Source organism: Desulfopila sp. IMCC35008 (assembly GCF_010646885.2).
Taxonomy (GTDB): Bacteria; Desulfobacterota; Desulfobulbia; order Desulfobulbales; family Desulfocapsaceae; genus Desulfopila.
In genome coordinates this window covers 5,147,672-5,205,342 of sequence record NZ_CP050700.1, presented here as the reverse complement: position 1 = coordinate 5,205,342, position 57,671 = coordinate 5,147,672, and the positions used below count along the sequence as shown (strand labels likewise).

The 57,671-nt window shown below is 47.2% G+C and carries 50 protein-coding genes (2 of these 50 running past the window's edge); 12 read left to right on the top strand and 38 right to left on the bottom strand.

Annotated elements, in window-relative coordinates; genetic code table 11:
* Both GA520_RS22220 and GA520_RS22215 read left to right on the top strand, forming a co-directional pair.
* Nucleotides 1-1,528: the 3' portion of an AMP-binding protein gene (locus tag GA520_RS22220; RefSeq protein WP_163335618.1), read on the top strand. It extends 644 nt beyond the left edge of the window; the window shows 1,528 of its 2,172 coding nt (coding positions 645-2,172); its start codon lies beyond the left edge, outside the window; the stop codon is at nt 1,526-1,528.
* Between the two features lie 70 nt (nt 1,529-1,598).
* Nucleotides 1,599-14,123 (top strand): non-ribosomal peptide synthetase, encoded by a 12,525-nt coding sequence (locus GA520_RS22215; protein ID WP_163335617.1) that lies wholly within the window; start codon nt 1,599-1,601, stop codon nt 14,121-14,123.
* Between the two features lie 263 nt (nt 14,124-14,386).
* Here the strand turns inward: GA520_RS22215 and GA520_RS22210 are convergent, their stop codons facing one another.
* Entirely contained in the window at nt 14,387-14,620 is a 234-nt protein-coding gene (locus GA520_RS22210; protein WP_163335616.1) for a hypothetical protein, read from the bottom strand.
* A 780-nt stretch (nt 14,621-15,400) separates the two neighbouring features.
* Between GA520_RS22210 and GA520_RS22205 the strand changes: the two genes are divergently transcribed.
* On the top strand, nt 15,401-15,940 hold the full coding sequence (locus GA520_RS22205) for a 3D domain-containing protein (RefSeq protein WP_163335615.1): 540 nt from the start codon (nt 15,401-15,403) through the stop codon (nt 15,938-15,940).
* Nucleotides 15,941-16,064: 124 nt separating this feature from the next.
* Here the strand turns inward: GA520_RS22205 and GA520_RS22200 are convergent, their stop codons facing one another.
* The 5 genes from GA520_RS22200 to GA520_RS22180 all read right to left on the bottom strand — a co-directional run bounded on the left by GA520_RS22200 (nt 16,065) and on the right by GA520_RS22180 (nt 22,238).
* Nucleotides 16,065-17,546 carry an IS5 family transposase gene (locus GA520_RS22200; protein ID WP_370362722.1) on the bottom strand — a complete coding sequence of 494 codons (1,482 nt, stop codon included), beginning with the start codon at nt 17,544-17,546 and terminating at the stop codon, nt 16,065-16,067.
* 183 nt (nt 17,547-17,729) lie between these two features.
* Nucleotides 17,730-18,407: a hydrogenase nickel incorporation protein HypB gene (hypB, locus tag GA520_RS22195; RefSeq protein ID WP_163340715.1), complete on the bottom strand. Its 678-nt coding sequence runs from the start codon at nt 18,405-18,407 to the stop codon at nt 17,730-17,732.
* Complete coding sequence (locus GA520_RS22190; protein ID WP_163340713.1) at nt 18,404-18,757, bottom strand: hydrogenase maturation nickel metallochaperone HypA; 354 nt, start codon at nt 18,755-18,757, stop codon at nt 18,404-18,406. Before GA520_RS22190 ends, hypB begins: the two co-directional genes overlap by 4 nt.
* A 35-nt stretch (nt 18,758-18,792) precedes the next feature.
* Nucleotides 18,793-19,851 carry an ATP-binding protein gene (locus GA520_RS22185; protein WP_163340711.1) on the bottom strand — a complete coding sequence of 353 codons (1,059 nt, stop codon included), beginning with the start codon at nt 19,849-19,851 and terminating at the stop codon, nt 18,793-18,795.
* A gap of 47 nt (nt 19,852-19,898) precedes the next feature.
* Nucleotides 19,899-22,238, bottom strand: a complete 2,340-nt coding sequence (locus GA520_RS22180; protein ID WP_163340709.1) for a molybdopterin-dependent oxidoreductase — start codon at nt 22,236-22,238, stop codon at nt 19,899-19,901.
* A 702-nt stretch (nt 22,239-22,940) separates the two neighbouring features.
* Here GA520_RS22180 and GA520_RS22175 point away from each other — a divergent pair.
* On the top strand, nt 22,941-23,900 hold the full coding sequence (locus tag GA520_RS22175) for a sulfite exporter TauE/SafE family protein (RefSeq protein ID WP_163340707.1): 960 nt from the start codon (nt 22,941-22,943) through the stop codon (nt 23,898-23,900).
* 152 nt (nt 23,901-24,052) lie between these two features.
* Here GA520_RS22175 and GA520_RS27330 read toward each other — a convergent pair whose 3' ends face one another.
* Nucleotides 24,053-24,349 (bottom strand): helix-turn-helix domain-containing protein, encoded by a 297-nt coding sequence (locus tag GA520_RS27330; protein ID WP_163340705.1) that lies wholly within the window; start codon nt 24,347-24,349, stop codon nt 24,053-24,055.
* A gap of 361 nt (nt 24,350-24,710) precedes the next feature.
* Between GA520_RS27330 and GA520_RS22170 the strand changes: the two genes are divergently transcribed.
* On the top strand, nt 24,711-25,316 hold the full coding sequence (locus tag GA520_RS22170) for a transporter (protein WP_163340703.1): 606 nt from the start codon (nt 24,711-24,713) through the stop codon (nt 25,314-25,316).
* An 86-nt stretch (nt 25,317-25,402) separates the two neighbouring features.
* Here the strand turns inward: GA520_RS22170 and GA520_RS22165 are convergent, their stop codons facing one another.
* The 10 genes from GA520_RS22165 to GA520_RS22120 form a co-directional block, all read right to left on the bottom strand.
* Nucleotides 25,403-26,050 carry a methyltransferase domain-containing protein gene (locus GA520_RS22165; RefSeq protein WP_163340725.1) on the bottom strand — a complete coding sequence of 216 codons (648 nt, stop codon included), beginning with the start codon at nt 26,048-26,050 and terminating at the stop codon, nt 25,403-25,405.
* A 47-nt stretch (nt 26,051-26,097) separates the two neighbouring features.
* A complete protein-coding gene (locus tag GA520_RS22160) occupies nt 26,098-27,123 on the bottom strand; it encodes a GTP pyrophosphokinase family protein (protein ID WP_163340701.1) in 1,026 nt (341 codons plus the stop codon).
* Between the two features lie 182 nt (nt 27,124-27,305).
* Nucleotides 27,306-28,151, bottom strand: coding sequence for a metallophosphoesterase (locus tag GA520_RS22155; protein WP_163340699.1), 846 nt, complete (start codon nt 28,149-28,151; stop codon nt 27,306-27,308).
* A 98-nt stretch (nt 28,152-28,249) separates the two neighbouring features.
* Nucleotides 28,250-28,378 (bottom strand): hypothetical protein, encoded by a 129-nt coding sequence (locus GA520_RS22150; RefSeq protein WP_255494461.1) that lies wholly within the window; start codon nt 28,376-28,378, stop codon nt 28,250-28,252.
* A gap of 326 nt (nt 28,379-28,704) precedes the next feature.
* Complete coding sequence (locus tag GA520_RS22145; RefSeq protein WP_163340697.1) at nt 28,705-29,337, bottom strand: phosphatidylcholine/phosphatidylserine synthase; 633 nt, start codon at nt 29,335-29,337, stop codon at nt 28,705-28,707.
* A 6-nt stretch (nt 29,338-29,343) separates the two neighbouring features.
* On the bottom strand, nt 29,344-30,444 hold the full coding sequence (locus GA520_RS22140) for a histidinol-phosphate transaminase (RefSeq protein ID WP_240910263.1): 1,101 nt from the start codon (nt 30,442-30,444) through the stop codon (nt 29,344-29,346).
* A 2-nt stretch (nt 30,445-30,446) separates the two neighbouring features.
* Nucleotides 30,447-31,316, bottom strand: coding sequence for a sugar phosphate nucleotidyltransferase (locus tag GA520_RS22135; RefSeq protein WP_163340696.1), 870 nt, complete (start codon nt 31,314-31,316; stop codon nt 30,447-30,449).
* 468 nt (nt 31,317-31,784) lie between these two features.
* On the bottom strand, nt 31,785-32,339 hold the full coding sequence (locus tag GA520_RS22130; protein ID WP_163340694.1) for a DUF6498-containing protein: 555 nt from the start codon (nt 32,337-32,339) through the stop codon (nt 31,785-31,787).
* 43 nt (nt 32,340-32,382) lie between these two features.
* Nucleotides 32,383-32,547, bottom strand: coding sequence for a DUF6498-containing protein (locus tag GA520_RS22125; protein ID WP_304511264.1), 165 nt, complete (start codon nt 32,545-32,547; stop codon nt 32,383-32,385).
* Complete coding sequence (locus tag GA520_RS22120; protein WP_163340692.1) at nt 32,531-33,442, bottom strand: DMT family transporter; 912 nt, start codon at nt 33,440-33,442, stop codon at nt 32,531-32,533. Before GA520_RS22120 ends, GA520_RS22125 begins: the two co-directional genes overlap by 17 nt.
* A 369-nt stretch (nt 33,443-33,811) precedes the next feature.
* On the opposite strand from GA520_RS22120, the gene GA520_RS22115 reads away from it, so the two are divergent.
* Nucleotides 33,812-34,297 (top strand): DUF2062 domain-containing protein, encoded by a 486-nt coding sequence (locus GA520_RS22115; protein ID WP_163340691.1) that lies wholly within the window; start codon nt 33,812-33,814, stop codon nt 34,295-34,297.
* Between the two features lie 20 nt (nt 34,298-34,317).
* Here GA520_RS22115 and GA520_RS22110 read toward each other — a convergent pair whose 3' ends face one another.
* From GA520_RS22110 to GA520_RS22020, 19 genes are all read right to left on the bottom strand, one after another.
* On the bottom strand, nt 34,318-34,719 hold the full coding sequence (locus GA520_RS22110) for a hypothetical protein (RefSeq protein ID WP_163340689.1): 402 nt from the start codon (nt 34,717-34,719) through the stop codon (nt 34,318-34,320).
* A gap of 86 nt (nt 34,720-34,805) precedes the next feature.
* Nucleotides 34,806-35,621: a peptidyl-prolyl cis-trans isomerase gene (locus GA520_RS22105; RefSeq protein ID WP_163340687.1), complete on the bottom strand. Its 816-nt coding sequence runs from the start codon at nt 35,619-35,621 to the stop codon at nt 34,806-34,808.
* A 165-nt stretch (nt 35,622-35,786) separates the two neighbouring features.
* Nucleotides 35,787-36,179, bottom strand: coding sequence for a hypothetical protein (locus GA520_RS22100; RefSeq protein ID WP_163340685.1), 393 nt, complete (start codon nt 36,177-36,179; stop codon nt 35,787-35,789).
* A 28-nt stretch (nt 36,180-36,207) separates the two neighbouring features.
* A complete protein-coding gene (locus GA520_RS22095; RefSeq protein WP_163340683.1) occupies nt 36,208-36,618 on the bottom strand; it encodes a cytochrome c in 411 nt (136 codons plus the stop codon).
* Nucleotides 36,608-37,210 carry an SCO family protein gene (locus tag GA520_RS22090; protein ID WP_205749413.1) on the bottom strand — a complete coding sequence of 201 codons (603 nt, stop codon included), beginning with the start codon at nt 37,208-37,210 and terminating at the stop codon, nt 36,608-36,610. The genes GA520_RS22095 and GA520_RS22090 overlap by 11 nt, the downstream gene beginning before the upstream one ends.
* A 5-nt stretch (nt 37,211-37,215) precedes the next feature.
* Nucleotides 37,216-38,082 (bottom strand): protoheme IX farnesyltransferase, encoded by an 867-nt coding sequence (locus tag GA520_RS22085; protein WP_163340679.1) that lies wholly within the window; start codon nt 38,080-38,082, stop codon nt 37,216-37,218.
* Between the two features lie 4 nt (nt 38,083-38,086).
* Complete coding sequence (gene coxB / locus GA520_RS22080) at nt 38,087-38,680, bottom strand: cytochrome c oxidase subunit II (protein WP_163340677.1); 594 nt, start codon at nt 38,678-38,680, stop codon at nt 38,087-38,089.
* 102 nt (nt 38,681-38,782) lie between these two features.
* On the bottom strand, nt 38,783-39,067 hold the full coding sequence (locus GA520_RS22075; RefSeq protein WP_163340675.1) for a cytochrome C oxidase subunit IV family protein: 285 nt from the start codon (nt 39,065-39,067) through the stop codon (nt 38,783-38,785).
* Between the two features lie 9 nt (nt 39,068-39,076).
* Nucleotides 39,077-39,673 carry a cytochrome c oxidase subunit 3 family protein gene (locus GA520_RS22070; RefSeq protein ID WP_163340673.1) on the bottom strand — a complete coding sequence of 199 codons (597 nt, stop codon included), beginning with the start codon at nt 39,671-39,673 and terminating at the stop codon, nt 39,077-39,079.
* Between the two features lie 28 nt (nt 39,674-39,701).
* Complete coding sequence (locus GA520_RS22065; protein ID WP_163340671.1) at nt 39,702-41,333, bottom strand: cbb3-type cytochrome c oxidase subunit I; 1,632 nt, start codon at nt 41,331-41,333, stop codon at nt 39,702-39,704.
* A gap of 27 nt (nt 41,334-41,360) precedes the next feature.
* Entirely contained in the window at nt 41,361-42,131 is a 771-nt protein-coding gene (locus GA520_RS22060) for an SCO family protein (RefSeq protein WP_163340669.1), read from the bottom strand.
* 17 nt (nt 42,132-42,148) lie between these two features.
* Nucleotides 42,149-42,691: a DOMON domain-containing protein gene (locus GA520_RS22055; RefSeq protein ID WP_163340668.1), complete on the bottom strand. Its 543-nt coding sequence runs from the start codon at nt 42,689-42,691 to the stop codon at nt 42,149-42,151.
* Between the two features lie 43 nt (nt 42,692-42,734).
* Nucleotides 42,735-43,160, bottom strand: a complete 426-nt coding sequence (locus GA520_RS22050) for a DUF2231 domain-containing protein (RefSeq protein ID WP_163340666.1) — start codon at nt 43,158-43,160, stop codon at nt 42,735-42,737.
* A gap of 291 nt (nt 43,161-43,451) precedes the next feature.
* Complete coding sequence (locus GA520_RS22045; protein WP_163340721.1) at nt 43,452-44,111, bottom strand: 7-cyano-7-deazaguanine/7-aminomethyl-7-deazaguanine transporter; 660 nt, start codon at nt 44,109-44,111, stop codon at nt 43,452-43,454.
* A 252-nt stretch (nt 44,112-44,363) separates the two neighbouring features.
* Nucleotides 44,364-44,804 (bottom strand): response regulator, encoded by a 441-nt coding sequence (locus GA520_RS22040; RefSeq protein ID WP_163340664.1) that lies wholly within the window; start codon nt 44,802-44,804, stop codon nt 44,364-44,366.
* 25 nt (nt 44,805-44,829) lie between these two features.
* Entirely contained in the window at nt 44,830-45,102 is a 273-nt protein-coding gene (locus tag GA520_RS22035; RefSeq protein WP_163340662.1) for a hypothetical protein, read from the bottom strand.
* Nucleotides 45,103-45,152: 50 nt separating this feature from the next.
* Nucleotides 45,153-45,473, bottom strand: a complete 321-nt coding sequence (locus GA520_RS22030) for a PAS domain-containing protein (protein ID WP_163340660.1) — start codon at nt 45,471-45,473, stop codon at nt 45,153-45,155.
* Between the two features lie 70 nt (nt 45,474-45,543).
* On the bottom strand, nt 45,544-45,876 hold the full coding sequence (locus GA520_RS22025) for a hypothetical protein (RefSeq protein WP_163340658.1): 333 nt from the start codon (nt 45,874-45,876) through the stop codon (nt 45,544-45,546).
* 81 nt (nt 45,877-45,957) lie between these two features.
* Nucleotides 45,958-46,380: a PDC sensor domain-containing protein gene (locus GA520_RS22020; RefSeq protein WP_163340656.1), complete on the bottom strand. Its 423-nt coding sequence runs from the start codon at nt 46,378-46,380 to the stop codon at nt 45,958-45,960.
* Nucleotides 46,381-46,719: 339 nt separating this feature from the next.
* Here GA520_RS22020 and GA520_RS22015 point away from each other — a divergent pair, with 339 nt between their 5' ends.
* Nucleotides 46,720-47,517 (top strand): EFR1 family ferrodoxin, encoded by a 798-nt coding sequence (locus tag GA520_RS22015; RefSeq protein ID WP_163340654.1) that lies wholly within the window; start codon nt 46,720-46,722, stop codon nt 47,515-47,517.
* A gap of 20 nt (nt 47,518-47,537) precedes the next feature.
* Here GA520_RS22015 and GA520_RS22010 read toward each other — a convergent pair whose 3' ends face one another.
* The gene (locus GA520_RS22010; RefSeq protein WP_163340652.1) at nt 47,538-47,921 is read right to left on the bottom strand and encodes a hypothetical protein; all 384 of its coding nucleotides are present in this window, start codon (nt 47,919-47,921) and stop codon (nt 47,538-47,540) included.
* A 315-nt stretch (nt 47,922-48,236) separates the two neighbouring features.
* Between GA520_RS22010 and GA520_RS22005 the strand changes: the two genes are divergently transcribed.
* Nucleotides 48,237-49,934 (top strand): L-lactate permease, encoded by a 1,698-nt coding sequence (locus GA520_RS22005; protein WP_163340650.1) that lies wholly within the window; start codon nt 48,237-48,239, stop codon nt 49,932-49,934.
* Between the two features lie 82 nt (nt 49,935-50,016).
* Here the strand turns inward: GA520_RS22005 and GA520_RS22000 are convergent, their stop codons facing one another.
* Nucleotides 50,017-51,171 carry an NAD-dependent epimerase/dehydratase family protein gene (locus tag GA520_RS22000; RefSeq protein ID WP_163340648.1) on the bottom strand — a complete coding sequence of 385 codons (1,155 nt, stop codon included), beginning with the start codon at nt 51,169-51,171 and terminating at the stop codon, nt 50,017-50,019.
* 279 nt (nt 51,172-51,450) lie between these two features.
* Between GA520_RS22000 and GA520_RS21995 the strand changes: the two genes are divergently transcribed.
* From GA520_RS21995 to GA520_RS21980, 4 genes are all read left to right on the top strand, one after another.
* Nucleotides 51,451-52,710 (top strand): OmpP1/FadL family transporter, encoded by a 1,260-nt coding sequence (locus GA520_RS21995; RefSeq protein ID WP_163340646.1) that lies wholly within the window; start codon nt 51,451-51,453, stop codon nt 52,708-52,710.
* 147 nt (nt 52,711-52,857) lie between these two features.
* Nucleotides 52,858-54,363: a cyclic nucleotide-binding domain-containing protein gene (locus GA520_RS21990; RefSeq protein WP_163340645.1), complete on the top strand. Its 1,506-nt coding sequence runs from the start codon at nt 52,858-52,860 to the stop codon at nt 54,361-54,363.
* A gap of 4 nt (nt 54,364-54,367) precedes the next feature.
* The gene (locus tag GA520_RS21985) at nt 54,368-56,086 is read left to right on the top strand and encodes an HD domain-containing phosphohydrolase (RefSeq protein WP_163340643.1); all 1,719 of its coding nucleotides are present in this window, start codon (nt 54,368-54,370) and stop codon (nt 56,084-56,086) included.
* On the top strand, nt 56,038-57,671 hold the 5' portion of the coding sequence (locus tag GA520_RS21980; protein WP_163340641.1) for an HD-GYP domain-containing protein. The gene runs 178 nt beyond the window's last position; 1,634 of the gene's 1,812 nt are visible here — the first part of the coding sequence; it begins with the start codon at nt 56,038-56,040; the stop codon falls past the right edge of the window. Before GA520_RS21985 ends, GA520_RS21980 begins: the two co-directional genes overlap by 49 nt.

Genomic DNA, 57,671 nt, shown 5'->3' with positions numbered 1-57,671 from the left:
CCTTGCGGCCAAAAAAACCGGTCCTGATGATTCCTACCTTTCCTGGCTTCCGCTGACCCATGACATGGGCCTGATCGGCTGGCACCTCAATCCTGTGATTGCAGGAGTCTCCCATTGCATTATGCCACCCAGCGCTTTTGTCCGAAATCCTTCCCTGTGGTTTGACAAGGTCGACGAACATAAGATTACCATTACCTGTTCTCCTAATTTCGGACTCAGTCACTTTCTCAAAGCAGCCAGAATCTCATCCGGAAAAAGCTGGGATCTTTCCCCTGTCCGTCTGATTGTCGTCGGGGCCGAACACATATCCAACACCCTCTGCACTACTTTTCTCGAAACTTTGGAGATGTTTGGTTTGAGAAAAAATGTCCTCATGCCTGGTTACGGGCTTGCAGAAGCCACACTCGCCGTAGCGGTATCTCCCTGCGGTGAAGAATTTACAACTCATTATCTCGATATCACATCCCTTGGAGTGGGAAGCCGGGCAGCAGCAATAGCTCCTGATGATAAAAAATGCGCTGCCTATGTTGATGAAGGAAAGCTCCTGCCAGGTTTTCTCGCAAAAATCTGCGATGACAGTGGCAATACACTTGCAGACGGGGTTGTCGGTCATCTTGTTATTAAGGGGAGCAGCATTGCTTCCGGTTACATCAACAACTCTGCTGCAACACGGGAAACCTTTATCACGGACGGATGGCTCAAAACAGGAGACCTGGGTTTTATTTCTCACCAGCGTATTGTCATCACTGGCAGATCAAAGGAGATAATTATTATCGGAGGGATGAATTTCTATCCCCATGATCTTGAGAGGGCTGTTGGGGAAATCCGTGAAATTGCAGGCAGGGCAGTTGCTGTCTGTGGCGTCTATGAAGAGAATAAGTCCGTGGAAGAACTGGTCGTGTTCGTATCCTATAAAAAGGATCTGGAAACATTCGTTCCGGTTATCAAAAAGATAAAAGAAAAGATCGCCAATAATTTTAACATTTCTGTATCACGGGTGATACCAATCCTTTCAATTCCCAGGACAACCAGCGGGAAAATTCAACGGGTCAAACTGGCAATGACCTACCGCAACGGTGATTATAACCTGATTTTGCAGGAGCTGAATCAGCTGATTCACGCAGATCTGCAAACAATTGATCTTGCCGTAATTGCACCTGACAAAAGGCTCAATGAACTGACCAGGTTCATTTGTAACCAGGCGGTCACCCTCACCGGTGCCGACAGTATTGACCCGGATCTCTCTCTTTTCAATCAGGGCTTTGATTCGCTTATGGCCGTAGAATTACACACTGCTATCGAGCACGCACTGGGTGCGACCGTTCCGGTTTCATGGTTCAGGAAAAATGAGAGTATCCACCAATTTTCTGCGAAGCTGCTGGCAACATACCCACTGTCCTCCCCCGCTCCTGAAAGGCTTGACACAAAGCCGCCCTTGTCATTGCTTGAACAACTCAAGGACATGGACCAGATGTCTGAAGAGAGCATTCGGAACATGATAGAGGTCCTTAAGCAATCACAGAAATGATGACTGGGCAGATTTTCCGACATCAAATGTAAAAATAATACTCACGTTCCGATATGGAGTGTTTCTGACAGTGAATAAATCTTATTTGAAAGACAGCTCTCTTGAGCAAGAAAAAAAACTACTGGAGGCCCTGTTACGGCAGAAGGCTGCCTTGGATAAGAGAACATTTCCAATGTCCATGGGCCAGACATCCCTGTTCGTTGACTATCTTGCCCGGCCGGAAAGCTCCTATTACAATCTCTCGTTTTCTTTTAGGATTGAATCTGAAATCGATATCTCAACCCTTGAGAAAGCCTGTCAACTGCTGATAGACCGTCATGAAATATTACGTACAACCTATGGCTTTGAAAATGATTCGCCTGTTCAGACCGTTCATGGCCACAGGGATGCGTTATTACATCGTGTGAATCTCAATGTTTCAGATGAGGCGACTATCCGAAAGAGGCTCATTTCAGATTCAAGACATCCGTTTGATCTCATTAACGGACCTGTCATCAGAACAAATATTTATTCTGCCGGTACCGACACTCAGTACTTCCTGTTGGTCCTGCATCATATTGCAGGTGACGGCCGGTCTCTGCTCAACCTGATCAAGGAATTGCTGGATACCTATAAACGATTATCCCATGGAGAGGGGACGGCATCGTTTATCATGCCCCGCTCCCAATACTCTGATTTTGTCAGGTGGGAGCAGAATCTGCTGGACAGCCCACAAGGAAAAGTCCTTGAATCTTTCTGGAAGCTGGAGCTTGACGGCTGGCTTCCGGATCTGGTTTTGCCCAGGTCTTTCGGCACAGTCCATGGCATATTACCTTGCCCTGATACACGTTCAATTGCCATAAACAATGACCTCATGCAAGAGGTTAGCGCTCTTTCTAAACAAACCGGAATCAGCTTCAACACAATTGTATTCTCTGCATTTGCCATCCTTTTACACAGGTACAGTGAACAGGATGAATTGATCATTGGAATGCCGGTCAGCACCCTCATCTCTCTCTCCGGAAAGACCATCGACCCACTTGTCTCGGGGTATCTTGTTAATCCACTGGTAATACGAAGTAAAATGGCCTGCCGGTACAATGATTACCTCAGCAGTCTTGAAACCAGGATATCCAATGCCCTGGATAACCAGGCTTACCCCTTTTACAAGATACAGCAAGCGCAGGCCAGAAAAAAAGGTGTCAAGCCTTCGATGCTGATACAAACGATGTTCAACTACCTTAATTTTCAGAAGGAAGTCGATCTGGCTCCTCTGATAGCGCCTGTAGAGGGAGAGGGAGAACTTCGTATTGACGGGCTGAAACTGTCGCCGTTTCCCTTCCCTTTTCAGGAGAGTGATAGAGAGCTGAATATGACTCTTATCCGCACAGCGGATTCTTTCTATCTTTCGGTAGATTATGATCAACGGCTGTTCAGTCAGGAGGCTATTGATCAGAAGATTGATGATTATCTGCTGCTGCTGGGGGCCATAACCCGGACACCCGATAGCGATATCAGTACCCTGCTTGAACAATGTGCAATTTTCGGCTCGCCAGCTCTTGTTGAAAAAAGTGCCAGGCCACCTGCCCCAATCACCAAAGCTGAACGATTCTGGGCGCAAACAGTACATTCCAAATTCGAGCCATTATCTATCTACGGTAAAACGCCGCTTAGCCTGCCATCAGTTGTCAAGCGGCGCTCATTGGTAATCGGGCAGGAAAGGACAATTGCACTTCTGAGTCAGGCGGGGCGCGGAGCGACGGATGTTAAGGACCTGGACCTTTCTGTTTTCAACATACTGGCTGGGATTATTGTAGTATTGGTGAATAAAATCACTGGTCTCAGGGGCCTGCCGCTGGATGTATTCTTTCACCCCGATCAGCAACACAGGTCCGGAGACAGAAACAAATCGGTCCTCAATGGCTTGCCCCTGGTCATTGGCTTGTCAGACGCGGAAACCTTCCATTCCCTTGTCCGGAAAATTGAAGGCAATATCGACCTCATGATGAAATTCAGTGAGGCCGCACCGTTTGATAGTGATCGCAACAGTCAATGCGCTTCTGGTGTTCCTGTGTTCGATACGGCGCGGATAGCTATCCGATTTAGCCCCTTTCCAACATCCGATCACCTGGAAGAACATGTTCATGCGGTGCAGTGCGGTACCAGCTCAGAAGGGACCTGCCTCGGTTTCAATCTCTATTGGGACAGGGATAAACAAGAAATACCAATGGAAATTGTTTTTGATGAAACCCTGTTCGATTCTGGACGGCAGCAGTCCTTGATCGACCTCTTTTCTGCAATTTTAGATGCATTTCTCAGCGATGTGAACCAGCCGATTGAGACAATCAGCCGAATTTCAAAAAGAGAAATGGCAGGACTTGTCAAACTGCGCCGGTCTGCTGAAACCAACCGGGCGGATTCCACTCTGATCCCTGAATTGTTCAGCAGGCAGGCTCAACTAACCCCTGAGGCAATAGCCGTAATTGCCGGAGACCAGACGCTCACTTACAGGGAACTTGATACCTATTCAAATAATGTGGCAGCAAGACTCATACGCCAGGGAGCAGGGCCGGACACACTGACGGGATTGTGCATGACTCGCTCCATTGAAACAATGGTTGCATTGCTCGCAATTTTCAAATCAGGATCGATTTATGTTCCCATTGATCCGGAACTGCCTCAAAAGCGCATTTCTTATATGATTGACGATTCCTGTATCAGTATCATGGTGACTCAGGAACGGTTCATTTCTACAGGGCTCTTCAAAGACCTTGAGGTCGTCTGCATTTGCCCGGAAACGCTCACGCAACAGAGCTTCCCGGAGACAGATCATACCCTGGTCCGGAATCCGGACTCTCCCGCCTACGTTATTTATACATCAGGCTCAACGGGTAACCCTAAAGGGATACTGGTATCCAAACGAAGTATCGCCAGGCATTGTAGAAATGCGGCTCAGGTCTATGCGATGAGCAGGTATGACCGGATTCTGCAGTTTGCATCTCTCAGCTTCGACGCCTCATTGGAACAGATTTTTGCCGGACTGATTTCGGGGGCAGCCCTGGTTTTACGTGATGATTCGATATGGACTCCTCTTGAGTGCCTTGACAATGTTGAGCGCTATGGCATCACCGTACTCAACTTTCCTCCAGCTTACATGAAGGAATTTTTCAAAGCATACAATGCCGAAATTTCAAGAACACTGGAAACCTTGAGGTTGTTTATCACAGGTGGCGATGTTCTGCACAGCCGGGTCCTTGACTTGTGGAGGGTGCGTTTTGCAAGGCAGGCCCGACTCATTAATGCCTATGGGCCAACAGAAACAACCATCACAGCCATGCACTACGAGATCCCTGAAGAAGCTGAGTCAGCGGTTCTTCACTCTGTACCTATTGGTCGTCCACTGGCTGGGCGTCAGGCCTATGTCGTTGATGACGACCGTCATCTCGTGCCTGCAGGGGTACCTGGTGAGCTCATCCTGGGGGGAGATGGTATCGCAATTGGCTACCTTGGAAGACCAGAATTGACCCGGGAAAAATTTTTCATTTCCACCTTCCCTGGGCAACGAAATGGCCGCTGCTATGCTACCGGAGATCGTGTCCGGTGGCGTGAAGATGGTAATCTGGAATATCTAGGCAGATTTGATGACCAGGTCAAAATCAGGGGATTCAGAATAGAACTCGGCGAAATCGAATCCTGTCTTATGGCACATCCGGATGTCCTGGAAGCATCGGTGGTAGTCTTTGAAGGACCTGAACGAAACATTGCATTGAAGGCCTATTTTGTTTGTGAGGACCGACGGCCTGATCTGGTAATATATTTACGAGACAGGCTGCCGGCCTACATGATTCCAGGAGAGTTGATCGAACTTGACCGGCTTCCTCGCCTGCCATCTGGAAAAATCGATAGGAAAACACTTGAATCATATGAACATTCCGCAGCCCGGTCCCCCCTCTCTCTCCCCAAGGACGAGGTGGACGCTGTTGTGGCGGCAATCTGGAGCCATGTGCTGGGCCAAGCCGATATCAGCATGAATGCAGATTTTTTTGAATCTGGCGGTCATTCGCTTCTGGCAGTCCAGATTCTGTCCAAAATCCATACAACATTCCAACTGGGTCTGACCTTGGCAGACTTGTTCCAAACTCCGCGTCTTATCGATTTTACCAGTAAAATAAAAGCAAGGTTGAGCGGACAACAGCTGGCCATTGAACCTCTTGGGAAATCAGACTATAGCGGTAATGTTCCTCTTTCGTTCGGCCAGACCCGGCTCTGGTTCCTGGACAACTTTGAAGGTGCCAGTACTGTCTATTCTATGCCATGCGCCCTGCGCATAACCGGCAGTCTGGATGCTGCCATTGTCAAAAAGGTTTTTGACGAAATCTGTCGCCGTCATGAAGCTCTGCGAACGACGTTTAAAAACGAAATCGGCATCCCGGTGCAGATTATCCATGAAAGAATGGAACCGGAAGTGACCGTTTTTGTCTGCGACGGAAGAGCAGAGACCAGGCAGATCCTGTCAACGGAGGCAAAACGCCCCTTTGATCTTGAGAAGGGATCGCTATTGCGAGTAGCTATACTGAAGATGGAACAGGAGCCCGGGCACCAAATTCTTTTTTTCAATATTCACCATATCATCTCTGACGGATGGTCGATCCATGTTCTGCTCAATGAATTTACCAAACTCTATACTGCGTTTTTAAATGATGCGCCGTCTCCTCTTCCGGAACTACCCATCCAGTACGCTGATTATGGTGCCTGGCAGAAGAATGTGCTCGAAAAGAGCCTCTATAAGCCTCAAATTGCGTACTGGAAACAAAAACTCAATGGGTTGCCCCCCCTTCTTGAACTGCCGGCAGATAAGCCAAGGCCCTCTGTTCAAACCTCGAACGGCGCAATTGAATCATTCACATTCAATGAGACCCTTGCACGACAGATCCGTGATTTTTCAACCCGGAAAGGTGCTACACTTTTCATGACTCTCGCTGCTGTTTTCTCATTGCTTCTTTCTCGGTATACAGGCAGGGAGGACATCGTCACAGGCTTTCCGGTTTCAGGACGCCACCATGATCGGACTGAGAAATTGATTGGTTTTTTTGTCAATACCCTCGCTCTAAGGGTAACAATCCCAGGTAAAGAAAGTTTCGATGAACTTCTCGAAACGACCAAGCAAACAGTTCTTGATGCCCTCAACAACCAGGATATTCCATTTGAAAAACTCATTGATGAACTGGGAGTTGAGAGAAACATCCAATACTCTCCGCTGCTCCAGGTTATCTTTTCAATGATCACCATGGATTTTGAAGACCTGTTTAAGGTGTTCGACCCTGTAGAGATCCTGGAAATTGAAAATCATACCACCAAAAATGATTTTACTTTTTTTGTGCTGAACAAGGGCCATTCTCTCACTGGCAGCATCGAATACAATACTGATCTTTTTGCGGCTGCAACAGTGCGTCAGATAGTTGCGGATTTCAAACATCTTCTCCAGGCAGTTCTTGCCACGCCAGGATGGACCTGCGATCGACTATTGGATTCCTGTGATATTTTCGGATCTCCGGCAGGGTCTCAGCGTAAGGAAGGCGCAGATGCTTTGTTGGCTCAGTCAAACCTGACCAAGAACCAGCTCCTGACGTACCTGGGTCAAACAACAAAGCAGGATTCACGTCACTACAATAATCCCCACCTGTACGAGATCAGGGGGCATATTGAGACCCATCACCTCATCAACGCTTTTGACGCGATAGTGACAACCAGCGATGCACTCCAGAGTCGGTTTTTTGAAACCACAGAAGGGATTCCACAGAGGACTCTTCGGAAAGAGTCGCGACCGTGTGAGTACCTCGATCTTTCTGGAATTGATGATTCTCAATTCCGGGAATGGGTAAGGTTGAGGAGTTGCCGAGTTTTTGATCTGGGTGCTTCAGTCTTTGATGCTGTTCTCATTAAACGGAATGCTGATTTCCACGTCTGGTTTTTGAACATTCACCATATTGTCATAGACGGCTGGTCCTGGAACCATATCATTATACCACGTGTTTCAACATTGTATCGTGCAGCTTGCGAAGGAAAGCGCCCTTGTTGCAACAGCAAACACACCTTTGAATCTTTTTGCTCCTGGGAAAAGAATTATATAAGCTCTCCGCAATACGCTGCTGATAAAAGATTCTGGGACTACGCGTTCAAGATCCCCTATGAACCCCTGACGTTTTATGGTGATTACCCACGCAAGGTATCTACCCGGGTAGACCGGATCCTTTTCAGGCTCGGCGAACACCGCACCCTCAAATTACGAGAGATTGCAGAGAGAGATCCATTTTTTACCAAAAATCTCAATGTGACACTTCTTCATATTGCCACAACCCTGGTCCTGGTATTTCTCAACAAGATTAGCGGAAACCGCAATCTGAGTATAGGTATTCCATTCCATAACCGTAAAGCCGGTGCAAATGATGAGATAATCGGCCTGTTGATGCAGACTCTCCCATTGAGGCTATCCATTTCCGACAACGATACGTTTAGCTCGCTATGCAACACAATTTCTTACACGATAAACCTGATGCGTCAGCACAGCAATTATACCCTTAGCAATCCCCATGAAGCCCCGAACTACGATGTCCTGATAAATGTTATCAAATATGCACACCCTGTCCTCGGAGATGCTGCCGTGAGCGGAGGATGGACGGGTCCGGGGCATGGCCATGAAAGCCTTGGCTTTATCATTACCAATGATTTATCTGAACCTGATCTGGAAATGGGAGTCGATTTTCACGCGGACGTCTTTGATCGTCCTCGGCAAAATCAAGTTATTGAACATTTTCTTTCTATCCTTGACTGTTTCCTTGCTGATCAAAAATGTAAAATTCGCAATGCACAGGTACTATCAACTCACGAGGCCCATTCAATTATTCATGACCTCAACCGCTCAGAGAAGTCATTTGATACCGGCCTGACGATAATAGATCTGATAGAGAGAGCCGCTTGCAACTATCCTGAAAGAGTTGCCGTGGTTGCCGATGACCAGAGCATTACCTACGCTGAGCTTGACAGGCAGGCTGAGATCATTGCTGATTATCTGGCCGGCAAAGGGTTGGGGCCGGAAGATGGCGTGGGCCTTCTTATGGAGCGTTCAATTGAACTCTTTATCGGTATTACAGGAATTCTAAAAGCCGGCTGTTGTTATGTTCCCATCGATCCTGAATATCCTGAGAAGAGAAAACGTTTTATTGCAGCTGATGCAAAGCTCAAGGTTATTCTGACACACAGTGATCCAATCGGGTGTTATCTGATTGATGGCCTCGGGACCGTGGAGATAAGGCAGATCCTGTCTGCGGACTCCTCTATATCCTGCCCGAGAAAACAAGCAGGACCTGAAAACAGTATATATATCACATATACTTCAGGTTCTACAGGCAAGCCGAAGGGGGTCGTTGTTACTAACGGAAACCTCGTCAACCAGTATTTGGCATGGGAAGATGCCTATGATCTCCTGAGCACGAGTGCCCATCTGCAGATGGCTAATTTCACCTTCGATGTCTTTTCCGGTGACATGGTAAGGGGCTTGTGTTCCGGAGGCACGTTGGTTATCTGCCGTAAAGAGACGATGGCTGACCCAGAAAAGCTGTATCATCTGATGACCAGCGAACAGATTGATTTTGCTGAATTTGTTCCTGTTGTTTTGCGTCTGCTGGCCAACTCTTTGAAAAAAACAGGCCGTAAACTCGATTTCATGAAAGTTCTCTGCTGCGGTTCAGATACCTGGTATTTCAGTGAATACATGGAAATTAAGGCGCTGTGCGGAGAGACCACCCGACTGATAAACTCGTACGGAGTTACAGAAGCAACCATTGACAGCTCGTTTTTTGAAGTGGGCAATTTTCATCCGGATGGAAACAGTCTGGTTCCCATAGGAAGACCGTTTGCAAACAATCGACTCTATGTGCTTGACTCCCACAGCCTGTCTCCTTTACCTCTAGGAATGACGGGAGAGCTCTTTATTGGCGGTGCTGGCGTCTCCAGGGGATATCTGAACCAACCGGATCTTACCGCTAAAGGCTTTGTCGCTGATCCGTTTACTGACAACCAGGGTGCGACACTGTTCAGAACCGGTGATTTGGCCAGACATCTGCCAGATGGCACGATAGCGCTTCTCGGTCGAATCGACAATCAGTTGAAAATACGTGGCTTTAGGGTTGAAGCGGGTGAAATCGAATCCGCACTTTCTAACCACCCCGAGGTCAAGGAAAGCCTTGTCATGTTGAGGGAGGATCGTCCCGGACAGAAGCAACTTGTGGCGTATCTTATCCTTCAATCAAGCGGAAATGAAGACGATCTGTATGCTGGATTCAGGGACTATCTGAAAGACCGGGTTCCCGACTACATGATCCCTAATCATTTTATCCCGATCAAAACCTTTCCACTGCTCCTGAACGGGAAGATTGACAGGAAATCGCTGCCGAAGCCCGTATCTTTCGATACAACTCATCGATATACGCCGCCGTCCACTCCCGAGGAAACTCTTCTGGCACTGATATGGGAGCAGGTACTCGGCATAGAAAAACCCGGCATCCACGATAACTTTTTCCAGCTCGGTGGAGACTCGATAATCAGTATCCAGATCGCGGCACGGGCGAAACAGCAGGGGTTGTCTTTTTCAGTTAAACAGTTATTTGAGTTCCAGACCATCCACGAACTTGCCCGTGTTGCTGACAAGGTAACCATGGTCCAACCAGACCAGGAAGCCGTTACAGGCAGTGTGCCACTCACTCCGATCCAGCAGGCCTTCTTCTCTCATGCCGGACATGATCTACACCATTATAACCAGTCTGCACTGGTCAGAATTCCGGAAACCGTTATACCTGAAATGATGGAAACCGCTCTGAACCATCTCCTGCAGCACCATGACGCACTACACCTGACATTCAGAAAGAAAGAGGGCGACACATGGTTGCAAGAGTTCAAGACCGATCGCTCTGATGTCGTGCTCGAGCACCACCTGATGCGGGATATGGCATCTGTGACAGAAAGACTTCATGGAACTATAGATATTGACCAAGGGCATCTGGTAAAGGCTGCCTTGTTCAAAGACGATGACCAAAAACCATGCCGGCTTCTCATCATTATCCATCACCTTGCAGTGGATGGAGTTTCCTGGCGAATTCTGCTGTCAGATCTCAGCACAGCTTACAGGCAACTTGAAACCGGCAAGGAGTTAGAACTTCCGCAGAAAACTGCTTCGTTCAAGCAATGGGCAGAATCGTGGGCAGAACATACACGACATACCCCTGTTGATCTCGATTATTGGGCAGCGCTGCATGAGCAGGCCCGGTTTATTACACCACTTGACCCTGATAAGCAACGCAACCAGGCTCCCAATACAATAGGGGGTACGACACAGCTTCGCGTTGAATTGGGGGAACAAACAACGCGAGCTCTTTTGCAGGATATTCACCACGCTTATAATACGAGAATTCAGGAGGTATTGGTTGCAGCCGTCGTGTTGGCTATGGGAAGGATAACCGGGAATTACAAACTATTCATGGATATGGAGGGCCATGGTAGAGAGACCATAGACGATTATATGGATCTATCCAGAACCGTAGGTTGGTTCACCAGTATATATCCGGTTGTTTTGTCTCCTGCAGATACCAGTATTGGCACAATTATACAATACGTGAAGGAGCAGCTGCGGAGTATTCCTTCTAATGGAATTACCTTTGGTTATCTGACTATTGATTCAGGTTATGGCAACAAGACTGATCCGGCACACTCCACACCTAAACCGGAAATTCTTTTCAACTATCTTGGTCAATTCAATCACCATCGTGAATCCGATGGTATTTTTCAATCTGCCTGGGAAGACACTGGCCCTAACCAGAGTCCGCTTCAAAGCCGTGGTCATCAGCTGGAAATAAATGGGCATGTCATTGATGGGAAACTCTCTTTTTCTATTGCTTATAATTGTTATCGATACAGGGATAAAACAATGGAATCTCTTGCCCAAGAGCTTGTGCAGGGACTTGAATCTATTATCGAGCATTGTTTCGATCCGGCAAACAAGGGCTTCACTCCCAGTGATTTTTCCCTGCTAAACGGTATCAGCCAGAAAGACCTTGATTGCACTTTGAGGAAAATTCCCCTGCTGCCAGGTTCAACAGATATTAAGGATCAGATTGAAGACATTTACCCCCTGGCTCCTATTCAGGAAGGAATGCTTTTTTATGAACAATTCGACACGGAAGCCAATCTTTACCTCGTACAAATGAGTGGAATTATGGAAGGAGAGGTGGATCCGGACCGAATGAAACAGGCCTATCAGTCTGTATTGGCACGTCACTCAATCTTGAGATCAGGGTTTATTCAGGGCCCGTCAGGCCAGTTTCTGCATGTGGTTAATAAGCGGGTTGAGGTTCCATTCGTCATCAATGACCTGACAGCGCTCCCGCCAGAAAAGCAGAAGGTCGAGACACAGAAACAGGTGAAAGATGATACTGCTATTGGCTTTGATTTTTCGCGGGCACCAGTCATGCGTTGCACCTTGAACAAGCTTGACGAAGACAAATATCATTTCATTCTGTCCAATCATCATGTCCTTATGGATGGTTGGTCCACTCCTCTTTTTTTCAAGGAACTGTTCCTCTTCTATGAATCGGCGGATTGTGAGCAAACCCCGGAACTCCCAAGCCCAGGCACGTATAGGCAATATATTTCCTGGCTGCAACAGCAGGATAAACAGAAGGCAACGGATTACTGGAAGACCTATCTTGAAGGGTTTTCCATGCCGACGCCGTTGCCGGGTGATCGTAACCGGACCCCGGCCAAATCTTTTCAAGTCATCCAGAACCATGCCGATTATAAGCTGATTTTTCCTCCAGACCTCTCTAGAGATCTGGTGCTGTTCTCACAACAGAAAAGTCTGACACTCAACACAATCCTGCAGGGTGCGTATGCCATATTGTTGAGCCGGTGCAGTAATATGGCAGATATTGTCTATGGTGCCACTGCAACGGTAAGACCGTCCGATGTTGTGGAGATTGAATCAATGGTAGGTCTGTTTATCAATACTCTGCCAGTCCGTGTCAAGGTATTACCGGATCAGGATCTCATGGTGTTTTTAAAGGATCTGATGAAAAACCAGGCGCGGCGAGAACCTTATTCCTTTGCTTCACTTGCAGATATTCAACGCAGCAGCAATATCCCTCCGGGAGCCCCGCTGTTTGAATCTATTTTCGTATTTGAAAACTATCCGGTTGAAAACTTTGGTCACTACGTCAACAGGAAACTCAGGTTTTCAGATGTCCACGGGAATGACAAAACGAATTTTGCCCTTACGGTTACCGGTTCACCGGGTACGACGATTACCCTCAATTTCACATACGATTCAGATCGTTTTGAAACGGAAACCATCAGGCAAATGGTGGAACAGTACAGATCGATAGTTCTGAGCATTCCTGCCAATTCAGGAAAGAAGGTATCCGATATCAAGTGGCTGAGCGCCAATGGGGCCAATTCCCTCTTAACAGTAGCCAAAAAAAGTAACCACCACCAACCCCGATATGCAGTGAAGCCGACAAAGTATCTGGCTCCGAGAACCAGTACGGAAATCCGTATCAAAAAGATCTGGGAGCAGGTGCTGGAAGTGAAAACCGCTGGAGTAAGGGATAATTTCTTTGAATCGGGAGGACAATCGCTGCTCGCCGTCAGGCTTATGACGAGTATCGAATATGAGTTCAACAAAAAAATCCCCCTGGTGAGCCTGTTTGATCACCCAACTATTGAGGGGCTGGCAAGTCTTGTTGATGCAGGGAAGGCTCCAGAATGGACACCGATTGTGTCCTTCAGGAAAACTGGCAATCGACCACCTCTCTTCTGTGTCCACCCTCTAGGTGGAACAGTTTTTCAATACCAGGATCTGGCTGACCATATAAACAGCAACTATCCGTTTTACGGGATTCAGGCCAAAGGAACTGAAACCGACTCAACGCCCTTTGCAGACATAGGGGAAATGGCTCAAGTGTATAAACAGCACATCCGAGGGCTCTATCCAGATTCTTCATGTATTTTGATGGGCTGGTCCTTTGGTGGTAGTGTCGCCTTTGAAATAGCCAGGCGAATGGAAAAAGACCAAAAACGTTCAGTACTCATTCTGCTGGATTCCAATGCCCCTGGAATGAACGGTGTTAGCCACCATGCTCTTTCAAGCGGAAGCATTAATCAGTTTGAACAGATCAGATCAATCGTCGCTCCCGGAATCAACTTGGATCCTGACCGGCTTAATAATATGAAAAGTTTTGAGATGAAGCTGGCCTATTTAACTGAAACGGCAAGGGCAGAAGGAAAAGTTCCTGCGGGGTTCAACACAGAACAGTGCAATCGATTCATTAAGGTCTGCAACGCACATGCACGTGCTTTGTGCTATGAGCCCGAGCCGTTCAATGGCAGAATTATACTTTTGAAAGCGGAGGCAAATGACAGTGAGGATCCATGCCTGGGATGGGAACGTCTGGCAGTAGATGGTGTCGAAGTGATTCAGATACCAGGAGATCATTACACAATGTTGTCAACACCCAACGTTGAAATCCTCGGGAAAACCCTTTCCAAAATAATAGAAGAGGAGATTTGATTGAAAAGCCGGGTTGATAACGCAATTGGTTTCAGCAATGATCGAGAAATTGTTCGCCGAAGAGCTGCTGTAAAATGTCAGGCTGGCTGGGCAGATCAGACAATGGCCATCTTTCAAACAAACTCAATTGCAATATTCTCAGGATCTCTGAAATCTATCCTCTGAACTTTGATAAAAATACAAAAGAGGCAAGCAGTAAATATACACACAGTGCTATCCACCACTGAGTGAGTACAGTCTTGGGTGAAGTACCAAGAAGAGTTTTAACCTTGAGGTTTTGTTTGATTCCATTTTAAAAAGAGTTCGATCTGCCAGCCCTCTTTGTAAATTGCTGTAACTTCAGAAGCCATTATCTTTTTTGAGTTGGTAAGGACCTGATATTCCTTACTTGTCTCTGGGGCAACATAATTTACTTGACGAAAGGTAAATTGGTGACCTGGAAGTTTGAGTGTTCTGGCCAATTCAATTTCATGCCGTTTACCCTCTGTGATATCCATGAACACTGGCAAGTAGCGGTGCATGAGCCTCACACTTCCGTAAAAGTTTAAGAAGATCTCCTGATAGAGTTCGTGGGATTGTTGTTCATTAACCTACGCAATTGTATTCATTCATAGTTGTTTGTTTCATTCCGAGGTGATAGATGAGCTGGCCCTTGGACAGCAGTGATAAAGAATTATTTATACTGTTTCTCCTCGGCTGAGCGGCTCATGATATCGGCCCTTAAGGTTGTCTGGCAGTTGTAAAGGTTAGCATGGTATAACCTGCCAAAGAGCGATAACGCTACCAGGGTATTTGCGGCAAGACAGGTCTGGCTGACTCTACTTTCGTTACGGTGACATAACTCACCAGCAAAGTATCCGTTGTGTGCTATATGAGGTCATGCGCATTGTGAACCGCATATTATAATCTGCCAGTCCTCAATAAGAACACTTTACCAAATACTTACTGGCTCAAACCTCCTTCCTGATGCTATATTCCCTTTCGAATTTATTATTTTTCCACCTGCCCCAGAGCGGCGTGTTAGACCCGACTATGAGATAGACCAACCTTGCCAGAGCCAGTTTTCATATAATCCGTTCACAATAAAATATTCTGTTAAAGCTGTTGGGTGGCGATTTCGATGGGTGTAGGTCCCCTTGATGGTCGATAGCCAATAAATTTTTGAATAGCTGTGAATTTTAGGGAAATCCCTCAACGAGATAAGAGAGTCTGGCAATGTGAGGTCAGTATGGTGGAAAGGAGAGCGTTATCATAATTGACAATACAAAACGAAGGAAATGCAGAAGAAGATCAGAAATCAGATAAATAGTATTATATCACTACAGGTTACAATACTATTGTGTGGAGTGTCTCTTTGGTATGGCAACTCAGGAATATTCATTGAACCACAAACTGAGTATCGGAAATGGGGTGTTCAGGACCACATGGTTATTGAAAACAGCGAGGGGAGCAGCAAGGCAATTACTCCTTCACCTGTGCCCTTTTTCAGCGAGGAGAATTCATCATCTCTCTCGACTGTGGAAGAGATAATAGTTGAAATGTCCGCTTATACGTCACGGGTTGAAGAAACAGACAGTTCTCCGTGTATAAGTGCGGATGGAACGAATATCTGTGAATATGATGGCTGTGTGGTTGCGAGTAATGATTTCGAATTCGGAACAAAAGTCGTAGTGGATGGATTTGGAGAATGTGAGGTAAAGGATCGTATGAACAGCAGGTACAATGGTACAGGCAATATGGATATCTACTTTAAGATGGATCTACAAGGAGCCTTGGAATTTGGCCGTAGACAAGTCAAGATTGAAATCACATCATGACAAAGAGAGACAGGTTCACTTCGGATGGGTCTTTGTTGTCAATCTCTCCTCATAAGTTGTAAACCCACCCGTAAAGCTGCCTTGAAAAAGTACTTAGAGCCTCCTCAGAAAAACACCGTCCATATTACGCGGCAACGAGCCCGGCAGTGATCCGCATGGAGAAATTGCCGAAAGCAACAGCTAAAACCTTGGTACAGAGTCTGAAAAGTAGAGCCAACAACGATAGCGCAAGATTTTTACTCAACTTCTTGAGCAGAACCATGAGGTTCATCACCAAGAAGATACAGTTGATCCATGCTTCTGAGGTCTTTTGCAGCTTGGCTCGGATATAGTTGAGTCGGTAGCCGTTTTTACCTTGCCCGAACTTACCTTCAATCGGGATTCGTTCCCGACTGTCCTGGATTCGCTGTTGCTTCATTTTTCGAATCTTTTCTGTATTCTCTGCCGATTGCTTTGGGGGACGGCCAAGTGCTTTACCGCCAAAGCGAATTCCTTTTTCCTTGAGGTACTTTCGGTTATCTCGCGAGCCATATAACTGATCAGCCAGAACAACCTCTGGGTAATGACCAAACCGCTGTCGATAATCCTCCACCTGCTTTTTCAAATCCTTACTCTCATTGAACGCATCCCAACCGATATGGTCAACAAACGCCAGGCCGTCTTTCATACTGACACTGATCTTGGCGCCGAATTCAGTTTTCTTGCTTGCCTTGCCGCGCACTATCGGACGAACATGGGGTTGAGATATGGATACGATTCTGTCATCACACCTGTTTTGCCGGTTTCTGTACATTCCGTCCTGCTGCGAATACAAATGCTGAATGATCCAGTATTGCCGTTGCAGGCCATGCGGTAAGGGAAAAGGAGCGCTTCCCAAAGAGTCAAGCAGGGACGATATGTGCTTTAAGTTTCGCCTCAGGTACTGCAATTGCTCACGCAGCGCGCGACGGCGAACCTTCACGCTTGGCTTTTTGTTTTTGGCAATCTTCAGATACTGTTTTCTCGCTTTACGGCGATAGGTCCTCGGCTTCTTAGTGTAGTCACTCAGAGCATACAGTTCATCGATCAGCTTCTCGGAAATCTCGCGAGCCTCATTGAGTAAGCTCAGATCGGTCGGGTAACGAATCGCCTGCTCCGCAACTGTGGCATCGAGAAGCAGTTTCCCTCGATTTTCCTCTTTCGCTTTTCCTGTACGACGGGGCTTACCTATCTTTTCGAGGATAACTTGTTCAAATCCGGCAAACACTTCAGACCCCATCCGTTTTCGGATATCTACAAACAAGCTGGCCGCAAACGGTGGCTTATCCACATAACTGCTGAAGCCTACAAAGTACTGGAGGTACGGGTTTTCCTGGATCTGCATAACCGTCTCCTCGTCACTCAGAGTCAGCTTATGTTTGATGATCATTGCCCCTATCACCAGTCGCGCATCTTTACCAGGTCGCCCCTTTCCCGGATTCATAGTCTTGTAATAGCATGTAGCCAGGTCATCCCATGGGATAACTTCGCTCCATTTCACCCACCGGTTTTGCGGATTCAGCGAACCACCAAAGGGGAGGCTGAATCCATCCAAACTGAGTTGCTTACTGCTCGTATATCGAATCATGTGCAAGCCTTTTGAGGTATATGTCGTTGAACTTCTACATATTATACCAGATACAAGGAAGGTATGCTTGCAATTACAGTCGGTTATCTATTTCTAAGGAGAATCTACTTATTTGTCCCTCTTTATCTTCCGGTATGCGAGGAACCAGACTCCGAAATGCTAAATATTCTACTGGAAAAGGGCTCAGGAATTATGTTCGGAGACTTTCCTGGATAACCAGTTGTTCCAGGCTTTGATTCCTGCTCCGGTCCTGGCAGAGAGCGGGAATATCTCAATATCTTTATTGAGCTTTCTCACCCTTTTCTCAAGCAGTTCCAGGTCAAAATCTGTTAATGGTGTTTCAAGATAATCGGTCTTGTTGATGATCAGGGCGTGACATTTGGAAAACATCAGTGGGTATTTCAGTGGCTTATCGTCACCTTCCGGCACACTGAGAATCATGACATCGAGAGCGGCGCCGGTATCAAACTCTGCAGGACAGACAAGGTTGCCGACATTTTCTATGAAAATCAGATCGAGACTGTCTACATCCAGGTTACGTAATCCCTGCTGCACCATTGGCACGTCAAGATGACAAAAACCGTCGGTTTGCAGTTGGATTGCCGTGATGCCGGAGTCCGCAATACGCTCTGCATCGACAGAGGAGTCAATATCCGCTTCGATGACCGCCATCTGAAAGGTATCTCTCAAATGCGTGGTGGTTTGCAGCAACAAACTCGTTTTACCTGCACCGGGCGAGGACATCAGGTTAATAAGAAATGTTTTTCGCTCCCGTAATGATTCTCGCAGACGCCGGGCTAACAGATCATTATCCGCCTGGATGTCTTCTTTTACCTTAATGAGCTTTACTGCATCCTTCATTGAGCTGTCATCTCCTCTATATAGTATTCTCGACCGGAAAGAATTGAGAAACCCTCTGTAGCACCGCAGTGGGGACAATTCTGATCCTGCAGATCCCGTTTTGCCGTCTCGATGAGGGTCTTGCATTCGCCGCACCGAAGCCGGATTCCCTCGGGTATGATAATGAGTTTTGCCTCACTGGCGATAGTACCTTTACTGAGATAATCAAAATAATGCTGCAGCCACTTGTCCTGCAGGTCGGTCAGGCCGCCGACCCGCAAGGTGATGGAATGAATTTTTTTGGCTTCATTCTTCTCTGCATGTTTGAGGGCGATAGCGAGGATTTTTTCTGTAACCGGTAGTTCATGCATGGTTTTTTATCTAACGGTGGGTGTGTATGAGCCAATCAAAGTTTGCCCCGCTCTTTGGCCATCTTCAGGTAGGCATGGTAGGTAAGTTTGGGTGGTATATATCGATCTGAAGAGTCTTTGGCCGCCAGCTGAATGGCGTCTGTGTCACAGACTGGAATACACACCCCACATCCTATACAGCGGTCAAGGTTGACAACTGCCGCATCATTCATCGTAATGGCATCCATATGGCATCGCTCCTCACACAAACCGCAGGCTACGCACTCTTCTTCGTTTATCACCGCATAATAGTTGCTGTGTACTTCTTCAGCGGGCTTTGCCAGCTTTTTCATGTTCTTGAGTATCTGGCAGCAGCAGCCGCAGCACATGCAGATGTTGGAGGATTTCTGGGCATTACCGGGCTGGATGACAAGCCCGGCCTCCCTGCCGGTTTCCAGTATTGCCAGTGCCTCATCTATTTCGATAGCCCGGCCGAGTTTGTTCTCTTCGTAATAATAGGCAGCCGCACCAAAGGCAAAACAGACGTCCGTCGGATATTTGCACGGTTCGCCGACAACCTCGTGCTCTTTTCTGCAGATGCAGGGCTGGACCGTTATTTTCGACTGAGCCCGGATAAGTTCTTCTGCATCTTCATAGGAGGCGATTTCAATGTCCTGGACGATCGATTTGGAGACCGGCACAACCCGCATGTGTTTGGTCTCTGTTTTGGTCCATACCTCATCCATTATATGCGGCAGATATTCGTTCACGTCCCTGACCAGTTCCGGGTCGAGGTCGTTGAGGTGATATTCCCATATACCTACCACAAACATGGCGGCGGAGTACATCACCGTATCGTTTTTGTAGCTTCGGAAGATGAGCCCCTTTTGGGCCATCTCTTCCAGGCTTCCTGCAAGTTTTTCGGCCGGGAAATTGGTCCGCTCGGCAACGGCGGCGACCGTTTCCGGTTTCATGGTCAAGTTCAGCGCGATATCGGCTTCCTGTTCTGTAAACATACGGCGGAGGATTCTCAGTTCAACACCACTCTCCGTCGAAGGGTAGCCGCCCGGCAGGTTGTCGAGGTGACCTGCAAGTTTTTTATAGACATTACTCATCTCGTACTCCTGTGCATTATTGGTAACGTGTGGCAGATACTACCACCTTACTCCGCTTTTTCCACCCGGCAAGGTACATATCTATGAATCGGGGTCGCCGCCAACCGATCCCTGTGTGTATTTTTGGTCAGCCTGTTGACTGCAATGCCATAAGTTCTACCATCGTATTTCAGACCAAAACCATGGGGAATAAGCACCTGCCCCTTACGAACATCTTCAGATAACTCCAGCTCGATTCTCTCAGATGTCGCTTCTGTGATTATCATCACAAACTCGCCGTCGGAGAGATCAAGTTGCTCGGCGTCGGCAGGGTTCATGGCCAGGGTGCAAGTACGTCGGCCCTTGTTCCAATCCGGCTTTCGCATCAGGCTGTTGGCGTTTTGCGGAGAATGTCTTCCCGCGTTAAGGATGAGTGGATAGCTGGTATCCGATCCCAGGGCCTTTTCTTCAGTCTCAGGCGTTATCTCGGCCAGCCACTCTTCCATTTCTTCAATATACAGCTGAATTTTTCCATCCTTGGTTCGCAGCTCTTTCATATTGTTTTCATCAGTCATACCGATCCAGAGCCCCGATTTGCTCTTCAGTATTGTGGTAAACAGTTTTTCTGACTGAGCTATCTGGGGAGTAAGAGCCGCAAGAGGAACCAGGGACCTATAGGCCAGGGTTGCCTTCACTATCTTCGGCCACTTTGCAATGTCAGTGGCTGCTTTCAGGCTCTTCGGGGGTGGGAAGCCAGCCCGGGCTGCATTTTTTCTAAACGTACCCGGTGAGGCAAGAAGGAGGCCCCAGAGTGTGTCGAGGTTGTTTGACTCTGTGTGACCAGCGCGCGCTTTGGCAATGATGTGGGGTATGCTTCTGCGATATTTTGGATTCTTTTGAATATAGGTGAGAAGCGCCATGGTAAAGGTCATGCGGTCTTTTTTCGCAGCGCTGTAAAGGAAATCGGGAAGCTCTGGGACAAGGCCAACCGCATCTGCAATTTCGGCGATGATCAACCCTGTCTCTTTGGTTTTTGCGGCTGGCTGAATAATCGGTTGGCGGAACTGAAAATATATTTCGGGATAGTTCCAGGAGAAAAAGGATCCGTCATACGATTCGTAAGGAGATCTGGCCGGGAGTACATAATCCGACAACTCCGCTGTCTCTGTCATGGAGATATCTATAGTGACAGTTAAATCAAGTTTATTAAACGCCTCTTCCCATGCAGTGGTGTCCGCAAATGACCGGAGAGGGTTGGATGAACTGACTATCGCGGCCCGCAATCGTTCGGGATGGTTGGAGAGTACCTCTTCCGGGAAGACGTTTGGCGGGAAGTAGCCCATGATTTCCGGAAAATCGGTCTCTTTTGTCCGCCAGGTTCTTTTCCGCCGTTCATCGCTGTGGCTCCCCAGTGGCACTACATTGCCGGGGACAACATTGCCGCCGGGCATGCACAGTCTTCCGCATACGGCCGCAAGTAACAGGTAGAGATAACTCGTCAGGGTGCTATGCCGGTTCATGAGAACACCCAGATCCGTATGCATGCACCACTTACGTGTGCTTAATTCTCGGCAAAGATCCTTCACCTGGACGTAATCCACCTGACAGACGGCCAGAGCCTTGTGGATATCAAAAGTTTCAAACCAGCCTCGAATGTTTGCAAGGCCTGTTGTGTTCTGGCCCAGATATTCATGGTCTTCCCAGCCTTCTGTAAAGATGATTGCGATCATTGCCCGGGCCAGAAGGGCATCGGAGCCTGGAGTAATGGCCAGGTGGATGTTGGCAACACGTGCTGTTTCTGATTTTCTCGGATCAATGACGACCAGGAGCTTGCCGGGATTTTCGGCAAACTCTTTAAGGGTGAGTGGAGCTCGTGGCATCTGGTGGGAGACCATACCGTTCCAGCCAATTGCCAGGAGCATATCCGCCTGGTGTTCATCGGGAATGACAAACCTGTTTTGTCTGCCGATCATTCTGCCGCAACACCAGAAGTACCCGGTCAGCTCCTGTGCCAATGCTGAGTAATGATATCTGGAACCAAGCCCTTGGAGCATGGATGCGGCAAATGCAGCTTCAAAGTGTGATCCCTGGCCGCCTGCCCCTATAAACGCGAGGCTCTGCGACCCATACGTATCTCTTATGGTACGCAGCTTGTCACCAATCTCGCTGTAGGCCTGCTCCCAGCTGATTTCTATAAAACCCTGATCGGTTTTTTTCAGAGGTGTGGTGATGCGATCCGCATGGTGCTGAAAATTGGCTATATTGGCACCCTTGCGGCAGAGGTATCCCTTACTTCTCGGATTTTCCGGGTCGCCCTTTACCTTGATAATCCTGTTATCCGAAACCTGAACAAGCAAGCCGCAATTTTGGGCACACAACACACAACCTGTCTTTTGCCAGTTATCCATTTGTTTCCTCCAGTATGATGGTTAACAAAAGCCATGAATTTGACGTTAACGCAAGATGAATGTTGGGTCCATCATGTAAAAAAATTTGCATATGGTATTTATAACGTCATGACAAACCACCTTTGATGATTTGTTTTTCCAGGGAAATGAATAACAATAGATGAGTGGAGAGTTGCCCCGTTTCTTGAAGTTGGCTTGACAGAAACTGTTTTCCCTTCCTTCCTTATGCGCTGAATGAACATGCCAGGCAATGTTTTTAGTACTCGTATAGAACTTTCCAACCGCAATCGTATGTAGACCTGAACGATCTTGGAGTAGTTCCATGCAGTCATATCTCTAATATTGGGACGGGCAGGACGAAGTTGTTTGCAGCATCGTAAGATTAATATGTGAAAATTGGTTTTACCCTGTCTGGTAAATGAAGTTCGCCAAGGATGCGGCGATTGTGGTGGGATGCAGGAATAAGCTAATCTTCTGAAAATCATTTTTAACTCAACCTTGCCAGTGACCATCTCTTACCCTTAGAAAGTTCAGGTGCCGTCAAAAGTGTTCCGGAAAAATCCTGGGCGCCTTAGCCCAAAATTTTACAGCTTATCTTAACATAAAATAGGTATTGACAGTGATGCTGAGTTTGGCTATTTCAAGAATAGATATGATCTTTTTTGTGGCCAAAATGCATACTTTTTATCGAAGGAAGAAAGCATGTTGTTCCTAACTGCTGGAATAGAAGTAGCTCTCTGGGTTCCCCCACTTGTTGCCTTCGTTATCTCCTTTTTCACTTCCATGGGGGGAGTATCGGGAGCTTTCCTGCTACTCCCTTTTCAAATGTCATTTCTTGGCTATACCACGCCTTCTGTTAGTGCCACGAATCAATTATTCAACATTGTAGCTATTCCCAGCGGGGTCTATCAATATTGGAAAGAATGCAGGATGATTTGGCCCCTCACCTGGATAGTGATTGCCGGAACCTTGCCCGGTGTTCTTTTGGGGGCCATCGTACGTGTTAAATATTTACCAGATCCTGAACAGTTTAAGGTATTTGCTGCTACCGTATTGCTCTACATCGGCATTAAGATGATCAATGATCTGCTTGGAAAAAACAGTGGAACACAAGCCAAAGCCCAGAGCGAAAAAAGATTTCAGGAAATAGTAAAGCGGTGTCGGGTAGAAAAAAAGATAGCAACGTATTCAGATCCTCAAGGTTCATCTGCTGTTCGTTTAACTCACTTCAATTGCCGCCGGTTCGGGTATACTTTCTATGATGAACAGTTTGATGTATCGACCTGGGGAGTTTTCTCGCTCAGCTTGATCGTTGGTGCTGTCGGAGGGATTTACGGTATAGGTGGTGGCGCAATAATAGCCCCATTTTTTGTGACATTTTTCAGATTGCCGATATATACAATTGCAGGAGCTTCCCTGATGGGAACCTTTGTGACTTCAGTCGCTGGCGTTGTCTTCTATCAAATAATAGCACCATTTTATCCGAGTATGTCAGTTGCCCCCGACTGGTTGCTTGGAATACTTTTTGGGTTAGGTGGTATGGTTGGCATGTACCTCGGTGCCAAATGTCAAAAACATGTCCCGGCAAAAGTCATTAAAGGGATGTTGGCGTGTATCATCGTCTTTACAGCCCTGAAATATGGTATCGATGCCATCTTATAGTAAGTAAATTGTGGAGTTAATTGCAAACCAAATAATCTCAAAATTTAACCGCCAATCCTACTAACATCATTGAAGATAATGTTAGAATATCAAGGGCCTTTAGTGCTGCCAGTACGAATCTTTGATGCTCTATTATAGATACAGCTGATCAGTCAGATTTTTCGTAAAGTATCTGAAGGAAGTTCCCCGAACAGTTGGTGGTAGTCTTTGGCAAACTGTCCCATATGCCAAAAACCTCTTCGGTTGGCAATATCAGCGATTTTTAGTTTGCCCGGAATTTCACGATATAATACCTTACGGACATCATTGAGCCTCACCCTTTTAAGATAAGCCATTGGAGTAATACCATATTTCCACTGAAACAGATATTGCAGTGTAGGCTCACTGACCCCTGCTACTGCACAGAGATCTCGAACACTAATCGGTTGTAATTCCGACAGATTTAGCAATTAATTGTATGAGCCGGTGAAGAATTTCAAAATCAATAATGTTCAGGATTGAGTCCGTTTCAAATGCATCACGAGTTTGAGCGGCAGCGAGATTCATTTGTGCTATTATCCCAAGGATTGCCTTTTTTCCCAAAAGACTGATAGAAAAAGTTTTCTGATGATTAATTGTTTTAAGCAGCTTATGCAACCCTATAGTCTGGCAGTATTCTTCGAATAATTGTTCGAAACCGAATAGGTTATCACATTGAATCCCGGTTCCTAACTGCAGTCGATTTCATCCCCCGGCCTGTAGACCATTACCACATTTTGGTCGACCTTTTCTCCCATCAGCTCGCCCTTCGAGAACAATTTCTATTTCGGTTTGGGGCCATCGGACTCAACCGCTTATGCCCTGACCTGGAAACCAGTCTATCCCGTTGATCTGGGAAACTGGAACCTGATCAACAGATTCATCATCCCTGCAGTTTATTCTGAAGGGCAGGATAAGGATCTGCTGCTTGATTCGTCGTTGGACGTGGGCAACGGGTCATTCACTGAGCTCCCTACCGGCAGCGCCTTTGGCCTTGCCGATATCACCTATACCGCCTACTTCAGCCCGAAAAGCTCCGGGTCGTGGATCTGGGGCATCGGTGGCGCATTGAACCTCCCTACAGCCACGGAAGACCGGTACGCCAGTGACAAATGGTCGGCAGGCCCAGCTCTGGTGGCCCTCATAGTGCCGGGTAACTGGGTGACAGGTTTTCTCATTCAAAACACCTGGTCCTTTGCAGGGGAAAGTGACGCAAATGATGTCAAAAAATTCCTCTTTCAATATTTTGTAAACTACAACCTGGAAGGAGGCTGGTACCTCAATACCTCCCCTATTATCACCGCCAACTGGGAGGCAGAGTTTGAAGACCAGTGGACAATACCCATCGGTGGGGGCATCGGGAAACTCGTCAGGCATGGCAGGCACAATAAAGAATGAATCTTCCAGCGATTGAGCTGGAAGAAAAAGAACTGTTTAGTGTCATGAAAGGAAGTGGACCAAAATGGCAATTCTCCGACACACTCCTAGCGGTGATAATGTAGAATTTTCCCACTTACCCCTTTCCTTAAAATGTCACTACAGACTTGCGTTTTGCTAATGGTATAACCGAACTTATTCATATTTTTACTAAAACTTGCAGATTGTCCTCTTCCTGGATCAACGATTATCACTTCGCAGTTTGTTTTGGAGTGCTGGCCAATAAAATGCGACAAATCAGCGGCATGGTCTCTTTCATACAAGAGATCGCTTCCTCTAATGAGATCAAATGTCCCAAGACTGGTATTGGTATCAGCCCAAGCAGTACGTATGAACGGAATATCCGGTCCGTTGTTGAGTTGGGTGTTTTCTTGAAGAAATGATTGTACTTCAGGGTGGTAATCAGTAGATGTAATATCCGCCAAACGATGATTAAGAACAAGGCTGGCAAGACCAATACCACAACCTACTTCCAATATCCGAATCCCCTCAATCTTATGATTTACCATGAGATGTGCAAGTACTTCTGAAGACCCCCAGACAACCCCAAACAATGGCCAGGTTGCAGAAGATATTCCGAGCCTTGATGCGATTCCGTCCGGGTCTGAATATTGCTGGCTATCCCACAACGTTCTGACATGGATATCAATATCCTCAATCTCAATAGTTTGATAACGAATTCGGACCGGGGGCATACAATCCCTTTTTGTTGATGATAAGGCGTGAAAAGAATGATCGCTGTTCAACTGGCCGAATCCTGGTTCTTGAGCCAATTATCAAAAGTAATCCGTTGGTTGTCATACAAGATATGCGCAAATGAAGACTTGTCGCAGAAATACAAAATATGTCGGATAACGGTATAGAGGGTCAGGGTATGTTTTCCATCAAGGATCTCTTGGTACCCCTTTATTGTTTCAATATTATCTCGGACCATTTTTTCAAAAGAGCCATTGGTAATCTGGTTCATTTTCACTATTTCGTCGACCAGGGCATCAACCTTGTGTGAGGCCAAACGGGCTCCAGGGAAATAAGTCTCAGATAATTTAGCGAAATGGAATGCGTTCAACACTTCATTTTCGGCATCCGTACTCTTTGATTCTTCCTTTATTATCTTCTCGAGTTTCTCTGTTTCTTCCTGAATACTGTAAAATTCACGATCCGCTGTTTCAAAAAGCGCAGCCAGGCTGTTAATTCGTCTTTTCAGCCCGTGAGGAATCGATTTCTTATATTTAATTTTATGATCAAGAACGGACCATGCATCCTGTATAATGGTTCGTATCTGAACCTCGAAGACGATGTCTTTATATCTACTGTATTCAGGCATTGCTTCTCGTGCCTCATCAAGCTTCATGTCAAGATGCAGCCCTTTGTACCCAAAGGTGTTTTCTGTCTGCTCAATGAGCTGGGATTTATCGGTGGAATCAATTAAGCAGAGGTTGTCCCGAAGAATATCTCCAACTTCCTGAATGTTTTTTTCATACAGGCAGATGATCCGAACACCTATCAGGTCGGTGATATAATCTTTTATCTCATATGCTTTTTTTCCTTTCTCAAGTTTTGACTGGTACTTCCCTGAAAACTTTTTAATGCTTTCTTTGCGGCCTTTTAGACGTGATGTGACCGTGGAAACCGACAATTCTGAAGAGGTTGCCAGGAGTGATTGTATAAGTGTAGAAAAGGATGATTCGGCGTTGCGTAGTAACTCGATATTGTCATTGACGTAATCAAGGAAGGTCTGTTTTTCTTTTTCGAAATTTGATGATGCCATTATAGTGTCGTTTGACTTTTGTTCTGCTTAAGAAAGGTCCGCAGTACGTGCGGAGGTCATTTCAAAAGAATATTTTCCTCTCTGAACCAGTGTGTTTTCTCAGCTGTCTCAGAGTATACTTTGTGATTTGTTTGTTAAGGTTTTGAGGGAGTATGCTTTTTTTCTGTCAGTTGGTGATGGAATTAAAAAACTGTTTCCTCTGTAAAATGCATTTGACCATTCTTGAGATGAATCCTGATGAGAATGAGGTTCATATTGTCCATTCCAAGATTTTTATAGTAGAGGAACATGTTGTCATTGTTTTCGATATTGCTTGATGAAAGAGTACCGCACATGAAATGGTTAAAAGAGTGGCCCTGATACAGGTCCGTAGTTTGCATTAATTCAAGATCATGCGTATGACCGCAGAAGGCGAACTCGATTTTATGCTTATGGACAAAATCGATCAAAACGGCCGAGTTTTTCAAAGGACATTCATCCGTCCCCAATATCGAGTAGTGCGTCAACAAAAGTGCCAGGTCATGGCTGGTTCGGTTAATCGCTTCTGATACCGCGTTCAGCACCTCTTTTTCCACAAATCCGTCATCACAGTATAGTTCGTTGGAATCTATACTGATCAACAGGACCCTCATCCCATTTATCTGGACTAGCTGAACGAAATTGACATCGGTAAAATGGTCATCAACTCTGGTGATGTTTTGTTTGAGAAAGAGGTGCTTTTTACGGGTGGAACCAGATTCAGCTATTCGGATAATTTCTCTATCAGAGATATATTTACGGAAAAGCTCATGTGAACGCATATTTCTTTTATCATGATTGCCAAGGGTAGAAATGACGTGTTCACATTTGATAGCTTTAAGAAACTGGCCCGCTTTTGCAAATTCATCTTCAAGCCCGTCTGTTGTATTGTCACCAGTGTTGATTACGATATCTGCGTCATAGGAGTTGATCCTTTTTAACAGGACATCATCGTCACCGAGCCAATGTCGAGGGCCGAAATGAAGATCCGAAATATGGAGAATATTCATGTTTATTACGTTGCCTTTTGCATTGGATTGTCAACCGGCACCGAGTGAATTGCTACAGGTAGCGAGCCATTTGGGAGTGTTATCGGTTGGCTAGATTTTCAAGTGTTCGCGTTTTTAAGGACACTCACATTTGTTTCTTTTTTAGCCTTCTTGGCGGCCTTTTTCTCTTTTGGGGTCAAGGCGGCTTTTTTCTTTCCTTCTTTGTTGCTTTTACGTTCTTTTGTCATTGTTTTGCTCCGGATAAGTGTGAATGCTTCTGGTGCTGTGTTTACGACGCTATGCTTTGATTCCTCATCAGGCTCTAGTCCTAAAAGTCGAAGCCAGTTGAAATATTGGCTGTTCTGCTCGCCACGGAGAACAACCAGATCTGAGCTGGAGGCCGCAGGAAGTGATCGATCACAGTTTGATCGAATGGAACCGTCACGACGCGGAATTGCGAGAAATTGTCCCTACCAAATATGACCAGTTCATTATCACTGTTTGATATGCACTCTCTCAACCGAGGTGTGGGTACTCTCATCTCTCTATTCATAAAATTACTCGAGTCATACGATTAAAGGGTACACCACTGCCAGGAAAAGAGTATCGACATCAGCACTGTATAGGTGGTGAGGGTCCAATACCATTTGCCTGTAAACTTGGGTGTTTTGATCGGTGCAACATTCAACACCGCCAAAAGTATGAGTACGATATAAAGTACAATCGAGAATGCTCCCTGACTCATCGTCGAATTAAACAGAAAGACGACAGCCAGCAGGAGAACATTATTATCCAGGGCAAGGCCTATGTAGGTCGACTTGTCAACCAACCCAAAGACATTAAAATAACTCAGGCGAATGACCCCGGTTGCAAGTATGAAAAAGGCACCAGGCAGGTACCAGGCACTGAAATGACCATAACTGAGCAGGAAAATCGCGGGGCAGACGCCAAAACTGACAATATCAATAAGTGAGTCAAGTTGTGCCCCGAATAACCCTTGTTCTTCAGTACGTCCTTTCATTTTTCTGGCGATAATGCCATCACTCCAGTCAAAAAACACTGCCCAGATCATACCGATCATTGCTGCATGGAATAGACCAAGTATAGAAAAATAGATGGCAAGCAGAGAACAGCTGAGGCCAACCAGTGAACAGATATTGGGAAGATCTCCAGCGTAGGACAGGATAGTTTTTTGCGATGTTTTCATACTCACCTAAGCCAGTTCAAGAACAGTACGTAATGCCTTTGTAAGTGCAAGGTTTTCCTTCTTGGTCCGACTTGCTATTCGGACATAACGATCTGATTCAGGCAATGTTTTACCCTGACAGTGTTTTATGTAAATATTGTGTTCGACGAACAGTCTTTCGGTTACTTCGGGAGCGGAAGGACCATCATCCGGCAAACGGCAAAAAATATAGTTCGCAGCTGGTTTATAAACCACCATTCCTGGAATGAGTGAAAGGAGTGTGTAAAATTCGTCCCGATCTTCCTGCACCTTCTCGCAACTCGTTTTGAATTGCTGTTTGTACTGCGGCGCTCGTCGCAGAAACTCTTCAGCAAATCCATTTATATTCCAAATATGGAGACCCTGTTGGATCTGTGCCCGAAAGTCGGTGTTGGCGGTGAGGAGATAGCCTATCCGTATTCCGCAGATACCATAGGCCTTGCTCATACTTTTTATAATCGCCAGGTTCTGAAAATCTCCAATGTCCTTTTCAAGGCTTTCACTCTCACCATTTTCAGCAAAATCGATAAAAGACTCATCGACTATGAGTATGCAGTTATGATCAAGCAGGATTTCCAGTAGCCGAATAAGCTCTGACTTAGGAACGAGTAGCGATGTCGGATTATTCGGTGAAACAACCACCGCTATACGTGCTTTGGTACGAATAGCTTCGTCTGCAAACGAATTGACATCAAGCTGGAAAGATGGTGCCTGTAGTGGAAATTCAACAACCTTTCCTGCTGGGGCGGCATTGACATATTCATTAAACGACGGGACCGGCACAATCATTTGTCGATTCATCCCGGCAAGAATCTTAATAAATTCTGCAGCTCCATTGCCTACCACAATTTGCTCAGGGGGCTGTTGAATCAACTTACCTGCCAGGTGGGCAATCTCACTTTGGCCGACAGGGTAATTGAGGATAAGTTGATGGAGGTTTTCTGTACAATGACTGAAAAAATCCTCAGGCGGGAAATAGAGATTATAGAGATAGTTGTGATCAATAAAATTATCACGCCAATATCCACCATGTTGACTGGAAATATATTCGTAGCGTTCTTCTGCGGTAGTTGTTTTGTCGGGCATCATTCTTAATGAACAACCTTTAACGAAGAGGTTGATGACACAGCACTTTCAAGGCCAGCGGAATGGATCGCCAGATTGGAACTACTGATAAATTGTAGAGTAGATAGTTGGTGATCGAAAAGTTCACAAACGGTTTCAGCCGCTCTCAGATCGTCCAGGGTATCAATTTCATACCAGAGGCTGGAGTCAAAGAATACCGGTGAGAAGGAGAGGCATCCTTCGCTCACCATATCGGCAAAGACTGTTTCATAGTATCCATTCACTAAGTTGTTAGAGATGTAGCCGTCCAGTTTTTTACAAACTGCTCTCCAGGTAGCTCTGGAGAGACTGTATATGTTGACGGTCTTGAAATGGCTTGTGTTCAGTTTATTGATACCGCAATGGAAGGCGTCAACCTTATTGGATCTGTTTACGGTCACTGTTGTTCCATTCATCCAAGGGCGTATTTTTGCAACTGCCATGCGATCAGGTATCAGCATCCCTTTCAGCATTTGGCTGTCAAATACCAGATCACTTTCAATAAGCATAAATGGCTCATCTATGATTTTCCTGGCCAACCATAACGAATAGATATTATTTGTAGTTTTGTAAAATGGGCTGGTTATATACGATATTTCTATTCCACCAGCCTTTGTGCCAAGATAATCACGAACCGAATCTTCCTGATGACCGACAACAACGACCAACCGCTTGAAATCATAGTCCTGTAAGGAGCGTACGAGTCTCTCAAGAATCGTAAATTCATTAACATGGACGAGGCATTTAGGGGTCATATCTGTTAGCGGAGAGAGACGGCTACCGGTTCCTGCTGCAAGCAGCAAAGCTGTACGCACCCGTTCCCTTCCAAAATCAGCATGGAGAGTTCTGTTTTGCATAGTATTCCTCCAGAATTATTACCGAACCGTACCTTGCGAGAATTCAACACGGAGTTGTGCGAATAAGGTTGGTAAACTATGATATCTGTATCTTTTCTTTTGTGCCGATTGGCTCAGACGAAACAGCTGAAGGGCATAAATCTGATAGTAGAACTACCACAAGATGTGATTTGGAAAAAAGACGTTGGATTATCAGAAAATCGAACGTCCATTTCACTAAACTGGTCTTTTAGTATACTCTAACAAATTGCGCATGTCAATGTTTTCCCGTTATATTCTTGATCTGAGAAGGTAGAGTGGAGGGTAACTGGCCGAAGACAAACAACCTATATGCAAGTATTCAATTCACATTCTTTTTGCATTTTCCGTACTGTTATCTGGCAACCATGCTGCCGATTTCCTGCATGAGGAACCCACCGGCCAAAACCAGAGCCAGAAAACCGACCCAGCCAACCAGGAGCCATATTTTCAGCCTTTGTTTGAGGGTTCTTCTTCTGTTCTGCACATCATTTTTTTCCCGGTGTTCTTTTTTGATTTCTCCCCAGCTCGTTTAAGATGTTCTGCCCAGCCGGGATCCATATCTGTCTTCCAGTTCACTTGGGTAATGAGATGCATGGCAAGGTCAACAAGGGTTTTGAGGAAGAGGAACAAGAAAAGTTCTGTACTGGATCCTTTCTTTCCCATCATGAGGCCGATAAATACAATCAGATGCATTGGGACGACCCTGGCATAGGGTAGAAACATCATGTTGAGGATGACTGGACAGCCCTCCAGGTCCTTCCTGAGCTGATATCGGTAGGAAAAAAAGTGATTGAAAAGAAAAATAGTGATGCTGAGGGCGAGCGAGAGCGTGGCAATCTTGGAGAATGACCGGGTAACGGTGACGATAAAAATGAGATAGATCACGTGGAAAAAACCATAATGGCCCGCAAAAAAACCAGGACATTTTTGTCTTGAGCTGACCTGTCGGTTCAATTTTCTGCGCTGTTTTCCCTCCAACACCTTCAGCTGAGAACCGGACAAGTTTCCTCATTCTCTTCCAGTTGAAAAATCCGATAATGACAATTTAAAACCAGTACACCCAAAGTAGCGAAACGATGCTCCATCCCTGGACCATGGCCAGTACTATTGTAAGAAGATTGGCAATAATCAGGACAGGGGTGTCCGGGCCTAACTCGGACAGGAGTTCTTGCAATTCCTTTTTCGTTTGAGGGTCAATTTCTAGAATCATATTGTTTACGATGAAACGGGAGGTTGAAAAGAAGCAGACCAAAGAAGATGAGGCATATGCCGGTTATATGGTATCTCTGGAAGCGTTCCCCAAGAAAAAAAACAGCCAGCAGGGCGGTAAAAAGTGGCAGGAGATTGATATAAAGTCCTGCGTGGTTTGCACCGATTTCAAGGACTCCTCGATTCCAGCATAAATAGGCCAGAATGGATGGAAAGAACGCGACGTAAACAAGACTGAGAATGACTGGTTGTGATAACACGAGAGGAGGAGCAGAGTGGGTTTCCCAGAGATAGAGCGGAAACAGGAAGACAACACCGACACTGAAGGTGGTTGTCAGAATACTCAGCGGGTGGATATTCGGCCGCTTACGCAGAAGTGCAGAATAGAGCGCATAAAGGGTAACTGCCAGCAACATAATCAAATCGCCCCTGACAAATTGCAGGTCCACCAGCCTCTCAATGTCGCCGCGGATTATAATATAACCCGCACCGAGTATGCAGAGGGCAATGGCAAATAATTGCCGTATGCTAATTCGTTCACGAAACAGAACAAAGCTCACCAGGACAATAATTGCCGGCATGACCGATTGGGTCAGTGAAATGTTAATCGCAGTGGTTGTCTGGGCCGCCGTGTAGAGCAGGGTATTGAAGGAAGCGATTCCGAGCAGGCCGAGCAGGATAATACTTTTCCAACCTTTTTTGATTTTTGGCCAGTCCCTCCGGACATAAGGCCAGGTGAACGGCACCAGGACTGCTAAGGCAATAACCCAGCGCCAGAACGACAATGCGACCGGTGGGATCAGGTCGGCAACAAACCGGGCCAGTGTCGCGTTTCCCGCCCAGAAGAGCGGGGGCAAAATCATGAGCAGGTAGACCCAACCGGAGTTTTGTTTCATTTCGTCTTCGACAAATAGAGAAAATTGTTGGTACAAGTAAACTGTCGTATACTGATTGATACCATAATAGATTCTAAAAAAACATCAGGTAGCCACATTTGCCACCGGCTAAGCAAATTGATAGGATCAGTGGACGAGAGGGAGCTTGAGTGATCATTGAAAAAGCATCGTATGGAATATTGTCACCTTTTCCTGCTTGTAACTCTGCCAAAATTCCCTACTTTGTCTATCGAAGGTAGGACAGATACCTGACGGGTAAGACGATGCAGTCAGCAGTATCTGTACCTATGCACTATGTTATCTTGAAAAAATCGGTTCGAGCACTTGGTTCTACAAAAAGGAAAGAAACTTGTTATACCGTTTAGATCCGTGATCAAATGGTTGGTTCGTCTCAGGCGGTCACCCCGATCAATTGCCGGTGGGTTTGCGCTTGGTACCTTTATCGCCCTGACTCCGACTTTTGGTATTCAGTTGTTTTTAGTTCTGGCAATTGCCACCGTAATAAATGTGAACAGGGCCGCTGCCATGCTCACTGTCTGGGTGACGAACGTCGCGACTATTGCACCGATATACACCTTTAACTATTGGGTGGGCAGCCTTTTCTGGGAAGGGCCGGCTGTTCGGGAGGTCTATGCCCAGTTTCTTGATCTTGCTGCCAAACTTGTCACGATTGATATCTGGGCGGTGCTGGATCAGTTTCGTGTGGTTATGGCCTTGGGCCAGGAGATTATTATCCCACTCGTGATAGGAAGTGTGATTGTAGGATTTATCTGTGCTGCTCTTGTTTATCTTATCTCTATGGTGGTCATTCGTTTTATTCTGGTGAAAAGGCAGCGCAAAAAACAACTGTTGTAGATATGTTGGGGATCCGTTGATTACATCATTCTGGCAAAGGTGAGTTGGCGTGAGGTCTCATGCCACGGTCGTTCTCCTCGCAGCTCAGCCCATGGCTTTGTTGGTCGGGCCACGGTGGTCATCTGGCTGCCGTCTGCCCTGTTTACCCGTACAAATACATCGGTAATGGTTGATTCAAGACCTGGAAAGCGGATGATCTTGCCGTCAATACCCTCTTCACCGATGTTAACTGTTCGGACGAAAACTATATCGTTACTTCTACGCCGCTCCGTGGGTTGGCCTATGGTTTTCCACTCTTCAGGAAGCTCCAGACGGGCAGGATGCGGCTTGCCATAATAAATGGGAGCACGCCAGGTGATTTTGTATCTGGCCGGGCCAGTTTCCTCTAATTCAATGGCTCCCGGCTGGCTTTCATGACACAATACGGGAGGCGGCTGCCATAAATAGAAAAAATGCAGAAGGAAAAAGAACAGGCTGTAGAGTTTAAGTGATTTTCAATGCTTCATGGCTATGAATTCGAACTCTGCTCCACAATGATCTGATACCTTGCACGTAGTTTTGTATAGGTTGTATCCTTAACCTCTTTTCGCCGTCTTGCATTAAACTCACGTTCAACGATAGGTCGGATTTCAGAAAGCTCTGGGGCACGACCCTCTATGGACTCATGGACCAGAACCAGGTGATAACCATAGCTGGATGGGAGCGGCCCCTGCCATTTTCCGGTCTCCATGCCGGAGAGCTTTCTGGTAAACATGTCACCCAATTGCCTGCCTATAACGCTCAGGGGAGACAGCGGATAGGTCCTGGGCAGCATGGTAGCATCACCGAACTGTTCTGGATCGATATCTGCCCCTGCTTTATTGAGCTGCGTCAACAACTGGTCCGCGTCGTGGTCCAGGGAATTTCTGTGATTGTCGCCGTTGAGGTATACATGTGAAAAGCTGATCTGTTCTTCCTGCCTGAACAGTTCCGGGTGTTGTTCCAGAAATTCAGTAAGCTCCTCTTCTGTGGGAACCATATTTTCAACGATGTCCTCCAGCATGAGCTCCAGTTTCATTCTCAAACGCCGCCGGATGTACGCATCGTCGAGATCAAGCCTCATTGCCAGGGCTTCGCGGTAGGCAATCTCTTCACGGATTTTCTCTTCAACAAGGCCGTCCAGCTCTCCCGGGGTCGGTTGTCTCTGCCATGTCCTGGTGAAGTTTGCCTTCAATACGTTGATGTCGTCTTGTGAAATAGTAATTGTATTGTCGGCAGCGTCTTCGGGGGTCTGAAAACTTGCAAACCCCAAGAATAAAACGGCCCCGATGATCAGAAAATGCAACAATGGCTCATTGAAAATATTTCTCATGGGATTGGTGGGTTGAGAATTAATAAAATGAATATATGCGGCAGGGGCGAGCTGTTTGTCAAATGATTCACCTGTAATCCAGCTTTATGTCAGGTCTTCAGCTGAAAGGGGCAACTTCACCTAGATGGGCGGAGGGGGCTATTGGGTGAGGATTTTCTCGCTACCGGCGATGCTTGAATTGATAGCCTCACTCACCTTCTTGATTTTTTCTTTTTCCTGAAGGAGATAGGTTTCTGCTGCTTCCAGTTCCTGTGGAGTCTTAGGCGCTTTGTAGGCCCTCATCCATTGCATCATTCCTTTATGGGCGTTTTGCAGGTCTTCGATTGCAGTTGTAATTTGATCGGAGGGTCCTTGCTTTTCCTGAAGATCCTGCAGTTTCAGTTTCAGCTCGTGCATGTGGGTCATTTTGGCCATCGCCTCATCATGTATTGCCATCACTTCATCAGCCAGTTGGTTGTTGTCTCCATAGACCATATGAAACGGGAACAGAATGAGTGAAAGGAAGCTGAGCACGATTGCACGATTTTTCATGAGATTCTCCAGTTTTTTAATGTAGGTGTTAATCCGGACATTGTTCAAGCCAGAGTGGAATGTCGAGGTCGGTTTCACCTGTTCCCCAGCGTTTTTGCAGGTGGCTGGTGAGAATGATCATCTCTTCTGGTGAAATCCTTTGGTTCGGCGGCATGATTCCATTGAAGCGTTTACCGTTTATTTCGAGCTCACCTTTCAGCCCGTTGCGAATAATACAGGGGAGCTGTTTGATATCATCACTTAAAAAATGTGATTTCTCAAGCGGGGGATAGAGTTGCAGAAACCCTTTCCCTTCACGGCCGTGGCACTTGCCGCAATGAGCGAGGTACAACTGTTCACCTTTTCCAGTTTCCTTGCCGGTAAGTGGAGTGATGCACAGCATAACAAGTGTGACAGGCCACAAGAGTTTGTACAGAACAGATGTGATTTTACTCTTCATTCAGCAATATCCTCAGGTCTGTGATGAGCATATCCACTTCGGCTTCGTCCGTCCCGTTGTAATAGCCCCTTATCCGTTTCTTTTTATCTACGAGAACAAATGAACCGCTGTGGATATATCCACCAGGGACATCCTCGTTTTTCATGGCACCCAGCATATAATGTTTGGCCATGGCAAAGATCTCATCCTGATCGCCTGTCACCATCTGCCACTTCTGGGTATCGGCGCCAAGGCCTTGGGCAAAATTATGCAGCACTTCCGGGGTGTCGTGTTCCGGATCAATGGTGTGAGAAAAGAAAAGTATGTCGGGTGTTTCCTTAAACACTTCATAGACCCGGTGCATCTGGCGTTTCATGATCGGGCAGATCGAGGGGCAGGTTGTGAAAAAGAAGTCGGTGATGACTACTTTTCCGGTAAAGACAGCAGGTGTCACTTCCTGGCTGTCCTGGTTGATAAAGGTGAAATCCTTATTGATCTCCCCCATTACCGGGAGTTGCTTCTCGGGTTGACTGCTACAGCCGGAGAAAAGCAGTACTGTCAGTATAAGAATCAGGAGACGTGCAGAGCAAAAAGAAGAAATACGACTTTTCATATCGTTCATATCTGGATTGTTGAGCCGACAGTAAGCAGCATCATCAAACAGAGCAGATAACTGTTCAGCGAGATAAAAAGCAGTTTATACCGTGGACGGCGGTGAACATGCAGGTGATAGAGAAAGCCAGCAAGGAAAAGAGGGGCCGCGAGTGCCAGGGCAAGTTTTGCCGGAGGGCTCAGGAGCCCGGGCAGCCAGGTAAAAAACAAGGCAACGGTGGTGAAGGAAAACAGCCAGATACTTATGATTTTCTTAACTCCGGGCGTGGAAAAGCGTGTTGCCAGATTGATGTACCGCTTGTTTTTTCTCCTGTCGTCCCGGTATTCGAGCAGTATCAGGCAGAAATGTGGTGGCTGCCAGAGAAAGAACAGGGCCATTACAGCCCAGATGAGCGGATCTGTCAGGGTCCCACCAGCTGCGTTCCAGCCGATGAGTGGCGGCAGCGCGCCGCTTACCCCCCCCGGTATCAGGGAAAATTCGGTGTAAGGTTTCAGTGGGGTGTACATCCCATTATATACGAGCAGGGCCACAACACCTATCAGCATTGGCGTAATTGAGTCGCAGCAGAGCCAAAGCAGGATAAGCCCTCCTCCAATAGTGATCGCTGCTACACCATATGCTGCTGGCAAGGAGAGCGAACCGGTAACAAGCGGCCTGGTACGGGTACGTTCAAATGTTGCATCGTACTCTTTTTCCTGGATGGAGTTTAGTGCTGCACCTCCGCACGCAAGCAGGAAAACCCCTATTGCGACCGCAGCCAGTGAGAATCCTGCCGGTTGACCGTAGAGATGAAAACCGAACGCCGCAGACAAACCAACCATAAGGCAGAGTCTGGCCTTTGTGAGTTTGCCTGTCTCGGTGATGATGTGCATGAGGTTATTCCTCTTCCTCAAGCCAGGCCTCGTATTCTTCTTCGGAGACCACCTCCAGTGTGGCGACCATGCCGGAGTGTTCAGTGCCGCAATATTCGGTACAGAGTATTGGGTATGTACCGACTTCCTTGGGGTGGAAGAAGACATAGGTGGGCAGTCCCTTTACCGCATCCGCCTTGACCCGGAAAGCGGGTATGAAAAAACTGTGCAGAACATCGAGTGATTCAATATTAAGCTTGATCGGCCTGTTAACCGGAACCACAAGTTCATCCTCGGTTTCCTTGTCGTTATCATAAATAAAAATCCAGGAAAACATCTGACCCAGGACCTCAATCTCGATGGCATCTTCAGGAACATTGCGTAACCCGGTATAAGAGGACCAGCCGACCCAGAACATGGAGAGAGCGATAAGGGTAGGGATAATCGTCCAGATTATCTCCAGCATCCAGTTGTCGCGGATGTCTTCGGGTACCGGATTTTTGCTTCGCCGGTAACGAATGACGAAATAGATCATCACGGCGGTTATGCCGGTCAGCAGGACCGCTGAAACAACGAAAATATACCAGAAGGCGCGATCAACACCTAACACCGGGTCCATAGTCAATTTCCCTTAATGGTCGTGTAAACGCACCGTCTGGGCAGGTGGTTTACAGTGTTGTATGAGTGTCCGTTTTGTCTCATAATTAAAACAATTCAGCTGTTATCTGAAAGCGACGTCCCAGAATGTGAAACTGATCATGATTGCCAGAAAACCGATGGTGCTCAAAAACGATATGGTAATCGCCTTGCCTTCGTACTTGAGGTGCATAAAGAAAAGAAGGACCAGGCTCACCTTCAGGCAGGCGATGGTGAGGGCGATTGGGACATTGAGGATACCCATATCCAGGTAACTGATACCAACGGTCACACCTGTCAAAATAAGCAGAACCAGCAGCACCAGAGCGAGCTTACCGTAGGACATAAGATGTTGTGTTTGTTGAGTCATGGCAACTCCTTACAGTACCAGATAGAACAGAGGGAAGACAAATATCCAGATCAGGTCAACCAGATGCCAGTACAAACCGGAATTTTCCAGCATGGCAAAACGGTCGGCGTTGACCTTGTTGCGGGCAACAAGTACAAAGCTTACAGCCAGGAGCGTCATGCCGATGATAACGTGCAACCCGTGCAGACCGGTAATAACGTAGTACAGCCCGAAAAAAATATTCTGACCCGGGGGGCCTGTTACCAGTGTTTCTGAATTGGGGAACAAATCGTGATGAAACTTGGCACCCCATTCGAAGTACTTGTTGACCAGGAATACTACCCCGCAGAAAAAGGAGAAGCCGATTAAGCCGAGGGACAACTTTTTACTGCCAAGCCGAATCGCCGTAATCGATGATGCCACCGTAAAACTGGAGACCAGCAGAATGATGGTGTTGAGGGCCCCTATCACCCTGTCGAGTTGCTTGCCGCCTTCGACAAATTCATCCGGGTAGCGGTGAAAGTAGGCGGCATAAAGCACAAACAATCCCCCAAAAAGGATGATCTCGGAGTAGAGGAAAAGCCACATCCCTATTCGTATGCCAATGAAGTCATTGGAGCTTTTCATGCGGTTATCCTTGATCGTTCATGTTGTCTCATTTGCTCTCCCCGGCCGCTTTTTTCAGGACGTCGCTGAAATCGTACGGGTAGTCCTTGATCGTTGGTTTGTCGATAAAATTATGCACGGGTGGCGGTGATGGTATCGACCATTCGAGCGTCACCCCTCCCCACGGGTCTGCTGCTGCTACTTCACGTTTCCTGAAACTGAGGATGAGATTGATGAGCATCAGCATGATGCCGCTAAACAGCAGCAGGCCACCGAGTGCAGCCAGTCCGTTTCCCTTGGAAAATTCGGGGAGATAGTCATAATAACGTCGGGGCATACCCATCATCCCGAGTACAAACATCGGTACGTAATGAAACATGAAGCCGACGGTTGCAAGCGTGGCTGCGATATACGCCTTTTTAAAATCGTACATGATACCGAACATCTTGGGCCACCAGTAATGGAGTGCGGCGAAGAAGGCAAAGCCGGTTCCGCCGAACATGGTGAAATGAAAATGAGCTACGACAAAATGGGTATCGTGGACGTGTATGTCGGTTCCGGCCGCACCCAGCACAAGCCCTGTCAGTCCTCCCACGGAGAAGAGATAAATAAATACCATGGAGTAGAGCAGGGGGGGGGTCATCTGGATGGAGGCCTTATACATTGTCCCCACCCAGGAGAAGACTTTTACCGCCGTGGGGATGGCCACCAGGAAGGTGAGTAATGAGAAAACAAAAATGGCCGTGTCGCTCATGCCGCTGGTGTACATGTGGTGGGCCCAGACCAGTGAACCCGCAACAGCAATACCCATGGATGAATAGACGATGGCCTTGTATCCGAAAATCGCTTTTCGTGAAAAGGTGGGGATGATCTCGGAAATAACACCCATTCCGGGCAGGATCATGACGTACACAGCCGGGTGGGAGTACATCCAGAAAAGATGCTGGTAGAGTACCGGGTCACCACCTTTATCAGGATCGAACAGGCCGATGGAGAAGAGTCTTTCAAAGATGACCAGCAGCAGGGTGATGGATATAACCGGTGTGGCGAGCAGCTGTACCCAGGCTGTAGCATACAGGGCCCAGGTGAACAGCGGGATCTGCATCCAGCCCATCTCTTTCATGCGCATGCGATGCACGGTGGTGATGAAGTTGAGGCCTGTGAGCATGGACGACATACCCAGGGTAAATGCCGCTAATACCGTAAGTGGTACGTTACTGTTGGTGGTGACGCTGAAGGGGACGTAAAATGTCCAGCCCGTGTCAGGAAAACCTCCACCGGTAAAGAGGGACACCAGTGCCATGAGACCGCCGATCATGTACAGGTACCAGGACATCAGGTTGAGTCGCGGGAAAAACACATCGTCCGCCCCAAGCTGGATCGGTAAAATAAAGTTACCGAATATGGCCGGTATTGCCGGGATGACAAAGAGGAATATCATGATCACCCCATGCAGGGTAAAAGCGGAGTTGTAGAGTTCCGCACTCATGATTGTCGGCCCGATGGTCATGAGCTCAATCCGGATCAGGAAACCGATGGTAAGGGCAATGGAGAACCAAAACATCACCGCCCACAGGTACATGATGGCGAGCCGTTTGTGATCGTGGGTTAACAGCCACGCCTTGATGCCGGTCAGGTGGGGTGGGGCCGGTGTCTCAAAAAATGATTTTACTTCCGACATGTGTTCTTCCCGTATGTAAGAAAAGCGTTATTCTTCCCGCCGCAATAAGCGGACAAGGAAAACTCCCCCGATAATCACCAAAACGATAACGGAGGATTTCAGTATCAGAAAAACCGTTTTGTTCTGTTGTACCTCGCCGCTCAGGCAGTAGGCCAGGAATCTTTTGATCGATGTGGCCGGAGTACCCTTGGCTGCTTCTGAGAGGGCTAAGTCCACATCGCCGGAGAGGAAGGAGCCGTAAACATACTTGATGATTTTCCCGTCGCTTCCGGTTGCCACCAATGCAGATGGGTGGAGAAAGAGCCCGTCCTCGGCCGCTTTAAAGGTATAGCCGATTGCCTCCGTCACCATGAGAATGTTTTCCTTTTCCCCGACCAGGAAATGCCAGTTATCCGTCGGGAAATCTTCTGCCAGCATGGCTGTGTAGCTCCTTTTTGCGGCAGAGGCATGGCGGGGTGCTTCCTCCTCGTTAAAACTTAAAGTGATAATGTTAAAACTGTCGTGAGGGATGGAGGTCTGCTGCAGGGCAAGTGCCAGATTGGCCATATCGAACGAACAGATCTGCGGGCAGGTGTAATAGACCGGCAGCAGCAAGGTCGGCTTGTCGATAATGGCCCGCAAAGTGGTACTGGACCCCTCGCTATCTCTGAAGACCACATCCAGTGGAATAAACTCCCCGGTTTTTTCGACAACCCCCGTTGCCGCCTGCTGTTCGGTAATGACGGGATCATCTGCCACCGCGCTGGTCGCGACTGTCACGAACAGCAGCAGGTGGAAGATGAGTTGCAGGCGTCTCATTCCGATTTGACGTCAGCCTATTTTTTCTGGCCGCTTGCCAGGTTGACGGTAAGTGTATCCCTGAATACGTGTTTCACCTTGAAAGAATCACGTTCAGTCCCGTAGCCCACGATGATGACGGTATCGGCAGCAGGGTCGATGACCGAATCCTTGGTGTCACCCGAATTGAGAGGGATGGAAAACTCGATGGTAGTAACACCGTTTTCCTCAGAACCGCCCACAACGGTCACATTGCTTGTACCGCCAATCTTCTCATCACTTTTATGCTGGGTAGGTGCTGATCCAAATTCATCCTTTATTGTAACTTTTCCTTTTTTGACATAGCCGATAATGATGTCAGCATCCTTCATCTTTTTGCTGGGGTTGAAACCAACAGCAACCCAACCGGTGGTGGGGGCAGACAGTTTTACATCAAGCTTGTCCCCGTTCACACTCCAGGAAAAGTTCATCTTCTCGATATCGAGCGAGTGCTGGTAATCGACTGACCAGGCCGTTGAAACAAGAGACAATGACACAAGTAAGGTAAGAACAGCGATCGGGGTGAAGAGTTTCCTCGACATAAAATTATTCCTCCAAAGTTTGTAATAGAATATGGATCGGTACTTATCCACCATACACCAGCTCACCACCGGAAAAACCAAGCCCTCCGGCACATGCGAGGCAAAGGGTATACAGGATAAGGAGTTGTTTGGTGCTGCCGCCATTAAGATTAACCCACGCAGAATATGCCAACAGCACAGTGAGGGCCGTTGCCAGTATGAATTTCAGGATGATGAAAAAGCTGAGGGTGGAGCTGTAGAAGTACTGCCAGTCAAGGACCCCTGCAATAATTGTGGGTAAGATAAAGAGCAGTCCTACCACCGAGCAGTGGAGTGCTGTCCTGAGATAGGTCTTGTTTTTCGTAAAAAAAGCGGTGAGGCCAAAGAAGAAACAGCCGATCACCATGCCCATGGGGATATGGGTCAGGGCGGGGTGGAGGGGGTGGGCAAAGCCGATCGTCTCCAGGGTGCTGTAAATGAAATTCGTCATATCCTACTCCTTTCGAAAATGAGTACGTTGGACATATACATTCGGTAAGAGCGACAGGAATGAGATCTGATTATCAAACCTGCATGTTTTTAATATTATGGCACAAATAGCGATGAATCAAGGGGATTGCTAAGAAAGCTCTATTAATTGTACCGCAATCAGGCAGAACTACAAGAAATTAAAGGAATACTGCAGAGTGGTATTTGTGAAAAAGGGGCGACAGGCCACATCGCCCATCATGATGGGATGGGAAGTGTGGCCGTAAAGGAAAATGTTTCTGGCAAGGGTTGGTTATGCTTTCGCAGTTACAGTACCGGAAAACAGAATCCGGTCTTCAAGAAAGCGCAGTAATAATCCATAGGCCGGAAGGAACAGAAGCAGGCTTACAAAAAGTTTGAAGCCGTAGTCCACAGTGGCAATTTCCACCCAGTTTGCGGCCATGAACGGGTCTGAGCTGGCGAAAAAGGCCACGGAATAGAAGACCACGGTATCCAACAGGTTGCCAAGCACGGTGGAGGCAGACGGTGCTACCCACCACTTCCTGTTCTTCCTCAGCCTGGAGAAAACCTTGATATCGGCCAACTGGCCGAGCACATAGGCGGTAAAACTGGCAATGGCAATGCGGAATACAAAGGTGTTGAGCTCAGCAAGCCCCGTGGTGCCCTGGAATGCACCTTCAAAAAAAATCACCGATATAACGTAGGATGCGACAAGGGCCGGGACCATGGAGCGGAAAATGATTTTTCGGGCATCGGCCGGACCGAAGATCCGCACGGTAAGATCAGTTGCCAGGTAGACAAAGGGAAAGCTGAATGTGCCCCATGTGGTGTTTACACCGAAAACCTGGAACGGCAGTTGGACCAGATAGTTGGATGCAGTAATTATGAAAATGTGAAAAGCGGCAAGGACAACAAGCGCGCGTTTGACCTGCGTATCGGTAAGTTGAAGCATTGTTTTATGTTCCTTTTTGGTTGTCGGGGTGAGGGAACCCGAAATGAATCCTGACGAAGGCGATAGACACATCGATATCTCCCTCGTTTTCCCTGAAAAGGGCGCCAGTATAACGAATTATTTCGATTCGGCAAGTCATTTGTGATCTTTGCCTTGCCGAATCTAGAGATCGGATTGTGGAACCCTACCCGGCAGCGAGCCGCTGCGCTGTCAGGCCCCGGCCCTGCTTACAGGAAAGACAGTTGTGTTGTATTAACTTCCTATAAGTTCCTGTATTTTTATTGCCAGTTTCTGGGTCGTAAATGGTTTGTTAATACAATTCAGACCTTCTTCAAGTACTCCTTTATGGGCGATGATATCAGCGGTATATCCTGACATGAACAGACATTTCGTCTCAGGACGGAGAGCTTTGATACGGTTGGCAAGTTCTTTTCCGTTCATTTCCGGCATTACCACGTCTGTCAGAAGGAGGTCAATGGCAGAGGAGGGGTCTGATGCTACTTCAATAGCTTTAAGAGGGGATGCCACGGCAAAGACATCGCAACCCATCTCTTCAAGCATTTCCCTGATAATATTCAACAGCAGCGGTTCATCTTCAACCAGTAGTACGGTATTGACACCTATAGAAACTTTCTCTAAAGGAGTTTCCAGCAGCTCTTTTCCCGGCTCTTCCTTGTGTCTTGGGAAATACACTCTGAAAGTTGTGCCTTCACCCGGCTTACTGGAGATGTAATAAACCCGCCGTTTTGTTTGATGATACCATATACTGTCGAATTTCCGTGAAAGACCTGTGGAATTCGTCGCTTGGTTGTGATTTCAATAAGGCGAGTTCGGTCTGTCCAAGAATTACCGAGAGCATATTGTTAAAATCGTGTGCCACTCCACCTGCCAGCTGTCCAACAGCCTCAAGTTTTTGTGATTGGGCAAGCCTGTCGAACAGTTCTTCCCGTTCCCGCTCACCACGTTTGCGGTCGCTGATATCTGCAATCATGCTCTCAATTCTTAACGGGTTACCTTTGGCATCACGCACCAGAAAAGCGCTTAAGGAAAGCCAGATTCTCTCATTGTTTTTGGTATAGGCCGTAGTTCAAAATCATGGATCGATCCGGACTCCCGTAAGCGCGAGAGAACCGTTTCCCGATCTGCAGCATCAGCGTATATTTTCTGGACATGAGTATTGGTTTTTATTAATGCTTCAACATTATCATATCCAAGTATTTTGGCCATGGCGGGATTGGCGTTCAGGATTTTCCCGTCATAGGAGGTTTGCAGCATACCCTCAATGGCATTTTCAAAGATACTTCGATAGTTCAGCTCACTTTCCTTCAGGCCTGACAGGGTCAACTTGAGATTGTGGACCATGGTGTTGAAGGCCTTGGATAGGGTCCCGATTTCATCATGGGATGTAACCTCGAGTGCTGTACCATCAAGGTTACCTGCGGCGATCTCTTTTGCCCTGACAGAGAGTGTGTGTAATGGGTTGGGTGAGGTGACGCATGATCAGCAGTATCGCTGTTCCGATCACCACAATGACGAGTACAGTAAGAGTCGACAGAACCCGCATCATCCTTATTGCGGGAGCAAAGAGCTCGTTTTCGTTGAGCACAGATGCCACGGCCCAACTGGTTATCGGGATCTCATGATAGAATGCAACAAGCTTCTCACCATACTGGTTATAGCGAAACATGCCGGAGCCACCTGCCGTCATCAATTTGCCGAGATCGACCTGTGATGCAGAATCGATATCCCTTATTTTTTTACGCATAACGAAGTCCGGTTCGGGGTGGTAAATATACGTACCATCCTTCCCTATGATGAATCCAAAGCCTGTCTCGCCGGCTTTGAGTTATTGGACAATTTTTTGAATATATTGAAGAGAGATTCCGGCCCCGACCAGTCCCTGCGGCCTGTTGGTTTCGTCAAGGATCGGTGAAACTATGTAAATGGTTGGAATACCGGTGGTCCTGGAAATGAGTGGTGGTGTGATTTGTGTCGCAGCAGTTGTGGTTGCAATGGTTTCAGGTTCTATCATGATGGTCGATAGCCACCTGTTAATGCTTTCAGCACTTTTGCCAACGGAGTGCAGCATGCTGTCAGCCAGTTGCTGTTCAATGACATCATTGATGTATTTATAAGCGGTGAAACTCAGTGTGAGCAGGCCAAGCATGACAATAGGCAGGACATAGAATACCCGTTTGGCCTTAAGTGAGAGGTGGTTGTATATTGATTGTGGTGCTGAATCGGTTTTATTATTGCTGGTTGGATCCATTTTTTCAGTGCAGATGTTTTTATTTTAGATGGTTTCAGCATCATTTTATCATTAGATCATTTCCTACGTCATTTTTCTATAACCTGGGATAATAAATGTCTGAAAACATATATAACTTCATCGCGTCATAGCGCTTGTCCTGATGAAGTGAGAAAATAAAAGTGGTAAATTCTATAATTACGGGGATTGTGATTGGAGGCGCTACCTGTCTCAACGTATTGTCCCTTCATGACGAGCCCTTGCTTTATAATTGTTTTTCGAGGTTATGTTCATGGTATATGTATTGGGCAACATATGTGATAGGAGAAACAAAACGTCATTCAACAGTGAGGTTGTGATATGAAGATAGATCGCGTGCAGACCTTGTATTTTTCACCTACCGGAACTACAAAAACGGTAGTGACGGAGATGAGCCGTGAATATTTCGGCTCCAAAGCTCCTTGCTTTGATTTGACCTATCCAGAGTATACCTTGCCCCAGGACTTGTCTACAGGGGACCTGGTGTTTGTGGGTGTGCCGGTTTATGCTGGCAGGGTTCCCGCCCTGGCTGTAGAAAGGTTGGAAGGACTTCAAGGCAACGGGGCCAGTATGGTGGTTACAGTTGTCTACGGCAATCGCGAGTATGAGGATGCACTGCTTGAACTCAGGAACATGGCTCTAGAGCATGGTTTTAGGGTTGTTGCCGGATGTGCCTTTATCGGAGAACACTCCTTTTCGACCGGTGAATTGCCGATTGCAGCGGGACGGCCGGATGAGGATGATTTGAAGATTGCCCGGAAATTTGCCCAACAGATTCGCGACAATGTAAAGGGCCTGGCGGAAAAAGGACGTGGGCATCTGGATGTTCCCGGTGATAAACCTTATAAGGAAGGGATGATGAACCTGCCGTTCACTGTGCAAGTGGACGAGGAGAAATGCACCCTCTGCGAAACCTGCATCTCAACCTGTCCTGCCGGGGCAATTTCCCTCTCCGGCCAGATCATAATGTCGGCTGATCTCTGTATCCTTTGTTGTGCTTGTATAAAGGGTTGCCCGGAAGAAGCGGTGAGCCTCACCGCCCCGCCTATAATGGAAAAGGTCGTCTGGTTGCATGAAAACTGCAAGGAGCGTAAAGAGCCGGCGCTCTTTACGCTATGAGGTGACTGGCTCAAGTCAGTTTAGCTGTTCCGTGCCAGGTACTGTTGTCGCGCCAGTATCCAGAGAGTGTAGGTCCCTATCGCTGTGCCGATGGGGACCGATATCAGGTGGAATGCGCCGATTAACCAGCCTGCGATTCCTGTTGTCCAGCGTTGTTGTCCCCGGATGTCCTTGGAAAATCCTAACAACAGCATGGACCAGCAAGTAAGTAAAAAAGCCGAGAGCGAAGGATGCATACCGAAGACCTGCGTCTGCACCTGTGTTGTCTGGGGTTGGGTATTTACAAGGGAGAGAAGGAGAAAGCCGCCACCTACCAGGCCGAGCCAGCCTGTGAATGAGTAGATGCGTCCGAGGAATAGGATATGCCAGTCTAACTCGGGTGCGGTTCGTTTTTGTTGACTCATATGTTCCTCCTTTTTGTTGCGGCTTCCATCTGTGAAAAATTGCTGGATTACGGCTGGAAGGTGCAGAAATCCCTATTTTCCTGATAAAGTAACCTGAACTCTTTATTGAATAATACTCTCTGGTTTACTGAAAATACCAGTGATTATTAGAGTTACATTAAAATCACACATACTACTCATCATACCAGTTGTCAATAGTGCTGTTTTGCTGGTATGATGAGTAGCGTAAGTAGTTGTTAAGGAAATCTATTAACTACTCGCTGGTTGTTCCTGAAAAGAGATCACAACGAGCGGGGTGAAGAAAAGAGGACAATAATGTCTTTATCCATTTTAGCTTGTATTGCCTGTCTGCCTATCATCACCGCCCTGGTCCTGATGGTTGTTTTGAGAAAACCAGCTACCGTGGCGATGCCCATGGCCTGGGGAACTGCTGTATTGGCGGCCCTGTTTGTCTGGCAGACGTCCCCATTGTATATCGTTGCCCTGAGTTTACAGGGAACAGTTGTTGCTGTAAATTTACTGATAATCGTCTTTGGGGCAATCCTGCTGTTGCATACCCTGACCGCGAGTGGAGGCATGGAGACAATCCAGACCGGGTTTCGTTCGATAAGTCCGGATCCGCGAATCCAGCTTATTATAATTGCCTTTTTATTCGGGGCGTTTATCGAAGGGGCGGCGGGATTCGGTACACCGGCCGCTCTTGCGGCACCGCTCCTGCTTTTACTTGGTTTTCCCCCTCTTGCCGCTGCTCTTGTCTGTCTGGTGATGAATACCATTCCGGTTCCGTATGCGGCAGTAGGAACGCCAATTATTATGGGGTTGAAATACCTTAAAGATCTTGTTCTCCAGGCGGTGGCATCCGGCCAGTCTGAACTCGGGTTCTCGTCGGTAGATGGCTTTAATGCCCTGATAGGCCAATGGGTGGCTATTATTCACACGCCAATTGGCTTCGTTTTGCCAATTTTTATGTGCGGATTCCTGACCCGTTATTTCGGGCCAGGTCGATCCTGGCGTGAGGGGTTTGCGGTGTGGAAGTTTTCACTTTTGGCGTCTCTCTCCTTCCTTGCGCCATATCTGCTGCTGGCATTTTTATTTGGTCCCGAGTTTCCTTCCCTTATCGGCGCCCTCATCGGTTTGGCCGTGACGACCTGGGCTGCCAGAAAAGGCATAGCCCGGCCTGCTGAGCAGTTTTCATTCGGACGGCGTGAGAAGTGGGAGAGTGATTGGACAGGAACGATATCCCCTGCTGATGCAGCACGGCCACAGGCAACAATGAGTCAGTTCCGGGCTTGGTTGCCGTATGGTCTTATAGGAATTTTGCTGGTCTTGACACGGTTACCCGTACTGGGCCTGAAGGGAATTCTGGCAGCTCAAAAGCTGAGGTTTGAGGATATCCTTGGGTTTTCAGGTGTGAACGCTGATATACCCTATCTCTATCTGCCAGGGGTCATTCCATTCACCCTGGTTGCCTTGCTTACTATTCCACTGCACAGGATGTCATTGAAAACTGCTGCCGCTGCCTGGCGAAAATCCATGCACAGTATGATAAAACCGGCTGTCGCGCTCGTGTTTGCCGTTTCAATCGTTTCCATTTTCCGCGGTACAGGCATTGAGGATAAGGTTCTCAATCCCAATAGTTATCCTTCTATGCCATTGGCGATGGCTGGGGCCGTGGCAGATCTGGTCGGCAGGGGGTGGCCGATGGTAGCAGCGTTTATCGGCGGTATCGGTTCCTTTATAACAGGTTCGAATACAGTCTCAAACCTGCTGCTGGCTGAATTTCAATGGGGAGTGGCTGAGGTTTTGGGTTTCAAGCGGGATATCATCGTTGCCTCCCAGGTGGTGGGTGGAGCAATGGGCAATATGGTCTGTATTCATAATATTGTGGCCGTTTGTGCAGTTGTGGGACTGTATGGCAGGGAGGGGACTATCTTGCGGATGAACGCTATTCCTTTTCTGCTCTATGGCATTATGGCTGGATTAATGACTGTGCTGCTCCTCGCACTTTTTTAGTAACCGTCATAAAATTACCCTTCTTTCCAATCTCAGTGTTGCGCCTCTATTTTAAACAGAACTCGGAGGTTCAGGATGGAAATTACTTGATTTCGGTATTGCTTGTTCCTGCTGAGATTGATTTATGCATCTGTTCCAACAAGATTTCCGGACGATGCTTGAAGTCTTGTTCGAAAGTACCGTCAGAGCGGATTTCTTCGTCATAGGTGGTTATCAGGTTCTGCTGACTCCAGCGGGTGAGGTAATAGATAACCATATCAGGCATGCGGGTATAGACTGTTTCATTCGGCATCGGATCTTCGAAACTTGATCCCTGTAGTTTATCGGTGTTCAGGGTCTGGGTGGTATAAAAGTTCCGTATAAAAATGAGCTCCGGGGGCAGGTTTGCTTTCAATCCGAAGTTGCGCATGACGCGAAGCAGGGCAGAGGTACAACGTTTCCCAATGTTGGCCATCTGGTACGGGACGTAAATCTCATAGGGCCGACGGAGCTGAAGGTACGATTTGATCGTCAGGATGAGGTCAGGAAGGTTGACATGTAACCGATCGGCAAAATTGTAGGTCTGTCCTGAGAACTCTTGCCGGTTGTCGATCATATGATGAATAAAATAGGGCAGTTTACGACAATTGGAGTAGGAATGGTGTACCCCTTTTGAGGTGAATAGAAAGGGCATAGATTCGTCGGCGATGGAGAATAGCATTCTATGAAAGCCCTGAATCTTGTGGTCATGGTTGCCATAGACCACGGACAGTCGAATACAGCTGTAGTCCAGTCCCGCCTTTTTGTGGAGATATTCCAGGGTTTTTTCCGTCATGAGCTTGGTTTTTGCGTAGTTGCTCATTTTGTGACTGAATTCCCGGGTTTGGGTCTCATCGATGTTTTGACCGGTTTTCAGTGTTGCCGCAGAACTGAGGTGGATGTATGGAATGTTCAGCTCGGCGGCCGTCATGGCCAGGTTGATCGGCCCGGAATAGTTTATTTCATAGGACATCTGGCTGTCTGAATCGATATTGGCAATAGCCGTATTAATAATGAAATCCGGTTTGACTGTTGTCAGGTAGCTCTTGATATCGGCTGGTTCACGGATGGAGAGCTTTTTGCTGCTAGGTGCCAGAATATCGATGGGGGCAGTTGTACGGGATTTAAAATAGTTGACAATTGTACCGCCAACCAGGCCGGAACCACCAATCAGGACACCGAGGCGTCGTGTCGTTTGAGCTGCATCTGTCTGTGCCATATCTGACCGCGAATAGAAGAAACTATTTAAGGGTTATGTTTATTAGGATACCAATCATGATGATGCAGTCAATAAGAAATATTTATAGTTGTCTTCAGCCAGCCATCCCGGATGATCTCCGGTTTTTTCAAATTCAGACCAAAATAGTTAGAGTATACAGAATACTATCTTCTTGTTAATTCATAATTCCTGACGCATAATAAAATTGATAACCTGATTATATAGCTGTTATTTGAAAAATCTGTTGAAACTGCAAACCTTAACGAAGGGATCGCTGTTATGGATAGATTTGATCAAAATGTTGATGTGAAAATTCTTTTTTCAGTGTTTTTTCTCTCCTTGGTGTTTCCGTCTCATGGCAGGGCAGCGGGCTACCAGATTCCAAATCAGTCGTTGCGGGCCGTCGGTATTGCAGGGGCCACGGTGGCCAATACCCCGGGACCTGAGGCATCATATTATAATCCGGCTAATATGAGCTTTCTTGATGAGTTATGGCAGATGGAGACAAGTCTGACCATGCTCCATCTGCCCTCTATCAGCTATACAGATAATCGTACGGCCATGATGGATGGCAGTTCCGATTCAGAGATGTTTTATCTGCCACAGTTACACCTGGTCTCAAAAAAGTATAGCAGGGTACGGTTCGGGTTCTCTCTTACCTATCCCTATGGCCTGGCAAAGCAATGGTCTCAACCCTACCCCGCAGCAACAGCCCGGAAGTTTTCACTTGATGTGATAGAGGCAAATCCTTCTTTTTCGTATGCCGTGTCTCCCCTGTTCAGTGTTGGAGGGGGGGGGCGACTGATTTACAGCGAGGGAGAGGTCGTAAACGGTGTGCCCGGCCTGAGCCGTGAGCTTGAAGGGGATGATTTTTGCTTGGGATACAACCTGGCGGCGACCTATTCACCGTCACCGCCCTGGCGGCTCAGCGCAACATATCGTTCCGAAGTGGATCTGGGATTGGAGGGTGATGCTGTTTTGAATGCTGCGGTAGACGGGACAACAGTAATGGGTTATTCCGGGCCTGGCTACCTTGATGTACCTTTACCGGCGGTCTTCAGCCTGGCCACGTCGTATGCCTGGGAGAACCTGACATTCGAAATTACCTGGAATCGTACGTTTTGGTCCGCTGTTGAATCGTTTGATTTTCAATACGATCAATCCTTTCTCGGAACACCGTTTGACGCCTTTGACCGCCCTCTTGTAAAGGACTGGAGTGACAGTGATGCCTTTCGTTTCGGACTTACCTGGGAGATCAATGCCGTGTGGCAGGCAACTTTTGGTTTTGCCATAGATGAAACTCCGGTTAGGGAAGAGACCCTTGGTTTTGAATTACCCGACTCCGACGGCTATATGTATTCAGCCGGAGTCCGTTATGCAGTTTCGGATCGAGTCAAAATAGGTGTCTCTTACATGTTCTATTATACGACTTCTAAAACAGTAACCGGGGAGCCTGTTGCCGGGCTACCGGGGATCGAAGGCAGGTTTGAGGATGGTGGAGCCCACGCCGTAAATGTTGGTGCGGTCTTTAGCTGGTAGGTATCATCTGTTTCGTGAAAAAGAAGGTCGTTTAGAGCACTGAATAGAAGTTGCACTTCACATAGAGCAAGTCGGCTCTCCTGGCCAATCGTGAAAATCTGCTGCCCTACTTTTTTTATCAATTTGACGTCCTTATTGGTGAGTGCCATGACAGAAGGTTTTTTACAGTTAAAAAGTGAAGCACAACAGCAGTTATTGGATCAAGCCATTCCGTACAGTAATCCCTGCTCTTTTGCTGCAGGTGACAGAATCCTTTCTCCCTCAGAGGACCCCCTGGCTTTTTATTATGTACTGCACGGTACTGTCGAAGTGAGTTACATGGACCAGAATGATACCAGAATTACCGTTGCGCTTATCGGTGAAGGGGAGTTCTTTGGTGAGATCGGTTTTTTCGATGGTGAAACACGGGTGAGGGATATACAGGCGAACGGAGAGGTTGAAGTTGGCATTTTCAACGATGCTACAATGTCTGCTATGCGCTCTGAAAACCCCGATCTCTACATGGACTTTGTGGTTTTTATAACCTGTAAGATTTGTCGTAAGTTCCGGCGTATTGCTGGCGAACGTGAACCGGTGAGCAGCTATGCAGACTCACTGTCAACCCGACGTTCCGGGAGCTATAGTGAGTCGAAGCCTCTGCCGCCATCCCTGTTGCATTCCGAAGGTTTTCATCATATCAGCAGCTTGCTGGAGGGTTTTAAGGCTGAGTTATTTGATCTTTCACATCAGTTACAAAAAAATGAAGCGGGAGGGGTTACCGACGAAAAACTTGAAAGCCGCTGCATAGAGGTTGTCGTCGAGCTGAACAGTTCTCTTGTTGACTTTCAGAAGGCCATGAGCGGAACCGGCTACGAAGAAGTCATGTGGGGGTATGTTTTCAAGGAGCTGTACCCGTATCTCATGCGGAGCCGGTTTGCAGAAAGAGCATATTTTAAGCCCAAGGGGTATGCCGGTGATTTCCTGATGATGGAGCATATCTATGCCAACGAACCGAAAGGGGAGGGGCGGCTGGGAGAGCTTATCGATATCTTTTGTCTGCAACGTCCTGGCTCCCTGGCCATCCATGGCAGGCGTGAATTGCTAAAAACACAACTTTCACTGATTAGTGATGAGCTCCACGCAAGGGGTGCTGAAACCCGAATCATGAACCTTGCCTGTGGCCCCAACAGGGAACTGTTTGATTTTTTAGGAGAGTGTGATCACAGCGAGTCTGTGGAGGCGCTTTGCGTAGATATCGATGCGGAAGCATTGCAGTACACCAACCAGTATGTCAATATTTTCCCTCACAGGGCATCCATCCGGCTGATGAGTGAAAATGTTATAAAGTGGTCCCTTGGAAGGGTCTCCCATCAACTGGGGGAGATGGATGTCATCTATTCGGCCGGGCTTTGCGATTATCTGGATACCAGACTCTTCAGGGCACTTGTGAATCAATGCTATAAGCACCTGAAGCCGGGGGGGACCTTGCTGCTCGGTAATTTTACCCCCTATCCCGACTCTCTCTTCCTCGATAAATTACTTAAGTGGGAATTAATCTACCGGACGGAGGATGAACTCAAGGAGCTGTTTGAGCCGACTCATTTTGGCTTGGATATCAAGGTGATTTCTGAAAAGGCGGGAGTTAACCTGTTTGCCGTGGCCGTCAAAGAGTGAAACAATGCCCATTGCACAGCTCGCAAGGACCCGGGAGTTTGCGGATGAAATTCGGAACCTGTTTTACCAGAGGACGTTGATCTGCCTTTGGCTTGCGGTGGTGTTCTTTTCACTTTTCTCCTTTCTTGACGCGGTCTGTTGCAAAGAAAATTTTCGGCTTTTCCTGATGTTCCGGTCGGCCTATGTAGTGACTCTTGTCTGTTTTATTAATCTACTGGCAATTCCCTCTTTTAAACAATATGCGCCGCATTTCATCTATACCGCCATGGCTCTCGGTGGTTTTACAATTTCTCTGATGACGGTGCAATTGGGCGGGTTCTATTCCGGGTACTATGTAGGTATTCTACTTATGATCGCAGGGGCACTCTCGGTACTTCCGTTGCGCGTGACACAGGTCCTGGCTGTTGGCGGATCTATGTACCTCATCTATGTGTTGACCGTTCTGGTCGGTACGGCTGATGTTGAAAGGGCCCATCTTGTAGCCATGATGAACAATTCGTTTTTTTTCCTGGCCCTGGTGGGAGTGACGGCCGTGCAGAGTTATGACGATTTGCAGACGCTGCTCAAGTCTCTTGGTACGACGAGGAATTTGCAGGGTATCAGGGCAAAATTAACGGACTACCGGGGGGATTTGGAGGGGTTGGTTCAGCAGAGACTTGAAGAGCTTGAAGAGTCTGATTTGAAGTACCGGGATCTTTACGACAGTATTCTCGATCTTGTGGTGCTTATCGATACTCGTGGACGGATAAAGAAGATAAATAGTCACAGTGTTGTCCTTCTGGGACTTGAACCGGCAGAGCTTCAGGGTAGTTTTCTGGCTGATTTCATAAGGGTAAAACAAGGGGGAAGAGAATTTATTGCGAATGTCATAGCCGATCTGCATGAGGGGGGACAGGTTCGAGGGGTACAACTGCAGCTAAAAAACATTTCAGAGAAAATAATTGAGGCAGAGCTGAGTGCCAGCCGGGTTGCTTTGGAGAGCGGTTTTTTTTACCAGTTTGTGATCCGGGATATATCATCGACAAAACAAGTGGAAAGGATGCTTCTTGATTCGGAAAGACTGCTTGATACTTCCAGACAGGCTGCCATCTTCGGACTTGCCAAGCTTGCGGAATGCCGGGATGACGATACCGGAGCCCACCTCAACAGGATTCGCGACTATACGCGCCTGGTTGTTGAAGATCTTGCAAGTCAGCCCGGTTATGAACGCGAGATTGATGAGCAATTTGTCGAGGATATCTTTCGCTCGTCAGTACTTCACGATATTGGCAAAGTAGGCATCCCGGACTCAATTTTGCTCAAACCGGGGCGGCTTACCAGGGAAGAATTCGATATCATGAAGGCTCATTGCCGTTACGGCAGTGACATCCTGGCAGGTGCCGAAGATAATGACAACGAGGTGACCTTCCTTCTTCTTGCCAGGGATATAGCGTGTCATCACCATGAGCGGTGGGATGGAAATGGCTATCCGGACGGACTTGTCGGAACAGCTATTCCGCTGGCAGCAAGAATTGTATCATTGGCCGATGTGTACGATGCCTTGACGTCAACCCGCGTTTACAAAGCTGCATATAGTCATGATGAGGCACGGGGGTTGATAACAAAGGAGAGCGCGGGACAGTTTGACCCGAATATTGTCGATGCTTTTGTTCGCAGGGAAGCAGAGTTCAAGGAATGCAGGATGCAGTTCCTGCTTCAGGAATCAAAGAGAACTCCACCGTAAACACCATGGAAAGCTATCAGCAGGAAGTGAGGGCATTACACCATCGCAGGGTGAACTATATCGTTCTTGGCGGTGGTTTGCTTATGCTCTTGTTTGCCTTTCTCGATTACCTCATAGTCCCTGAGTTGTTCAGTGAGTTTTTCATCTACCGGCTTGGGGCTGCCTTGTTTGGTATTGCCCTTTATGCAGCAAATTACCACGACATTAAAAGTAACTATTCCTTTGTAATAGGTTTTTGCGGCTACCTGGTTGTTATGGTAGTCATAATGGTCATGATCTTCAGGATGGGCGGTACCAGCTCTCCCTATTATGTCGGCTTGATTATATCTGTAACCTTGTATGTGACGCTGGCACCCCTGACCATGATACAGACCCTTGTTTGTGGCCTGATTCTGATTGTCTGCTACTTTAGTACCATACGGCTTGGGCTGCCATCTTCTCCTCTTTATTCAGTCGAGTTGTTCAGTAATCTATTTTTCATTATTTGTTTTGTGCTCATCATTGCCACCCAGAGTTGGGCTGATACCGCTGCGCGGAGAAGTGAATACCGGCTGCGGGAGGAAGAGCGAAGCGAGGCGGATGAACTCTCACAGCGAGTAAAGGGCCTTGAGCTGGAAGTGGAAAAACGGTCAATGGAACAAGAGATAATGGAGGAGAGATACCGCTTATTGTTTGACCAGATAGCTGATGGGGTTGTGGTTGTTAATCCTGGTGGGTTGATTGTTCAGTCCAACATTGCCTTTAATGAACAGTTTTGTGCAGGCAGGAACCTGGCAGGTGCGTCCTTTTTTGATATCTCGCCAGAAGAGGAGCACAAAGGACTTAAGGAGATTTTCCTGGCAATCAGTAGCCGCGGCATACCGGTCTCTGCTGGTCGTTTTTCCCTCTACAATAAAAGCGGGACACTTCTGGATGTGGAAATTAACGGAAGTCTCCTGGAGCGCCGGGATGAGGTGGTGGGGATACTGTTGATTATAAGGGACCTTACGATACGGAAGGAGATGGAGGAAAAGCTGAAAGAATCCCTTGAGATAAAGAAAAAGACAGAGGTGTCTGCAATTCTGGTGCTGGCAAAACTTTCTGAGTTTAAGGACCTGACGCCGGCCAATCATCTGGAGCGTATTCGGGAGTATTGCAAGCTTCTTGCCATGGAATTATCCGGATATGAGGAGTTGGGTGAAGTGATGACCTCCAATTACATCGAGGACATATATCATGCATCCATCCTTCATGATATTGGCAAGGTTGCAATACCCGACGAATACATGGCAGGGGATGCACCGTTGGAAGAGTATGAGAAGGATTATATCAGGAGGCATACCCTGATCGGTGGAGATGTGATTAAAGAGATGGCAGCAGAAGGTGGAGGCGGTGGCTTTCTGCCTATGGCCAAGCATATTGCCTATTTCCACCATGAAAGATGGGACAGCAAGGGTTATCCCTATGGATTGGCAGGCCGGGAAATACCTTTGGCAGCAAGGATCATGGCGCTTGCCGACTATTATGAAGAAAGAACTGTCGGCTCAGGGCAAGAGCCAGGCAGAGACGTGCACCGGAGGGCCGTGGATTATATCATCAGTTGCAG

Excerpts from the sequence above, each read along its gene's own strand:
- GA520_RS22125 (WP_304511264.1), bottom strand. The coding sequence starts at position 32,547 with ATGATTCTAGAAATTGACCCTCAAACGAAAAAGGAATTGCAAGAACTC.
- GA520_RS22140 (WP_240910263.1), bottom strand. The coding sequence starts at position 30,444 with ATGATGCCCGACAAAACAACTACCGCAGAAGAACGCTACGAATATATT.
- GA520_RS22000 (WP_163340648.1), bottom strand. The coding sequence starts at position 51,171 with ATGGCACAGACAGATGCAGCTCAAACGACACGACGCCTCGGTGTCCTG.
- GA520_RS22100 (WP_163340685.1), bottom strand. The coding sequence starts at position 36,179 with ATGAAAAATCGTGCAATCGTGCTCAGCTTCCTTTCACTCATTCTGTTC.
- GA520_RS22030 (WP_163340660.1), bottom strand. The coding sequence starts at position 45,473 with ATGGTCCACAATCTCAAGTTGACCCTGTCAGGCCTGAAGGAAAGTGAG.
- GA520_RS22175 (WP_163340707.1), top strand. The coding sequence starts at position 22,941 with ATGTTGTTCCTAACTGCTGGAATAGAAGTAGCTCTCTGGGTTCCCCCA.
- GA520_RS22135 (WP_163340696.1), bottom strand. The coding sequence starts at position 31,316 with ATGCAAAACAGAACTCTCCATGCTGATTTTGGAAGGGAACGGGTGCGT.
- GA520_RS22085 (WP_163340679.1), bottom strand. The coding sequence starts at position 38,082 with ATGCACATCATCACCGAGACAGGCAAACTCACAAAGGCCAGACTCTGC.
- GA520_RS21995 (WP_163340646.1), top strand. The coding sequence starts at position 51,451 with ATGGATAGATTTGATCAAAATGTTGATGTGAAAATTCTTTTTTCAGTG.
- GA520_RS22075 (WP_163340675.1), bottom strand. The coding sequence starts at position 39,067 with ATGACTCAACAAACACAACATCTTATGTCCTACGGTAAGCTCGCTCTG.
- GA520_RS22205 (WP_163335615.1), top strand. The coding sequence starts at position 15,401 with ATGCAGAAGAAGATCAGAAATCAGATAAATAGTATTATATCACTACAG.
- GA520_RS22160 (WP_163340701.1), bottom strand. The coding sequence starts at position 27,123 with ATGGCATCATCAAATTTCGAAAAAGAAAAACAGACCTTCCTTGATTAC.
- hypB (WP_163340715.1), bottom strand. The coding sequence starts at position 18,407 with ATGAAGGATGCAGTAAAGCTCATTAAGGTAAAAGAAGACATCCAGGCG.
- GA520_RS22165 (WP_163340725.1), bottom strand. The coding sequence starts at position 26,050 with ATGCCCCCGGTCCGAATTCGTTATCAAACTATTGAGATTGAGGATATT.
- GA520_RS22070 (WP_163340673.1), bottom strand. The coding sequence starts at position 39,673 with ATGAAAAGCTCCAATGACTTCATTGGCATACGAATAGGGATGTGGCTT.
- GA520_RS22060 (WP_163340669.1), bottom strand. The coding sequence starts at position 42,131 with ATGAGACGCCTGCAACTCATCTTCCACCTGCTGCTGTTCGTGACAGTC.
- GA520_RS22015 (WP_163340654.1), top strand. The coding sequence starts at position 46,720 with ATGAAGATAGATCGCGTGCAGACCTTGTATTTTTCACCTACCGGAACT.
- GA520_RS22045 (WP_163340721.1), bottom strand. The coding sequence starts at position 44,111 with ATGCTTCAACTTACCGATACGCAGGTCAAACGCGCGCTTGTTGTCCTT.
- GA520_RS22025 (WP_163340658.1), bottom strand. The coding sequence starts at position 45,876 with ATGCGTAAAAAAATAAGGGATATCGATTCTGCATCACAGGTCGATCTC.
- GA520_RS22010 (WP_163340652.1), bottom strand. The coding sequence starts at position 47,921 with ATGAGTCAACAAAAACGAACCGCACCCGAGTTAGACTGGCATATCCTA.
- GA520_RS22210 (WP_163335616.1), bottom strand. The coding sequence starts at position 14,620 with ATGGATATCACAGAGGGTAAACGGCATGAAATTGAATTGGCCAGAACA.
- GA520_RS22180 (WP_163340709.1), bottom strand. The coding sequence starts at position 22,238 with ATGGATAACTGGCAAAAGACAGGTTGTGTGTTGTGTGCCCAAAATTGC.
- GA520_RS22155 (WP_163340699.1), bottom strand. The coding sequence starts at position 28,151 with ATGAATATTCTCCATATTTCGGATCTTCATTTCGGCCCTCGACATTGG.
- GA520_RS21985 (WP_163340643.1), top strand. The coding sequence starts at position 54,368 with ATGCCCATTGCACAGCTCGCAAGGACCCGGGAGTTTGCGGATGAAATT.
- GA520_RS22035 (WP_163340662.1), bottom strand. The coding sequence starts at position 45,102 with ATGATTGCAGATATCAGCGACCGCAAACGTGGTGAGCGGGAACGGGAA.
- GA520_RS22200 (WP_370362722.1), bottom strand. The coding sequence starts at position 17,546 with ATGATTCGATATACGAGCAGTAAGCAACTCAGTTTGGATGGATTCAGC.
- GA520_RS22095 (WP_163340683.1), bottom strand. The coding sequence starts at position 36,618 with ATGAAGAGTAAAATCACATCTGTTCTGTACAAACTCTTGTGGCCTGTC.
- GA520_RS22185 (WP_163340711.1), bottom strand. The coding sequence starts at position 19,851 with ATGAGTAATGTCTATAAAAAACTTGCAGGTCACCTCGACAACCTGCCG.
- GA520_RS22150 (WP_255494461.1), bottom strand. The coding sequence starts at position 28,378 with ATGACAAAAGAACGTAAAAGCAACAAAGAAGGAAAGAAAAAAGCCGCC.
- GA520_RS22055 (WP_163340668.1), bottom strand. The coding sequence starts at position 42,691 with ATGTCGAGGAAACTCTTCACCCCGATCGCTGTTCTTACCTTACTTGTG.
- GA520_RS22005 (WP_163340650.1), top strand. The coding sequence starts at position 48,237 with ATGTCTTTATCCATTTTAGCTTGTATTGCCTGTCTGCCTATCATCACC.
- GA520_RS22190 (WP_163340713.1), bottom strand. The coding sequence starts at position 18,757 with ATGCATGAACTACCGGTTACAGAAAAAATCCTCGCTATCGCCCTCAAA.
- GA520_RS22020 (WP_163340656.1), bottom strand. The coding sequence starts at position 46,380 with ATGGATCCAACCAGCAATAATAAAACCGATTCAGCACCACAATCAATA.
- GA520_RS22050 (WP_163340666.1), bottom strand. The coding sequence starts at position 43,160 with ATGACGAATTTCATTTACAGCACCCTGGAGACGATCGGCTTTGCCCAC.
- coxB (WP_163340677.1), bottom strand. The coding sequence starts at position 38,680 with ATGGACCCGGTGTTAGGTGTTGATCGCGCCTTCTGGTATATTTTCGTT.
- GA520_RS22145 (WP_163340697.1), bottom strand. The coding sequence starts at position 29,337 with ATGAAAACATCGCAAAAAACTATCCTGTCCTACGCTGGAGATCTTCCC.
- GA520_RS21990 (WP_163340645.1), top strand. The coding sequence starts at position 52,858 with ATGACAGAAGGTTTTTTACAGTTAAAAAGTGAAGCACAACAGCAGTTA.
- GA520_RS22065 (WP_163340671.1), bottom strand. The coding sequence starts at position 41,333 with ATGTCGGAAGTAAAATCATTTTTTGAGACACCGGCCCCACCCCACCTG.
- GA520_RS22120 (WP_163340692.1), bottom strand. The coding sequence starts at position 33,442 with ATGAAACAAAACTCCGGTTGGGTCTACCTGCTCATGATTTTGCCCCCG.
- GA520_RS22090 (WP_205749413.1), bottom strand. The coding sequence starts at position 37,210 with ATGAAAAGTCGTATTTCTTCTTTTTGCTCTGCACGTCTCCTGATTCTT.